The organism is Pseudarthrobacter linnaei (genome assembly GCF_055412825.1).
This window is the reverse complement of sequence record NZ_JBVAYX010000009.1, coordinates 56611-113554: the sequence shown is the minus strand read 5'-3', so window position 1 is coordinate 113554 and position 56944 is coordinate 56611. Positions and strand designations below refer to the sequence as shown.

At 67.5% G+C, this 56944-nt stretch carries 52 protein-coding genes, 3 tRNA genes and 1 riboswitch (2 of these 56 running past the window's edge); of the genes, 38 read left to right on the top strand and 17 right to left on the bottom strand.

What is annotated here, in order from left to right; all coding sequences use genetic code 11:
- The 3 genes from ACZYZ3_RS10755 to ACZYZ3_RS10745 all read left to right on the top strand — a co-directional run.
- Window positions 1-355, top strand: the final stretch of a protein-coding gene (locus ACZYZ3_RS10755) for a bifunctional o-acetylhomoserine/o-acetylserine sulfhydrylase (protein ID WP_463963811.1). Its footprint begins 962 nt before the window's first position; only the last 355 of its 1317 coding nucleotides appear in the window; the start codon falls outside the window, past its left edge; the stop codon is at window positions 353-355.
- A gap of 137 nt (window positions 356-492) precedes the next feature.
- Window positions 493-608, top strand: a riboswitch (SAM riboswitch).
- Between the two features lie 11 nt (window positions 609-619).
- On the top strand, window positions 620-1834 hold the full coding sequence (gene metX / locus ACZYZ3_RS10750) for a homoserine O-acetyltransferase MetX (protein ID WP_463963810.1): 1215 nt from the start codon (window positions 620-622) through the stop codon (window positions 1832-1834).
- Between the two features lie 244 nt (window positions 1835-2078).
- Window positions 2079-3461 (top strand): MFS transporter, encoded by a 1383-nt coding sequence (locus tag ACZYZ3_RS10745; RefSeq protein ID WP_463963809.1) that lies wholly within the window; start codon window positions 2079-2081, stop codon window positions 3459-3461.
- A gap of 82 nt (window positions 3462-3543) precedes the next feature.
- On the opposite strand, the gene ACZYZ3_RS10740 is transcribed toward ACZYZ3_RS10745, so the two are convergent.
- Complete coding sequence (locus tag ACZYZ3_RS10740; RefSeq protein ID WP_463963847.1) at window positions 3544-4443, bottom strand: LysR family transcriptional regulator; 900 nt, start codon at window positions 4441-4443, stop codon at window positions 3544-3546.
- Between the two features lie 159 nt (window positions 4444-4602).
- On the opposite strand from ACZYZ3_RS10740, the gene mmsB reads away from it, so the two are divergent.
- Window positions 4603-5505, top strand: coding sequence for a 3-hydroxyisobutyrate dehydrogenase (mmsB, locus tag ACZYZ3_RS10735; RefSeq protein WP_463963808.1), 903 nt, complete (start codon window positions 4603-4605; stop codon window positions 5503-5505).
- A 62-nt stretch (window positions 5506-5567) separates the two neighbouring features.
- Window positions 5568-7052: a CoA-acylating methylmalonate-semialdehyde dehydrogenase gene (locus tag ACZYZ3_RS10730; protein ID WP_463963807.1), complete on the top strand. Its 1485-nt coding sequence runs from the start codon at window positions 5568-5570 to the stop codon at window positions 7050-7052.
- Window positions 7053-7207: 155 nt separating this feature from the next.
- Here the strand turns inward: ACZYZ3_RS10730 and ACZYZ3_RS10725 are convergent, their stop codons facing one another.
- Window positions 7208-7744: a hypothetical protein gene (locus tag ACZYZ3_RS10725; RefSeq protein ID WP_463963806.1), complete on the bottom strand. Its 537-nt coding sequence runs from the start codon at window positions 7742-7744 to the stop codon at window positions 7208-7210.
- An 83-nt stretch (window positions 7745-7827) separates the two neighbouring features.
- Window positions 7828-8679 (bottom strand): SGNH/GDSL hydrolase family protein, encoded by an 852-nt coding sequence (locus tag ACZYZ3_RS10720; RefSeq protein WP_463963846.1) that lies wholly within the window; start codon window positions 8677-8679, stop codon window positions 7828-7830.
- 94 nt (window positions 8680-8773) lie between these two features.
- Here ACZYZ3_RS10720 and ACZYZ3_RS10715 point away from each other — a divergent pair, with 94 nt between their 5' ends.
- On the top strand, window positions 8774-9424 hold the full coding sequence (locus tag ACZYZ3_RS10715) for an alpha/beta hydrolase (RefSeq protein ID WP_463963805.1): 651 nt from the start codon (window positions 8774-8776) through the stop codon (window positions 9422-9424).
- 60 nt (window positions 9425-9484) lie between these two features.
- On the opposite strand, the gene ACZYZ3_RS10710 is transcribed toward ACZYZ3_RS10715, so the two are convergent.
- Window positions 9485-9721, bottom strand: coding sequence for an RNA-binding S4 domain-containing protein (locus ACZYZ3_RS10710; RefSeq protein WP_282380741.1), 237 nt, complete (start codon window positions 9719-9721; stop codon window positions 9485-9487).
- Window positions 9722-9754: 33 nt separating this feature from the next.
- On the opposite strand from ACZYZ3_RS10710, the gene ACZYZ3_RS10705 reads away from it, so the two are divergent.
- The 3 genes from ACZYZ3_RS10705 (at window position 9755) to ACZYZ3_RS10695 (ending at window position 13357) form a co-directional block, all read left to right on the top strand.
- On the top strand, window positions 9755-10747 hold the full coding sequence (locus tag ACZYZ3_RS10705) for a DMT family transporter (protein ID WP_463963804.1): 993 nt from the start codon (window positions 9755-9757) through the stop codon (window positions 10745-10747).
- Between the two features lie 184 nt (window positions 10748-10931).
- Window positions 10932-12317 carry a glycine--tRNA ligase gene (locus tag ACZYZ3_RS10700; RefSeq protein WP_463963803.1) on the top strand — a complete coding sequence of 462 codons (1386 nt, stop codon included), beginning with the start codon at window positions 10932-10934 and terminating at the stop codon, window positions 12315-12317.
- 2 nt (window positions 12318-12319) lie between these two features.
- Window positions 12320-13357 (top strand): GNAT family N-acetyltransferase, encoded by a 1038-nt coding sequence (locus ACZYZ3_RS10695; protein ID WP_463963802.1) that lies wholly within the window; start codon window positions 12320-12322, stop codon window positions 13355-13357.
- Between the two features lie 87 nt (window positions 13358-13444).
- On the opposite strand, the gene ACZYZ3_RS10690 is transcribed toward ACZYZ3_RS10695, so the two are convergent.
- The 4 genes from ACZYZ3_RS10690 to ACZYZ3_RS10675 all read right to left on the bottom strand — a co-directional run bounded on the left by ACZYZ3_RS10690 (window position 13445) and on the right by ACZYZ3_RS10675 (window position 17444).
- Complete coding sequence (locus tag ACZYZ3_RS10690) at window positions 13445-14887, bottom strand: short-chain fatty acid transporter (protein WP_463963801.1); 1443 nt, start codon at window positions 14885-14887, stop codon at window positions 13445-13447.
- A 73-nt stretch (window positions 14888-14960) separates the two neighbouring features.
- A complete protein-coding gene (locus ACZYZ3_RS10685) occupies window positions 14961-15791 on the bottom strand; it encodes a lysophospholipid acyltransferase family protein (protein ID WP_463963800.1) in 831 nt (276 codons plus the stop codon).
- A gap of 1 nt (window position 15792) precedes the next feature.
- On the bottom strand, window positions 15793-16683 hold the full coding sequence (locus ACZYZ3_RS10680) for a DUF1295 domain-containing protein (RefSeq protein ID WP_463963799.1): 891 nt from the start codon (window positions 16681-16683) through the stop codon (window positions 15793-15795).
- Entirely contained in the window at window positions 16683-17444 is a 762-nt protein-coding gene (locus ACZYZ3_RS10675) for an alpha/beta hydrolase (RefSeq protein ID WP_463963798.1), read from the bottom strand. Before ACZYZ3_RS10675 ends, ACZYZ3_RS10680 begins: the two co-directional genes overlap by 1 nt.
- A 317-nt stretch (window positions 17445-17761) precedes the next feature.
- Here ACZYZ3_RS10675 and ACZYZ3_RS10670 point away from each other — a divergent pair, with 317 nt between their 5' ends.
- The 6 genes from ACZYZ3_RS10670 (at window position 17762) to ACZYZ3_RS10645 (ending at window position 24133) form a co-directional block, all read left to right on the top strand.
- On the top strand, window positions 17762-19147 hold the full coding sequence (locus ACZYZ3_RS10670) for a YibE/F family protein (RefSeq protein WP_463963797.1): 1386 nt from the start codon (window positions 17762-17764) through the stop codon (window positions 19145-19147).
- Between the two features lie 64 nt (window positions 19148-19211).
- Window positions 19212-20393, top strand: a complete 1182-nt coding sequence (dusB, locus tag ACZYZ3_RS10665; protein ID WP_463963796.1) for a tRNA dihydrouridine synthase DusB — start codon at window positions 19212-19214, stop codon at window positions 20391-20393.
- Entirely contained in the window at window positions 20377-21675 is a 1299-nt protein-coding gene (locus ACZYZ3_RS10660) for a deoxyguanosinetriphosphate triphosphohydrolase (protein ID WP_463963795.1), read from the top strand. The genes dusB and ACZYZ3_RS10660 overlap by 17 nt, the downstream gene beginning before the upstream one ends.
- 73 nt (window positions 21676-21748) lie before the next feature.
- Entirely contained in the window at window positions 21749-23698 is a 1950-nt protein-coding gene (gene dnaG, locus ACZYZ3_RS10655; RefSeq protein WP_463963794.1) for a DNA primase, read from the top strand.
- 153 nt (window positions 23699-23851) lie between these two features.
- Window positions 23852-23924: transfer RNA gene (locus ACZYZ3_RS10650), tRNA-Asn, on the top strand.
- 136 nt (window positions 23925-24060) lie between these two features.
- Window positions 24061-24133, top strand: a tRNA-Asn gene (locus tag ACZYZ3_RS10645).
- 76 nt (window positions 24134-24209) lie between these two features.
- Here the strand turns inward: ACZYZ3_RS10645 and ACZYZ3_RS10640 are convergent.
- Entirely contained in the window at window positions 24210-24617 is a 408-nt protein-coding gene (locus ACZYZ3_RS10640) for a hypothetical protein (protein WP_463963793.1), read from the bottom strand.
- 433 nt (window positions 24618-25050) lie between these two features.
- Entirely contained in the window at window positions 25051-26274 is a 1224-nt protein-coding gene (locus ACZYZ3_RS10635) for a multidrug effflux MFS transporter (protein WP_463963792.1), read from the bottom strand.
- A 183-nt stretch (window positions 26275-26457) separates the two neighbouring features.
- Here ACZYZ3_RS10635 and ACZYZ3_RS10630 point away from each other — a divergent pair, with 183 nt between their 5' ends.
- From ACZYZ3_RS10630 to ACZYZ3_RS10605, 6 genes are all read left to right on the top strand, one after another.
- Window positions 26458-27351, top strand: a complete 894-nt coding sequence (locus ACZYZ3_RS10630; RefSeq protein ID WP_463963791.1) for a phage holin family protein — start codon at window positions 26458-26460, stop codon at window positions 27349-27351.
- A gap of 55 nt (window positions 27352-27406) precedes the next feature.
- Entirely contained in the window at window positions 27407-28042 is a 636-nt protein-coding gene (locus ACZYZ3_RS10625; RefSeq protein ID WP_463963790.1) for a CDP-alcohol phosphatidyltransferase family protein, read from the top strand.
- Entirely contained in the window at window positions 28042-28944 is a 903-nt protein-coding gene (locus ACZYZ3_RS10620; protein ID WP_463963789.1) for a DMT family transporter, read from the top strand. The genes ACZYZ3_RS10625 and ACZYZ3_RS10620 overlap by 1 nt, the downstream gene beginning before the upstream one ends.
- Window positions 28945-29051: 107 nt before the next feature.
- Window positions 29052-30248: a glycosyltransferase gene (locus tag ACZYZ3_RS10615; RefSeq protein WP_463963788.1), complete on the top strand. Its 1197-nt coding sequence runs from the start codon at window positions 29052-29054 to the stop codon at window positions 30246-30248.
- An 82-nt stretch (window positions 30249-30330) separates the two neighbouring features.
- Window positions 30331-30404 (top strand) — tRNA-Ile (locus ACZYZ3_RS10610).
- 279 nt (window positions 30405-30683) lie between these two features.
- The gene (locus ACZYZ3_RS10605; RefSeq protein WP_463963787.1) at window positions 30684-31874 is read left to right on the top strand and encodes an acyl-CoA dehydrogenase family protein; all 1191 of its coding nucleotides are present in this window, start codon (window positions 30684-30686) and stop codon (window positions 31872-31874) included.
- A 98-nt stretch (window positions 31875-31972) separates the two neighbouring features.
- Here the strand turns inward: ACZYZ3_RS10605 and ACZYZ3_RS10600 are convergent, their stop codons facing one another.
- A complete protein-coding gene (locus ACZYZ3_RS10600) occupies window positions 31973-32533 on the bottom strand; it encodes a M23 family metallopeptidase (RefSeq protein ID WP_463963786.1) in 561 nt (186 codons plus the stop codon).
- Window positions 32534-33044: 511 nt separating this feature from the next.
- Between ACZYZ3_RS10600 and rpsB the strand changes: the two genes are divergently transcribed.
- The 6 genes from rpsB (at window position 33045) to ACZYZ3_RS10570 (ending at window position 38203) form a co-directional block, all read left to right on the top strand.
- Window positions 33045-33983, top strand: coding sequence for a 30S ribosomal protein S2 (gene rpsB / locus ACZYZ3_RS10595; RefSeq protein WP_463963785.1), 939 nt, complete (start codon window positions 33045-33047; stop codon window positions 33981-33983).
- A gap of 152 nt (window positions 33984-34135) precedes the next feature.
- On the top strand, window positions 34136-34972 hold the full coding sequence (gene tsf / locus ACZYZ3_RS10590; protein ID WP_463963784.1) for a translation elongation factor Ts: 837 nt from the start codon (window positions 34136-34138) through the stop codon (window positions 34970-34972).
- A 236-nt stretch (window positions 34973-35208) separates the two neighbouring features.
- On the top strand, window positions 35209-35946 hold the full coding sequence (gene pyrH / locus ACZYZ3_RS10585) for a UMP kinase (protein WP_282380705.1): 738 nt from the start codon (window positions 35209-35211) through the stop codon (window positions 35944-35946).
- 121 nt (window positions 35947-36067) lie between these two features.
- Window positions 36068-36625, top strand: a complete 558-nt coding sequence (frr, locus tag ACZYZ3_RS10580) for a ribosome recycling factor (protein WP_463963783.1) — start codon at window positions 36068-36070, stop codon at window positions 36623-36625.
- Window positions 36625-37545 (top strand): phosphatidate cytidylyltransferase, encoded by a 921-nt coding sequence (locus ACZYZ3_RS10575; protein WP_463963782.1) that lies wholly within the window; start codon window positions 36625-36627, stop codon window positions 37543-37545. The genes frr and ACZYZ3_RS10575 overlap by 1 nt, the downstream gene beginning before the upstream one ends.
- A gap of 79 nt (window positions 37546-37624) precedes the next feature.
- Window positions 37625-38203: a DivIVA domain-containing protein gene (locus ACZYZ3_RS10570; protein ID WP_463963781.1), complete on the top strand. Its 579-nt coding sequence runs from the start codon at window positions 37625-37627 to the stop codon at window positions 38201-38203.
- A gap of 6 nt (window positions 38204-38209) precedes the next feature.
- Here ACZYZ3_RS10570 and ACZYZ3_RS10565 read toward each other — a convergent pair whose 3' ends face one another.
- From ACZYZ3_RS10565 to ACZYZ3_RS10550, 4 genes are read right to left on the bottom strand one after another with little or no spacing between them, the layout of a single operon-like run.
- Window positions 38210-39676 (bottom strand): sodium/solute symporter, encoded by a 1467-nt coding sequence (locus ACZYZ3_RS10565; protein ID WP_463963780.1) that lies wholly within the window; start codon window positions 39674-39676, stop codon window positions 38210-38212.
- A gap of 7 nt (window positions 39677-39683) precedes the next feature.
- Window positions 39684-40061 (bottom strand): DUF485 domain-containing protein, encoded by a 378-nt coding sequence (locus ACZYZ3_RS10560; RefSeq protein ID WP_463963779.1) that lies wholly within the window; start codon window positions 40059-40061, stop codon window positions 39684-39686.
- Window positions 40058-40777, bottom strand: coding sequence for a LytR/AlgR family response regulator transcription factor (locus tag ACZYZ3_RS10555; RefSeq protein ID WP_463963778.1), 720 nt, complete (start codon window positions 40775-40777; stop codon window positions 40058-40060). The genes ACZYZ3_RS10560 and ACZYZ3_RS10555 overlap by 4 nt, the downstream gene beginning before the upstream one ends.
- A 35-nt stretch (window positions 40778-40812) precedes the next feature.
- Window positions 40813-42030, bottom strand: a complete 1218-nt coding sequence (locus ACZYZ3_RS10550; RefSeq protein WP_463963777.1) for a sensor histidine kinase — start codon at window positions 42028-42030, stop codon at window positions 40813-40815.
- A 228-nt stretch (window positions 42031-42258) separates the two neighbouring features.
- Between ACZYZ3_RS10550 and ACZYZ3_RS10545 the strand changes: the two genes are divergently transcribed.
- Both ACZYZ3_RS10545 and ACZYZ3_RS10540 read left to right on the top strand, forming a co-directional pair.
- Window positions 42259-42639 (top strand): DUF485 domain-containing protein, encoded by a 381-nt coding sequence (locus ACZYZ3_RS10545; RefSeq protein WP_463963776.1) that lies wholly within the window; start codon window positions 42259-42261, stop codon window positions 42637-42639.
- Window positions 42636-44252, top strand: coding sequence for a monocarboxylic acid transporter (locus ACZYZ3_RS10540; protein WP_463963775.1), 1617 nt, complete (start codon window positions 42636-42638; stop codon window positions 44250-44252). Before ACZYZ3_RS10545 ends, ACZYZ3_RS10540 begins: the two co-directional genes overlap by 4 nt.
- A 152-nt stretch (window positions 44253-44404) precedes the next feature.
- On the opposite strand, the gene ACZYZ3_RS10535 is transcribed toward ACZYZ3_RS10540, so the two are convergent.
- Window positions 44405-44878 carry an Lrp/AsnC family transcriptional regulator gene (locus ACZYZ3_RS10535; protein ID WP_463963774.1) on the bottom strand — a complete coding sequence of 158 codons (474 nt, stop codon included), beginning with the start codon at window positions 44876-44878 and terminating at the stop codon, window positions 44405-44407.
- 195 nt (window positions 44879-45073) lie between these two features.
- Between ACZYZ3_RS10535 and pdhA the strand changes: the two genes are divergently transcribed.
- The 3 genes from pdhA to ACZYZ3_RS10520 are packed head-to-tail and all read left to right on the top strand — an operon-like array spanning window position 45074 to window position 48698.
- Window positions 45074-46252 (top strand): pyruvate dehydrogenase (acetyl-transferring) E1 component subunit alpha, encoded by a 1179-nt coding sequence (gene pdhA, locus ACZYZ3_RS10530; protein ID WP_463963773.1) that lies wholly within the window; start codon window positions 45074-45076, stop codon window positions 46250-46252.
- Window positions 46252-47262 carry an alpha-ketoacid dehydrogenase subunit beta gene (locus tag ACZYZ3_RS10525; protein ID WP_463963772.1) on the top strand — a complete coding sequence of 337 codons (1011 nt, stop codon included), beginning with the start codon at window positions 46252-46254 and terminating at the stop codon, window positions 47260-47262. The genes pdhA and ACZYZ3_RS10525 overlap by 1 nt, the downstream gene beginning before the upstream one ends.
- Entirely contained in the window at window positions 47259-48698 is a 1440-nt protein-coding gene (locus ACZYZ3_RS10520) for a dihydrolipoamide acetyltransferase family protein (RefSeq protein WP_463963771.1), read from the top strand. Before ACZYZ3_RS10525 ends, ACZYZ3_RS10520 begins: the two co-directional genes overlap by 4 nt.
- Window positions 48699-48913: 215 nt before the next feature.
- On the opposite strand, the gene ACZYZ3_RS10515 is transcribed toward ACZYZ3_RS10520, so the two are convergent.
- Entirely contained in the window at window positions 48914-49576 is a 663-nt protein-coding gene (locus ACZYZ3_RS10515) for an SACE_7040 family transcriptional regulator (protein ID WP_463963845.1), read from the bottom strand.
- 268 nt (window positions 49577-49844) lie between these two features.
- Between ACZYZ3_RS10515 and ACZYZ3_RS10510 the strand changes: the two genes are divergently transcribed.
- The 6 genes from ACZYZ3_RS10510 to ACZYZ3_RS10485 form a co-directional block, all read left to right on the top strand.
- Window positions 49845-51452 (top strand): carboxyl transferase domain-containing protein, encoded by a 1608-nt coding sequence (locus ACZYZ3_RS10510; protein WP_463963770.1) that lies wholly within the window; start codon window positions 49845-49847, stop codon window positions 51450-51452.
- A gap of 7 nt (window positions 51453-51459) precedes the next feature.
- On the top strand, window positions 51460-53691 hold the full coding sequence (locus tag ACZYZ3_RS10505) for an acetyl/propionyl/methylcrotonyl-CoA carboxylase subunit alpha (protein ID WP_463963769.1): 2232 nt from the start codon (window positions 51460-51462) through the stop codon (window positions 53689-53691).
- 102 nt (window positions 53692-53793) lie between these two features.
- The gene (locus ACZYZ3_RS10500) at window positions 53794-54957 is read left to right on the top strand and encodes an acyl-CoA dehydrogenase family protein (RefSeq protein ID WP_463963768.1); all 1164 of its coding nucleotides are present in this window, start codon (window positions 53794-53796) and stop codon (window positions 54955-54957) included.
- Window positions 54958-54995: 38 nt separating this feature from the next.
- Window positions 54996-55814, top strand: a complete 819-nt coding sequence (locus tag ACZYZ3_RS10495; RefSeq protein ID WP_463963767.1) for a CoA transferase subunit A — start codon at window positions 54996-54998, stop codon at window positions 55812-55814.
- A 3-nt stretch (window positions 55815-55817) separates the two neighbouring features.
- Window positions 55818-56579 carry a CoA transferase subunit B gene (locus ACZYZ3_RS10490; RefSeq protein WP_463963766.1) on the top strand — a complete coding sequence of 254 codons (762 nt, stop codon included), beginning with the start codon at window positions 55818-55820 and terminating at the stop codon, window positions 56577-56579.
- Window positions 56576-56944 carry the 5' portion of a MaoC family dehydratase gene (locus tag ACZYZ3_RS10485; RefSeq protein WP_463963765.1) on the top strand. The gene runs 231 nt beyond the window's last position, so 369 of the gene's 600 nt are visible here — the first part of the coding sequence; its start codon is at window positions 56576-56578; the stop codon falls past the right edge of the window. The genes ACZYZ3_RS10490 and ACZYZ3_RS10485 overlap by 4 nt, the downstream gene beginning before the upstream one ends.

Genomic DNA, 56944 nt, shown 5'->3' with positions numbered 1-56944 from the left:
CGACGTCGAATCCGTCGCCTATGCAGGGCTGCCGTCCAGCCCCTGGTACGAGCGCGGCCGCAAGTATGGCCCGAAGGGGACTGGCGCCATCGTTTCCTTCAACATCGCGGGGGGAGCCGAGTCGGGCAAGCGCTTCGTCGACGCCCTGGAACTGCACTCGCACGTGGCCAACATCGGCGACGTGCGCTCCCTCGTCATCCACCCGGCGTCGACCACCCACAGCCAGCTGTCCCCCGAACAGCAGACCGTCGCCGGCGTGAACCCCGGCCTGGTCCGGCTCTCCGTGGGCCTGGAGCACATCGACGACATCCTCGCGGACCTTGACGCCGGATTCCGCGCGGCCAAAACCGCCTGAACACCGCCGGCGCCCGACTCCCAGGCCCCGGGTCCTGGGCGCCCGGCGCCCCGGATTGGCGACGGGATAGACACGGCGAGTCATAAGTTCGTCACAATCTTCGCCACCGGGCCGCCGCATTTCGTAGACTCAGTGGAGGTCATGAGTGCCAGCGACAGCCCCGGCTTGCTGGCCGGCAACCCTCCTTTTGCGGCGGGGTGCCCCGGGTGAAGACCTGGCCCGCCGGTCAGCTGACGGCGGGCAAGCGCGAAGTTAGGTCCTCACATGAGCATTGCCGTCACCCGCCAGGGTGTACCTGTAAGCAAGACCTCCCACCCGCATGCCCCGGCCCCGGGGGAGGCGGCGCCAGGCGGCGCCGCCCCGGACACCGTCCCGGACGGTGTCCGGGACGGTGTCCCGGACGGAACGGTCCGGTACCTGCGGATCGGCGACCTCGAGCTCGAATCCGGGGCCCGGCTGCCGGATGTCACCCTCGGTTACGAGACCTGGGGCAACCTGAACGCGGACCGCTCCAATGCCGTGCTGATCGAGCACGCACTGACGGGGGACACCCACGTCACGCGCGGCGCCAGCGACGAGCAGGGCTGGTGGGAGCAGCTCGCCGGCCCCGGCGCCCCGGTGGACACGGACAAGTACTTCGTCGTCTCGATCAACATCCTCGGCGGCTGTTACGGCTCCACGGGACCCTCGACGGCGGCGCCCGACGGAAAGCCCTGGGGCTCACGGTTCCCGCTCGTCACGCTGCGGGACACAACCGGGGCCGAAGCCAGGCTCGCGGACGCCCTGGGCATCCGGAGCTGGTACGCCGTGCTCGGCGGTTCCCTGGGCGGGGCGCGCGCCCTGGAATGGGCCGTCAGCTACCCGGACCGCGTCCGGCGCTGCGGCGTGATTTCGGTCGGCGCCAGCAGTACTGCCGAACAGATCGCTTTCGCCCAGGCGCAGACCCTCGCCATCCGGCAAGACCCCAACTTCAACGGCGGGGACTACTACGGGGGTCCGGAACCGGAAGCCGGCCTGGCCCTGGCCCGGCGGATCGCGCACATCACCTACCGCTCAGCCGCGGAACTGGACGGCCGCTTCGGCCGGAACGCCCAGGACTCCGAGTCCCCGCTGGAAGCCGGATCCCTCGCCGGGCGCGGCCGCTACCAGGTGGAGAGCTACCTCGACCACCAGGGCAACAAACTGGTCCGCCGCTTCGACGCCAACAGCTACATCGCCATCACCGAAGCGCTCATGAGCCATGACATCAGCCGGGGACGCGGTGCCCTCCCCGAGGCCCTGGCTCCGGCCACGGCGGAGTTCCTGCTGGCGGCCGTGGACTCGGACCGGCTGTACTTCCCGGCCCAGTCCCACGCGCTCGCCGCCGCCCTGCCGGGGAAGGTTGCCGTGCACACCATCGAGGCGCCGATCGGGCACGACGGTTTCCTGACCGAGATCGGCCAGCTCAACAGCCAGCTCCGGCGGCACTTCTTCGGCTAGCTCCTTCGGTTTGTCTTCTGCGCGGCATCACGGCCGTGCCGATCTCCTGCGCAAACCCGTGGACGGAAACGCCGGAGAAAGGGACCAGCTGTGCAATTTTGCAGATACGCTCTGCACTAATGGCCGTTGAGGCTCAGGGCGGGAACCCCCATACTCAGTGAGAATGATGCCGCGTGTCACGAATCACAGGCGTCCATTGCCCAGAGGTCCATAGGGTGTCGACGGAGACACCGAAGGAGTCGAAATGAGTACGCAGAACGCCGCCGCCAGGCGCCCAGAAGAGGAAGACGTCAAGTCGTCCGGACTGAAGAAGGTAGTAACGGCCTCCATGGCCGGCACCGTTGTGGAGTGGTATGAGTTCTTCCTCTACGCCTCGGCCGCCACCCTCGTCTTCGGCAAGACCTTCTTCCCCAACTCCGGCACGGAACTGGACGGCATCATTGCCGCCTTCCTTACCTACGCCGTTGGTTTCGTCGCCCGTCCGATCGGCGGCATCGTCTTTGGCCACTTCGGCGACAAGTTCGGCCGCAAGCAGCTGCTCCAGCTCAGCATCATCCTGGTCGGCGTCTCCACCTTCCTGATGGGCTGCCTGCCGACCTTCCAGCAGATCGGCTACTGGGCCCCGGCCCTGCTGGTGTTCCTGCGCTTTGCCCAGGGCTTTGCCGTCGGCGGTGAGTGGGGCGGCGCAGTCCTCCTCGTCGCCGAGCACAGCCCGAGCAAGTCCCGCGGCTTCTGGTCCGCGTGGCCGCAGTCCGCCGTTCCGCTGGGCAACCTGCTCGCCACGGGCGTGCTGTTCACCCTGTCCGCCACACTCTCCTCCGCCGACTTCCTTAGCTGGGGCTGGCGCGTTGCCTTCTGGCTCTCCGCGGTGATCGTGCTGGTCGGATATTACATCCGCACCAAGGTTACCGACGCACCGATCTTCCTCGAGGCGCAGAAGGAAGTCACCATCGAGAAGAAGGGCTACGGCGTCGGCGAAGTGTTCCGCCGCTACCCCCGCGGCGTCTTCACCGCGATGGGCCTGCGCTTCGCGGAGAACATCCTCTACTACCTTGTGGTCACGTTCTCCATCACCTACCTGAAGGTCATCGTCCAGACGGACACCTCCCGCATCCTGCTGCTGCTGCTGGTGGCGCACTTCATCCACTTCGCCGTGATCCCGATGGTAGGCCGCATGTCCGACCACTTCGGCCGTAAACCGGTCTACATGGCCGGAGCCATCCTGGGCGGCACCTGGGGTTTCTTCGCCTTCCCGATGATGGACACCAAGAACGACCTCATCATCCTCGCGGCGATCACCATCGGTCTGCTGTTCCACTCGCTCATGTACGCTGGCCAGCCGGCCATCATGGCCGAGATGTTCCCGACCCGGATGCGCTACTCCGGCGTCTCGCTCGGCTACCAGGTCACCTCGATCGTGGCAGGTTCGATGGCCCCCATCATCGCGGTCGCCCTGCTGAGCCAGTTCAAGTCCTCCGTCCCGGTGGCCCTCTACCTGCTCGGCGCCTGCCTCGTCACGCTGGTGGCGGTGTTCTTCCTCAAGGAAACCCGCGGCGTCTCCCTGCACGACATTGACGCCGCCGATGCCCAGGGCACAGCGGACCTTCTGGCCGCCTCCAAGAAGTAGGCAAGTAGTAACGAAGAATCAACGGCGTCAGCCCGGGTCCCGCACTGCGGGACCCGGGCTGACGCCGGTTGCGCCTGCCGGCTCAGCCTGCCAGGACGTCCTGGCGGTCGGAGATCTCGGTCCGGACCGCGGCGAGGACGGCCTGCACGGGGGCCGACCGCAGCGATTCCGCACGTGCCACCGCCCAGATCGGAAGCTGCCGCTGGAAGTCGTCCGGCAGCACCGGCAGGAAACTGGGGTCGCCGACCGCCAGGAAGTTGGGCAGCAGGCCGATCCCGGCGCCCCGCCGGACGGCCTCAAGCTGCGCAAAGATGCTGGTGGCCTGGAAGCTGGAGCGCGGGACGGGAAGCTGGGTGGAGCGGTGGCCCAGTTCGGCGACCTGCAGCGCCGACTCCACGTAAGAGACGAAGCCGTGCTGCCGGACCTCGTCGACCGTCACCGGCAGGCCGTGGTCGCGGGCGTACTGCGGGCTGGCGTACAGCCGGAGGACGTAGTTGGACAGGAAGATGGCCTGCGCATTGCTGACATCCAGATTGCCCACCACCACCTCAAGATCCACCCCGGACCGGTTCTGGCTGACTTTACGGGTGGCACTGAGCATTTCGATGTTGAGCTGCGGATGGCCTTGCTGCAGCCGGACGAGCGCCGGTGCGACAAATGCGGCCCCGAAGCCGTCCGGGGTGCTGATCCGGACCAGTCCGGAGAGCACGTCCTCGGAGTGCGCGATCCGGTTTGTGAGTGCACCGAGGGTGCCCTCTATCGCCTCGGCGGCCGCCACGGCGTCCTGGCCCAGATCCGTCAGCTCCCAGCCTTGCGGGCTCCGCTCCAGGGTGCGCCCGCCCAGCTGTTTGTCCAGCGCCTGGATCCGGCGGGAGATGGTGGTGTGAGTGGTGCCGAGGGTTTCGGCCACCGCATTGAACCTCCCCAGCCTTGCCACGGTCAGCAGGATCAGCAGGTCGTCCGGACTCGGAAGCCGCCGCAAGTCCACAAGAACTCCTCTGGATCCTGGTATGTGCATCCATGCACATACCATCTGTAGTTTTTTCCCTTGATTGCACTGTAGCAGGGTGTGATGCTTGATAGGGAACATCCGGCGACTGGCCGGATCACACGCACGACGCAAAGCAAAGGAGCTTATGCCATGGCAGTAATCGCTTGGATCGGACTGGGGAACATGGGCGGGTCCATGTCGGTGAACCTGGTGAAGGCCGGCCACGACGTCCGCGGGTTCGACCTGAACGCCGAGGCCGTTGCCGCCGCCGTCGCCGGCGGGGTCAAGCCCGCCGGAAGCATCGCCGAAGCAGTCGACGGCGCCGACGTCGTCTTCTCGATGCTCCCCAAGGGCGAGCACGCCCGCGCTGTCTACCTCGGCGAGGACGGCGTCCTGGCCCACGCGGACACGCGCACGCTGCTGGTGGATTCCTCCACCATCGACATCGCCTCCGCCCAGGCCCTGCACGACGCCGCCGCTGCCGCCGGCTTCCGCTTCGTCGACGCCCCGGTCTCCGGCGGGATGAGCGGCGCGAAGGCCGCCACCTTGACCTTCATGATCGGCGGCGAGGCAGGTGCCGTGGCCGAGGCCACGGAATACATCAAGCCGATGGCGGCGAACATCATTCCCACCGGCGGCGCCACCACCGGCCAGGCCGCGAAGATCTGCAACAACCTCATGCTGTTCATCAACCTGGCCTCGACCGCGGAGGGCGCCGTGCTGGCGGACCGGCTCGGACTGGACAAGCAGGTCTTCTGGGACATCGCGTCCGTGTCCTCCGGCGACAGCTGGGCACTGCGCACCTGGTACCCGGTCGCCGGCGTGGTCCCCACCGCGGCCTCCAACAACGACTTCGCCCCGACGTTCACCACCGAGCTGGCGAACAAGGACATCGGGCTGGCCATCAGCGCGGCCCGGGACACCGGCACCCCGCTGGAACTCGGCGAGCACGTCCAGCAGCTCTTCCAGCGCCTCATCGACTCCGGCAATGCGGGCATGGACTGCTCTGCGATCGTCAAGCTGGTCGACGGCACCCTCGACACAGCCAAGTAACCACCCTGCCCCGCAGCCAGCTGTACCCCCTGAACCTGCACCACACGAAAGAGACACACCCCATGGAACGCATTCCGCACTTCATCAACGGCGCCCTGGTTTCCGACGCCGAGCGCTACGGCCCCGTCTTCAACCCGGCCACAGGCGAGCAGGAGAAAGAGGTCGCCCTGGCCTCCGCCGCCCGCGTCGAGGAGGCCATCCAGGCCGCCCGCGCCGCCCTGCCCGGCTGGCGCGCCACCAGCCTGGCCAAGCGCACTAACATCTTCTTCAAAGTCCGCGAACTGCTGATGCAGCGCCGGCCCGAGCTGGCCGCCCTGCTGACCAGCGAACACGGCAAGGTCCTCTCCGACGCCGAGGGCGAGATCACCCGCGGCCTGGAGAACATCGAGTTCGCCACCGGGCTGTCCCACGCCCTCAAGGGTGAGCGCTCCGAGCAGGTGGCCAGCGGCGTCGATGTCCACTCGGTGCGTCAGCCGGTCGGTGTGGTCGCCTGCATCACGCCGTTCAACTTTCCGGCCATGGTGCCGCTGTGGATGATCGGCAGCGCCCTGGCCTGCGGCAACACTGTGCTGCTCAAGCCCAGCGAAAAGGACCCGTCCTCGGCCCTCTTCATCGCCCAGGTCTTTGCCGAGGCCGGCCTGCCCGCCGGTGTCCTCAACGTCGTGCACGGCGACAAGGAGGCCGTTGATGTGCTGCTCGAACACCCGGACGTCAAGGCCATCAGTTTCGTCGGCTCGACGCCGATTGCGCAGTCCATCTACAAGCGCGCCGCCGACCACGGCAAGCGCGTGCAGGCCCTGGGCGGGGCCAAGAACCACATGGTGGTCCTGCCGGACGCGGACCTGAACATGGCCGCCGACGCCGCCGTGTCCGCCGCGTACGGCTCCGCCGGCGAGCGCTGCATGGCAGTCAGTGTCCTGGTCGCCGTCGGGAACATCGCCGATGAGCTCGTCGAGGCCATCACCACCCGGATGGGCACCCTGAAGATCGGCCCCGGGACCGACCCTGCGTCGCAAATGGGCCCGCTCATCACCGCCGAGCACCGCGACAAGGTGGCCTCCTATGTCGCCGGCGCGGCCCAGGAAGGCGCCACCGTGGTGGTGGACGGCCGGGAGCAGAAGTTCGACTCCAACGGCTTCTTCATCGGCGTCAGCCTGGTTGACCACGTCAAGCCCGGCATGAAGGTCTACGACGACGAGATCTTCGGCCCGGTCCTGTCAGTGGTCCGCGTTGAGACGTACGCCGATGCCGTCAAGTTAGTCAACGACAACGAGTTCGGCAACGGCGTGGCGATCTTCACCCGCGACGGCGGCGCCGCGCGGCAGTTCGAGTTCGACGTCGAGGCCGGCATGGTGGGCGTCAACGTGCCGATCCCGGTCCCGGTGGGAACCTTCTCCTTCGGCGGCTGGAAGAACTCGCTCTTCGGCGACACCCACATGTACGGCCCGGAGAGCATCCGCTTCTACACCCGCGGCAAGGTCGTCACCACCCGCTGGCCGGACCCGTCCACCTCGGTGATCGACCTCGGCTTCCCCCAGGTCGACTAAGCCAGCCGGCCAGCCGACTGGGACCGGACGCAGTCCTGACCCAGTCCGGTCCGGCTGACCCGGGCCACTTAAACAACACAACGCGGGGTCACTTCGCGCCCATCCGGTACCGGATCTTGGGCGCTAAGTGACCCCGCGTTGCTGTGTGGTGGGGGCTAGCCCTTCATGATCTCCGTGCGCTGGGCCATGTAGTCCTCGATGGACAGTTCGCCCTCGCTGTACCGCTGGTCCAGCTCCGCGAGCTTGCGCGCCCGGAAACCCTGCGGGGCCGACGGCGGCGGGGGCACCGCAGGGCCTGACGGCTGCTGGGTGCCGGGCTGCCAGGCGTTGGACTGCGGGGTGTTGGAGTGCGGGGTGTTGGGCTGCGGGGCGCTGGACTGCTGCGCGTTCTGCTGTGGGAAGGGCTGCGGCTGGCCTGGATACTGTTCGGTGGCCGGCGGCGCGGGCTGCTGCGGAGCGCCGAGCTGGCCGAACGCGCCGTAGTAGTCCCGCTGGGTAAAGCCGTCACGCGGCTGCTTGTTCTGCTGGCCCGGGTACGGGCCGGGAGCGCCGCCGGGGAACTGCCCGAACTGGTCCGGGTTGCCGGGCATGCCCTGGTTCTGGTTCCGGCCGCGCACAGACTTCTTGTAATAACGCATCGCGATCGGGATCAGGAATGACAAAACGATGATCCAAAAGAACAGATTGTTCACGGTACCGGGCCTCTCAGGAAGTGTTCCCCCAGCTTAACGCCCACACCCGGACCGTGGTGCCCGGGTGCCCGGCGCGGCCCCGGTCAGGAGCGCACGGGCTCCTCGGCGCCGGGCGGGCCCTCGCCGGAGCCGAGCGGCATCCCGGGGCCGAAGACCGGGCCCGGGAGAGGCCGTTTGGCCGTGACGCCGTCGCCGGAGGAACGGTGCCGGAGCCGGCGGACCACCCAGGGCATGAAGTGTTCGCGCGCCCAGACCAGATCGCCGGAGCGCGCCTGGCGCCAGCTGCGCTGCGGCAGCGGCTTGGGGGAGAGCGGTTCCAGGGTGTGCTCGACGTTGAGGGAATCCAGGACCATGGCCGCGATGGTGTGATGGCCCAGCGGCGAGAAGTGCAGGCGGTCCGCATCCCACATTTGCGGATCGTTCAGCTGCCGCAGGGACCACATGTCCGCAATGATGGCGTCGTGGCGGGCCGCGACGGTGCGGAGATTCTCGTTGTAGATGGCCACTTTGCTGCGCACCCGGCCCAGCACGGACGAACCGGTGTCTGGACCGTTGAACAGAACCACCGTGGCGCCGGCCAGGCTGAGGATCTGCACCACCGAGTCCAGCTTCTCGGCCAGGGCATCCGGATCCCCACCGGGGCGGATCAGGTCGTTCCCGCCGGCGGACAGCGTTACAAGGTTGGGCCGGAGGGACAGGCAGTGGGCCAGTTGCTGGTCCACGATCTGCTGCAGGAGCCGGCCCCGGACGGCGAGGTTGGCATAGGCAAAGTTCTCATGCCCGCGGCTCAGCTCCTCGGCCACCCGGTCCGCCCAGCCACGGTAGCCCCCCGGACTCGCCGGTTCGGGATCGCCGATGCCTTCCGTGAAGGAGTCCCCCATGGCCACATAGCGGGTCCAGGGGTGGGTCACGGCGTTGTCTGGAGAGTTCTCCATGGCTTCGGTTTCGCTCACCTACTTATCGTGCACTGTTCCTGCAAAGCTACGCCACCGTAGGTTGTTACCTGCGGGTAACTGTAAGAATGGAGCCATGACTCAAGCCGCTGACTTCCCCGCCCCCGTTGTCCTATGGTCCAAGCCCGAGCAGGAGCGTGCGGGAAAGCCGCTCCTGCTCCTGCTGCACGGCTACGGGGCCAACGAAGAGGATCTCCTGGGCCTGGCGGACATGCTGCCGCAGGAATTCGCGGTGGCCTCGGTGCGCGCTCCGATGGTGTCCGGCGCAGGATTCACCTGGTTCCCGCTGACCGCGTCGATTGACTACTCCCTCGACGCGGTCAAGCAGTCCGCCGCGTACGTGGAGGACTGGCTGGATTCGGTCCGGCCGAACCACCCGTCCGCCACGCTGCTGGGCTTTTCGATGGGCATGGCGCTGGCCACCACCTTGCTGCGGCGGCGGCCCGCGGACTATGCCGCCGTCGTCGGGTTGTCCGGTTTTGCCGTCGACGCCGGAAGTGATGCCAGCTTCCACGACGCCGAACTGGACGGGACGGTACCGATGTTCTGGGGCCGCGACCAGCAGGACCCGGTGATCCCGCCGGACAAGATCGAGTTCACCATGGGCTGGGTGCGCAAGCACGTGTTGCTCACCAAGGTGCTCTACACCGGGATGTGGCACGGCATCAACCAGCAGGAAATCGGGCACGTCTCCGAGTTCCTCACCCACGGGGTGCTGAACAAGTAGCCGCACGACGGCGGGCGGCCAGCCGTCCGTCGGCCAACCGCCCGGTGCCCGGCGACGGGGTCAGGCGCCGGCGGGCGTGCTGATCCGCACGGTCCGGTTATTCACCGTGACGGTGTCGCCGTGGTGGAGCTGGCGGCCGCGGCGCTCGTCGATCTCACCGTTGACCTTCACGAGCCCGCTCTTGATCAGTTCCGCGGCCTCCACCCCGTCCTCGACCAGGCTGGCCAGCTTCAGGAGCTGGCCGAGCCGGATCATGTCGTCGCGGATGGGGATCTCTTCAATTTCCGGGTTGCTCATACAAGCAATGATGCCTGACAGAAGGTGGCAGTAATGACGCACAAGCCGAGGCTTCCGTTCCTCGCCGGGTTGCCCCTCGCCGTGGCCGCGGGGCTGCTCATGCCGGTGCAGGGCCGGATCAACGGCGCACTCGGGGTGGCGCTCGCGGACGGAATCGCCGCCGCGGTGGTGAGCTTCACCACCGGGCTGGTGCTGATGATCGTCGTGTCGCTGGCGCTGCCACGGGGCCGGGCCGGGCTGCGGGCGGTCCTGCCGGCGGTCCGGGAGCGGAAATTCCCGCCGTACTACGTCCTGGCCGGCTGCATCGGCGGGTTCTTCGTCTTCGCACAGTCCTTCACGGTGGGTCTGCTGGGCGTTGCCCTCTTTACCGTCGCCTCCGTAACCGGGCAGACCCTCAGCGGGCTGCTCGTGGACCGGATGGGGATCGGCCCGGCCGGCCGGCGGTCCATCACCGGCATCCGGGTGATCGGCAGCATCCTGACCGTCGCCGCCGTCGCCTGGGCGGTATCACCGCGCTTCTCCGGCGCCGGGCCGGGGCCGGCGGAGCTGGCCGTTCCGGTGATCCTTCCCCTGCTTGCCGGCTTCCTGATGAGCTTCCAGCAGGCCATGAACGGCACCGCCGCCGTGCATTACGGCACGCCCATCGCCGCGACCCTGATGAACTTCGTCGCCGGGGCGCTCATGCTCTGGGCCGTCTGGCTGGTCAAGACCGCCGTCGCGGGACCGGGCAACCCGCTGCCGGGCGAGTGGTGGTATTACCTGGGCGGGCCCATGGGCTGTGTCTTTATCGGCGTCGGAGCCCTGCTGGTCCGCAGCCTGGGCGTGCTGGTGACCGGACTGGGCATGATCGCGGGCCAGCTACTGGGCTCGCTGGGGCTGGACCTCGCGTTCCCGGCGCCCGGGACCATGGTGGCGTTGCCCACCGTGCTCGGGACCCTGCTGACCCTTGCCGCGATTCTGCTCGCCAGCCTGCCCTGGCCCAAGGGCGCCCTGGGACGGGGCCCCCGGGAGCCAACGGGCCGGTAGGCTAGGAGGCGCAGCTTCCTGCACCGCCATCAGCCAGCACCCCTCCCGGGATATGGGCTTGGTGCGCGTGCAGGGTTCGTGTCTGAAATTTGCGTTTTGTAGTGCCCCGTCCGGCAACCAGCCGGGGTCCCGGGGCTGAAACCGGCGGACCGCACCCAGCGGCCCTGTAGAAAGTGGAGTTCCCATGGCAGCAAAATCCGTCCTCGACCAGATCATTTCCCTCGCCAAGCGCCGGGGTTTCGTATTCCAGGCCGGTGAAATCTATGGTGGCTCACGTTCTGCCTGGGACTACGGGCCCCTCGGTGCTGAGCTGAAGGAAAACATCAAGCGCCAGTGGTGGCAGTCCGTGGTCCGCGGCCGCGAAGACGTCGTGGGCCTGGATTCCTCCGTCATCCTGCCGCGCCAGGTCTGGGAAGCGTCCGGCCACGTCGACGTGTTCTCCGACCCGCTGGTCGAGTGCCTCTCCTGCCACAAGCGCTACCGCGCCGACCACCTCGAGGAAGAGTTCGAGGAGAAGAAGGGCCGTCCCGCCGAGAACGGCCTCAAGGACATCGCCTGCGCCAACTGCGGCACCCGCGGCGAATGGACCGAACCCCAGGAATTCTCCGGCCTGCTCAAGACTTACCTTGGACCGGTGGCTTCCGAAGAGGGCCTGCACTACCTGCGCCCCGAAACGGCCCAGGGCATCTTCGTCAACTTCTCCAACGTGCTCACCACCTCGCGCAAGAAGCCCCCGTTCGGGATCGGCCAGATCGGCAAGTCCTTCCGCAACGAGATCACCCCGGGCAACTTCATCTTCCGCACCCGTGAGTTCGAGCAGATGGAAATGGAATTCTTCGTCGAACCCGGCACCGACGAGCAGTGGCACCAGTACTGGATGAAGGAACGGATGTCCTGGTACACCGGCCTCGGCATCAGGGAAGAGAACCTGCGCTTCTTCGAGCACCCGCTGGAAAAGCTCAGCCACTACTCCAAGGGCACCACGGACATCGAATACCGCTTCGGGTTCCACGGCTCCGAATGGGGCGAGCTCGAGGGCATCGCCAACCGCACGGACTTCGACCTGTCCACGCACTCCAAGGCCTCCGGCCAGGACCTGAGCTACTTCAACCAGGCCACCAACGAGCGCTACACCCCGTACGTGATCGAACCCGCCGCCGGCCTCACCCGCTCCTTCATGGCGTTTATGATCGACGCGTACACCGAGGACGAGGCGCCCAACGCCAAGGGCGGCGTCGACATCCGCACCGTGCTCAAGCTCGATCCGCGCCTGGCCCCGGTCAAGGCAGCCGTGCTGCCGCTGAGCCGCAACGAGGACCTGTCCCCGAAGGCCAAGGACCTCGCCGCCCAGTTGCGCAAGAACTGGAACATCGAGTTCGACGACGCCGGTGCCATCGGCCGCCGCTACCGCCGCCAGGACGAGATCGGCACCCCGTTCTGCATCACCGTGGACTTCGAGACCCTGGAGGACCAGGCCGTCACGATCCGCGAGCGCGACACCATGAGCCAGGAACGCGTGTCCCTGGACAAGGTGGAGGGCTACCTGGCCGCACGGCTGATCGGCGCCTGATCGTGGCGATCGCATACCGTGAATGGCGCGACGGCGATGACCTGGCGCTGCTCGAAATGTGGGGCGGGCCCGAAACAGAGCAGGCCCGGCAGTTCCGCGGCACCCTGGCACCCTCGGGCAACGCCCCGTGGCGCCGCTGCATCGTGGCCGAGGACGTCGTCGACGGCGTGGCCATCCCGGTCGCGGCCGGTGTGGTCCACGAGGCCTCGCTGCACCCGGAACGGCTCTGGGCCTTCATCGAGGTCGACCGTCAGCACCGCCGCGCCGGCGTCGGCTCCACACTGCTGACCATGCTCCGGCACGAAGCGGAGCAGTCGCCGTCGGGCGTGTCCCGGCTCCGGTGCAAGGTGGAACCGGGCACCCCCGGGGCGGCCTTCGCCGAAGCGGCGGGGCTGGCCCCGATCCAGCGGTCCCGGCTGGTCGTCGTCGACCCCGGAGCCCTCCGCCTGCCGGTCTTCGGCGACGGTTCCGAAGCTGCCGCCTCCGAGCAGGTCGAGGACCTTGCCACCGGTTCGGTGGAACTGAGCGGCGTCGTGGGCCGTTACTACACGTCCGTGCACGGCTGGGACAGCCCCGGCGACCTCAGCATCGGCACGGTCCAGCGATTGTTCCTCGACGAGCTCAGCGGGGCCCACGGTGCCATTGTGCTGCGGGCGCCGAAGGCCAGCGCCTTCGGCCAGGGCGTGCCGGCCAGCAGGAAGGGCCGGCTCCAGGCGTTCGCCATCAGCTACGCCGAGCTTGCCCCACCAGGGGCCGGCCCCGCTGGGGACCAAGCTGCAGGGGACAAGGCTGCAGCCTCGGGCGCTGTCCCGGCAGGCCAGCCCACCGACGTGTTCCTGGGCCACGAGCCGGAGCTCTCCGCCGAGGAGGCCCACGCCGCGGTCCGGGACCTGCTGGCGCTGATTGCGTTCCAGCACCCTGTGCTGCTCGAATTGGACGACTCGATGGAGGCGCTGCGTGCCGTCGTCGAGCCGCTGCTGGAAAGCGGCAAAGCCCGCGTCCAGGGCGCCGAGACCCTGGTCGTCTCCGACCCGGCGTAGGCCCACTTAACCCAACTGACCCGCAGCTGTGGCCGTTATGAAGCGTGAAAACGGCCACAGCTGCGGGTCAGTATGCGTTCAGCGCAATTATTTGGGCATCACCGGGGGAACGAAGTCGAACGTCATCCCCAGCAGCCAGACGAGCAGCAGGACCACCGGCAGGTGGAAGAGGAACTGCAGGAACGTGAAGCCCACCAGGTCGCGGGCCCGCAGCCTCAGCACCGCCAGCAGCGGCAGCATAAAGAACGGGTTGATCAGGTTCGGCAGGGCCTCGGCGATGTTGTAGATCTGCACGGTCCAGCCGAGGTTCATCTGCACATCGGTGGCGGACTGCATCACATACGGCGCCTCCACGAGCCACTTGCCGCCGCCGGAGGGGACCAGCAGGCCCAGCAGGGCCGTATACAACGCAATGACGACGGCGAAGCCGCCGCCGCTGCCGATCTCCGTGAAGAACTCGGCCAGATGCGCGGAGATGGTCATCCCGCCGTGCCCGGTGGCCTTGGTCAGGATCGCGGCCATCGCGGCGTAGAGCGGGAACTGGACCAGGATGCCGGCGGTCGCCGGGACCGCCTTGGTGACGGCCTGCAGGAAGTTCCGCGGCGTGCCGTGCAGCACCAGGCCCAGGATGAGGAAGACCAGCAGGTAGCCGTTGAGGCTGCTCACCACGGTGAGGAAGGGCTTGGTCAGGAACTGCGAGACCAGCCAGCCGAGCGTCAGGATGCCGGCCAGGACGGGCAGGATCATGCTGTATTCAAGCCATTCGCCCGGGCGGGAGCGCGGCTCCGATTCGCTCGGTTCGTCGTCAAGGTCGACGCCCAGGTCCTCCGCGGTGCGGATCGAGCCGCCCTCGGGGGCCGAGAAGTGCGCGATCACCGTGGTCAGTGCCATCAGGATGGCCAGGGTGAGCAGCGACTGCCAGGTGAAGATTGTGGTCCCGAAGTCCAGGATGCCGGTGATCTTCAGCAGGGCCGGCGGCAGCGAGGCGGCGGTGGCCTGCAGCTGCGCCGCGGAGGAGGACAGGCCCAGCGCCCAGACCGCGCCCAGGCCCATGAAGGCCGCGGCGCCGAGCGCACGGTAGTCCACGGTCAGGTCATTGCGCCGGGCGATGGCGCGGGCCAGCAGGCCGCCGAAGATGAGGCTGAGGCCCCAGTTGAGGAAGGACACCGACATGGACATCAGCGCCACGAAGCTCACGGCGGTGCGGGCGGTCGCCGGGATAAGGGCCAGCCGGTTGATCAGCCTTGCCACGGGCGGGGAGGTGGCCACGACGTAGCCGGTCAGCACCACCATGGCCATCTGCAGGGTGAACGCGGTCAGGTCCCAGAATCCGTTGCCGAAGGAATCGGCGATCGCCTGGGGCGAGGCGCCGATGGCCAGGGCGGCCACCGCGATGATGATGACGCCGGCCAGGGCGAAGATGTAGGCGTCCGGGAACCATTTCTCGGTCCACGCTGCCATCCGTTGGGCTATGCGGGCGAGACCGCGTTCTTCGCCGATTCCGTTTGTCGTCAGGACTGTGTTTGCCACAGAGGGGTACCTCTCCATTGAGTTCGATTTTGTACCCGTTGGAGTTTAGTCAGGACGACCGTGGTAACCGGGCTTATCGGCGCCGGCCGCCGGCGCGCCGCGGACCCTCGGCCTCGTCCAGACGCTGCCGTTCCTCGTCGGTGGGTGCTCCGCCGCCGAGGTCCGCCGGCATCCACCACGAGCCCGGGGACGGGGTGAGGGGAAAGTCGGCGATGCAGGCATCGATCCCGGCCTGGAGGATCCCGCGGAGCGCTTCGGTGGCTTTCTGTGCGCCCCGGGCAGGGTCCACGGTCACTGGTTCGCCGACATGGATCCGGACCGGCGCGCGCCAGGCGCGGGCCGGGGAGAAGCCGTGGCGTCGGGTCATCAGCCGGTGGGCGCCCCAGACTGACACGGGGATGATGGGCACTCCGGCCTCGGCGGCCATCCGCACGGCCCCCGTCTTGCATTCCCGCACCCGGAAACTGCGGCTGACGCCGGCCTCCGGCAGGACCGCGATGTACTCGCCCGCCTTCAGCCGGGCGACGGCGGCGTCATAGGCGTGGGATCCCGAGTCGTACCCCACCGCGACGTGCCCGGCGGCGCTGACCGCGGGCCCGGCGAACCAGTGGTCGGCGGCCGCCTGGGTGACCAGAAAGCGCATCTGGGCCCTGGCCTGCGACCACAGCAGCAGCTCGGCGAACGCGAAGTCGAGGTACCCGAAGTGCGTGATGGCGACGACGGCGCCCCGGCCGGGGACGACGCGGCGGGACGGGCCGCGCGGGGCCTCGTCGAGGGGTCCCGGCGCCGGGAGATTCTCCCGCCCGGTGACGATGACCCGGATCCGGAACAGCCCTCGCAGTGCCAGCCCGGTGCGGACAATGACGCGGTAGAAGCGGTCGCTGGGCCGGGGTCGCCAGGGCATCCTAGCGACCGCCCGGTTGGGGTCCGCCGGGCTGCTGCGCTCCGGGCTGCTGTCCGCCGGGCTGGTGTGCTCCACGCCGCGGACTGCGGGGCGGCAGGGGCAGGAACCCCGAGGTGGATTCCACGTATTCCCGGTAGCCCGGGCGGGCGGACATGGCCTTCTCGGTGAGCGGCTTGCCGGACTTGCCGGCGAGCAGCCAGATCATCAGCGCGGGGGAGAGGACAGTCAGGGCCCCGGGCCAGGAGTCAGCGGCGACGAGGAAAATCCCGGTCCAGACGGCGGCGTCGCCGAAGTAGTTCGGGTGGCGGGTGTAGCGCCAGAGCCCGGTGTTGAGCACGGTGCCGCGCCTGGCCGGATCGTCCTTGAATTGCGCCAGCTGCCAGTCGCCGACCGTCTCGAAAACGAAGCCGACCCCCCAGAGCAACACACCCAGCCAGGCCAGCCAGCCGAGGCTTCCGGTGCTGAACATCCCCACCTGGACGGGGAGCGAGACGAAGAACAGGATGATGCCCTGCGGCAGGTAGACCTTGCGCAGCGCGTAGACGTTGCGGGACCCGGGGGCCGAGGAGAGCATATCCATGTACCGCGGATCCTCCGGGCCACCGCGGGCCCTAAGACCGATGTGGAGGGCAAGGCGGAGGCCCCAGACCGCCACCAGACCCAGCAGCAGCAGGCGGCGGCCGCCGTCGCCGTGTCCGGCCGAGAGGAACCAGGAGATGGCGGCCACGACGACGAAGCCGAGCCCCCAGACGGTGTCGACGACCGAATGCCGGCTCTGGCGGACGGCGACGGCGAAGGTCACCGCCAGGAGGACCACTAGGCCCGCCGCCACCCACGGGAGGCTGGCCAGGAAGGCCCCCAACGGGAAAACGCTGAGCGGGAAGTCCGGCATCACAACACCACCGGAAGGCCGGCGCCGGCGACGGGCAGGAAGCTGCGGAACGCGTCGGCGCTGCTGTTCCGGAGGTCGCGGCCCGAGCCGGCGGCGAAGGCATCGAGAATGAAGCCGTTGGCCAGCGAGTTCCACAGGCCCACCCGGCGGAACATAAAGTGACCGGCACCCTTGAGTGCCACGTAGTCCACGGACTCCGCGACGCCGTCGGCCCGGCGGGCGTAGGCGAGCGAGTTCGCGGGGCTGGTCCAGCGGTCGTTCGTGCCGTGGACAATCAGGATCCGGCGGCCGGCCACCCGTTCCACCGGGGTCTGGGCATCGAGCCAGGGCGCCAGGGCGACGACGGCTTCCACCTGGGGGTGGTCCGCGACGCAGAGCGCGGTCAGGCCGCCCATCGAGTGGCCGAGGAGGTAAACGGGCACGCCAGGATGTTCGCGGCCGATGTGGGCGAGCGCCCAGCGGGCGTCCTGGACGGGGGACATGTCCTTCCCGTTCCAGCCCCGGTACCGGTTCCGGAGGGTCCATACGGCCAGCCCGTCGCGTGCGCCGCCGCTGTGAAGTGCCCGGGCGAAGGGCAGCATCCGGGCGGGACTCAGGTGCCTGCCGCGGACGGATTCGAAGCTGTTGGACCGCCCGCCGTGCAGCACCAGAACGACGCCCCGGGTTTCGCCGCTGGCCTTGGCCATGCTCAAAACGGCCCTGGCGTCCGCCCCGGGACCCGCCGGCTCAGGTTCGCGGTCGTCGATCTTGCGTATGGCCACGCCAAACCTCCACATCTTGTCCGTCACTTCCAACCATAGGGCGCAGTGCCCGCAGTTCAAGGTCCGCAGCTCATCTGCCGGCCGGCGGGCTCCCGGCCTCCGGGGGACATGCCCATTGAACATTCGGAGCGGCGCCGCCCGAAGATGGGACCGGCGGACCCGGGGGCGCAGAACCGCTTCCAGGTCAACCAGGACATTCCGTTTCCACCTCAACCAGAATTCTCCGTCCGCGTAGCCCGGCGGGCGCCCCGGCACGTCATGCGTCAGGACGGGGCCGGGAAACGCCGTAAAGTCTTCGGCATGAGGTTGAACTGCTGATGGGCGCCGGACATTCACACACCCCGCAAGGACATGCGGACCCGACGCCCCAGGCGCTCGTTGCGAGGAAGAAAGCCAACCTCATCCTGGCCGCCATCCTGATCCCGCTGACGTTGCTGACCCTCGTGGCGATGGCGCTGCTGTGGCCCTCGGGCAGCAAAGAGGGGATCACGCTCGCGAGCCCTTACGCGGCCGCGCCGGGCGTCACGTTCGACACGGGCAAGATCCAGCGCGTTATCACCGGCAGCTGCATGGACGCCCTCCCTCAGGGACAGGCCGGGACGGACGCGGCCCCGCAGCAGGGATCGGAATGCACCTTTGCGTTCACGGACCCGGACAGGGGCGGCAACCCCGTCAAGGTCGTCATCAACCCCGACGTCGCCAAATCACACGGTGTGAAGGCCGGCGACAACATCCGCTACCTGAACCTCTCCAAGGTCCAGGGCTCCGAAGCCCAGGGCACGCCGGCCTATGTCTTCGTCGACTTTGTCCGGACCCTGCCGATCATTTTCCTCGCGGTGCTCTACGCCGCCGTCGTGATCGCAGTGGCGCGCTGGCGCGGTCTGCGCGCGCTGATCGGGCTCGTCGGCGCCTACGGTGTGCTGGTGTCCTTTATGCTCCCGGGGCTAGTGGAGGGCAAGCCGCCGCTGCTGCTGGCGCTGGTGGGGTCCACGGTGATCATGATCGGTGTGCTCTATTTCGCCCACGGCTTCTCCGCCCGGACCTCGACGGCGCTGCTTGGCACCATGTTCGGCCTTGCAATTACCGCGCTGCTGGCGGCCTGGGCCACCGACGCCGCCAACCTCGCCGGCGTCGGCAGCCACGATTCCGCCACCCTCGCGAACATCTCGGGCAATATTTCCATCTCCGGCATCATCCTGTGCGGGCTCATCATCTCCGGCCTGGGCGTCCTCAACGACGTCACCATCACGCAGTCCTCGGCAGTCTGGGAACTGTGGGAGCTGGCCCCGGAAACCTCCGCGCGCCAGCTTTTCACCTCCGCGATGCGGATCGGCAGGGACCACATCGCCTCGACCGTCTACACCATCGCGTTCGCCTACGCCGGTGCGGCCCTGCCGGTGCTGATCCTGGTGATGCTCTACGAGCGGCCGCTGGGCGACGCGCTCACCAGCGCCGAGCTCTCCGAGGAAGTGATCCGCACCCTGGTCGGCTCCGTCGGACTGGTCCTGGCGATCCCGGTCACAACGCTGATCGCGGTCCTCGTGGTGAAGGCAACCGGGATCAAGGCACTGCGCGGGGCGGCGGGAACGGGCCGCAGCTTCGGCGGCAGCGCCGCCGTCGTTCCTCCCGATGCTGCCCCCGAGGACGCCTTCGCAGCGGCCTCGGCAGGGCGGCGCGGGCGGCGCGCTGCCGCACTGGACTGACCCCGTGTTTCCACATAGCAGGGGCGGATCCGGCCGATTTGCCCGGATTTGAGACAATGATCAGGTGACTGTTGTAGCTACCCCTCCCGCCGCCAAGCTGGAACTCCCGCCCCTGAAGCTGGGCCCCCTCACGGTGGACACCCCCGTGATCCTGGCTCCCATGGCGGGCATCACCAACTCCGCGTTCCGCCGGCTCTGCCGTGAATACGGCGGCGGCCTGTACGTCGCGGAGATGGTCACCTCCCGCGCCCTCGTGGAGCGCACACCGGAATCCCTGCGCATCATCGCGCACGACGACGACGAGAAGGTCCGGTCCGTCCAGCTCTACGGTGTGGACCCCGTGACCGTCGGCCAGGCCGTGCGGATGCTCGTCGAGGAGGACCGGGCGGACCACATCGACCTCAACTTCGGCTGCCCCGTGCCCAAGGTCACCCGGCGGGGCGGAGGCTCGGCCCTGCCGTGGAAAATCGATCTGTTCACCTCGATCGTGCAGACAGCGGTCAAGGAAGCCTCCCGGGGCAATGTCCCGCTGACCATCAAAATGCGCAAGGGCATAGACGAGGACCACCTGACCTACCTCGATGCCGGCCGGATCGCCCGCGATTCCGGTGTCGCCGCCGTCGCGCTCCACGGCCGCACCGCCGCGCAGTTCTACTCGGGCAAGGCCGACTGGTCCGCGATTGCCCGGCTGCGTGAGGCGCTGCCGGACATCCCGGTGCTCGGCAACGGCGACATCTGGTCCGCCGAGGACGCCATCCGCATGGTCCGCGAGACCGGGGTCGACGGTGTCGTGGTGGGCCGTGGCTGCCAGGGCCGCCCGTGGCTGTTCGGCGACCTCATGGCGGCCTTCGAAGGCAGCGATGAGCGCCACAAGCCGGCCCTGCGGCAGGTGGCGGAAGGCGTGTACCGCCACGCGCAGCTGATGGTTGAGACGTTCGGCAACGATGAAGGCAAGGCGCTCCGGGAGATCCGCAAGCACATGGCCTGGTACTTCAAGGGCTACGTCGTCGGCAGTGAACTGCGGACCAGGCTGGCCATGGTGACCAGCCTTGAGGTCCTGCGCGACACCCTGGACCAGCTGGACCTGGACTCGCCGTACCCCGGCGGTGACGCCGAGGGCCCCCGCGGCCGTGCCGGCTCGCCCAAGAAGCCCGCCCTGCCCAAGGACTGGCTGCTGGACCGCAACATGGACGCCGCCCAGTCGCGTGAGATTAGCCACGCGGAACTGGATGTGTCCGGTGGCTGAAACCAGGACCACCGCCCCCGTGCTCGACGGATACGTCGCCCGGGACACCGCCCGCTGGGTGGAGGAACCGCCCAAGTCCACGTACCGCTCCGACTTCGAACGCGACCGGGCCCGGGTGCTGCACTCCTCGGCGCTGCGCCGGCTCGGTGCCAAAACCCAGGTCGTGGCCCCCGACACCGACGACTTTGTCCGGACCCGCCTCACCCACAGCCTCGAAGTGGCCCAGGTGGGCCGCGAACTGGGCCGAGCCCTGGGCTGCGACCCCGACGTCGTCGACACCGCCTGCCTCAGCCACGACCTCGGACACCCGCCGTTCGGCCATAACGGCGAATCGGCGCTGAACGAAGTCGCCCACGCGATCGGCGGCTTCGAAGGCAACGCCCAGACGCTGCGGCTGCTGACCCGGCTGGAGCCCAAGGTCCTCACCACGGACGGGCGCCCCGCGGGGCTTAACCTCACCCGCGCCAGCCTCGACGCCGCGGCGAAGTACCCGTGGTCGGCGGCGAACGCGCCCGTCATCCACGGCGAGCGGACCAGCAAGTTCGGCGCCTACGAGGACGACCTGCCGATCTTCGACTGGATCCGCGAGGACGCCCCGGAGCGCCGCTCCTGCCTCGAAGCGCAGGTCATGGACCTCGCCGACGACATCTCCTACTCGGTGCACGACGTCGAGGACGCCATCGTCGCCGGGCACTTCCAGCTGCGCTGGATGGACAATCCGGACCACCGTGCCCGGGTGGTCGGCTACGCCAAGCAGTGGTACCTGCCGCAGAACGACCCGGCGGCGATTGATGCGGCCCTGGCCCGGCTGGAAGCCACCAGCGTCTGGGTGCGCGAGGCCGACGGCAGCCGCAAGTCGATGGCGGCGCTTAAGGACATGACCAGCCAGCTGATCGGCAGGTTCTGCCAGAGTGCGCTGGCGTCCACCCGCGCTGTCTACGGCCCGGAAAACCTGACCCGCTACAACGCGGAGCTGATCGTTCCGGACGAGACCGTGATGGAAATCGCCGTGATGAAGGGCCTGGCCACCACCTTCGTGATGACCACCGAACACCGGCAGCCCATCTACGAACGCCAGCGCGAGGTCCTGCACGCCCTCGTGACGGCCCTGAGCGCCACCGGGGACCGCCACCTGGAGCCAATGTTCGCTGCCGACTGGCGCGACGCGGAGGACGACGGCGCGCGGCTTCGTGTCGTGATCGACCAGGTGGCGTCGTTGACCGACGGTTCCGCGCTGGCCATGTATGAGCGGCTCGTGGGCAGCCTGCCGTCGCTGTGGTGACCTCCCTGGTGACCTTGCCCGCAGAACCCAGCTATGCGCCATTCCTGTCGTGGCGCGGTACTAGGATGGCACTGTGGCCGGCCTGATCAAACGTGAAGATATCGATGAAGTACGCCAGCGCACGGACATCAAGGAAGTTGTCGACGGCTACGTGACCCTCAAGGGGGCGGGGCTGGGTTCTTTCAAAGGCCTGTGCCCCTTCCATGACGAGCGTTCGCCCTCGTTCACCGTCCGGCCCCAGGTGGGCAGGTACCACTGCTTCGGCTGCGGCGAGGACGGCGACGTCATCTCCTTCGTCCAGAAACTGGACCACACCTCCTTCCACGAGGCCGTCGAAAAGCTCGCCGCCCGGATCGGCTTCGAGCTCCGTTACGAGGACGGCGGGTCCGGACCGAACCGCGAGGACGTCGGCCGCCGGCAGCGGCTGATCGATGCCCACAAGGTCGCGGACGAGTTCTTCCGCGCCCAGTTGCTGACCCCCGGAGCCACCGAGGGCCGCACCTTCCTGCACGACCGCGGCTTCGACCGCGCCGCGGCCGACCAGTTCGGCGTCGGCTACGCCCCGCAGGGCTGGGACTCGCTGCTCAAGCACCTCCGGGGCCGGGGCTACACGGATCCCGAACTCAAACTCACGGGAATGTTCTCCGAGGGCGGGCGCGGGATCTACGACCGGTTCCGCGGCCGGCTGATCTGGCCCATCCGCGACATCGCGGGGGACACCATCGGCTTCGGCGCCCGCAAGCTCTACGAGGACGACCAGGGCCCCAAATACCTCAACACCCCCGAGACCGCGCTCTACAAGAAGTCGCAGGTGCTCTACGGGATCGACCTCGCCAAGCGCAGCATCGCCAAGGACCGGCAGCTCGTTGTGGTGGAGGGCTACACCGACGTGATGGCCTGCCACCTCGCCGGGATCACCACCGCAGTGGCCACCTGCGGCACGGCCTTCGGCACCGAACACATCAAGATTGCCCGCCGGCTGCTTTCTGACGACGGCAGCGGCGGCGAAGTCATCTTCACCTTCGACGGCGACGCCGCCGGCCAGAAGGCGGCCCTGCGGGCCTTCGAGGAGGACCAGCGATTCGTCGCGCAGACCTACGTGGCCGTGGAGCCCAACGGCGCGGATCCCTGTGAGCTGCGCCAGTCCAAGGGCGACGCCGCCGTACGGGACCTGATCGCCACCCGCCGTCCATTGTTCGAATTTGCCATCCGGGCCGCCCTGAAACGGCACAACCTGGACACGGTCGAGGGCCGGATCGCCGCCCTGCGGGAATCCGCCCCGGTCGTCGCCCAGATCCGCGACGCGGGCATCCGTCCCGCCTACGCCCGGGAACTGTCCGGCTGGCTGGGCATGCCGGTCGAGGAAGTCAGCCGGGCCGTGGGCGCCGCCGCCAAACGTGCCGCCCAGGCGCCGTCGGGCGGAGCTGGTTCCGGCACCTACCCGGGCCAGGGCCGCGGCCAGGGCTCCGGATACGCTACGGTGACCGGCGGTGGATCCGCCCCCGGGGTGGCTCCCTTGACCGCGTCGGCCGCGCTGCCGTCCTTCAACCGTCCCGACCCGCGCGACCCCGTGGCGGCGATGGAACGGCAGGCGCTTGAGGTGGCCCTCCAGCAGCCCGGGATGCTTGAAGGTGAAACCTGGCAGCGTTTCTCCGAGGCGAGGTTCTCGACGCCGGCGTACCTGGCCATTCACGAGGCCATCCGGGCCACCGGGCTGGCGTTCGCGGCTGACCCGGTGCGCTGGGTGGAGCAGCTGCTGCAGGAGGTGCCCGAGCCGCTGCGCCCGCTCGTATCCGAGCTGGCGGTGGTCCCGCTGCCGGCCAGCACCGCCGACGGCGTCCTGCGCTACTGCAAGGACATCCTGGCGCGCCTGTTCGAGCTGCAGATCACCAGGGTCAAGGCCGACAAGATGGGACAGCTGCAGCGGCTGGACGCGACGGCCGACCCGGAGAAGTTCCAGCGGCTGAACCGCGAGCTCATGCAGCTGGAAATGCAACGGCGGTCCCTGCGCGCAGAGGCCTGATCTCCGCGCCCGATCGTCCCGCAGTGTTGTCCCGCAGTGTTGTCCCGCAGTGTTGTCCCGCAGTGTTGTCCCGCAGTGTTGTCCCGCAGTGTTGTCCCGCAGGGGCAATTTCACTTCCCGGCACGGTGTTTGCTAGGCTTGTATCCGCTTCATTCCTCCTTAGCTCAATTGGCAGAGCATTCGACTGTTAATCGAAGGGTTGCTGGTTCAAGTCCAGCAGGAGGAGCGCGCAGTCCCCGTCCCGGGTCACCGGGACGGGGACTTTTTTATACCCGTAGGGGGTATTGCCGGACAATGACGGGCAGGGCGGCGGTCCGATTTCCTAAGCGGCAAAACCTTTGCTAATGTCATACCTGCTTCATTCCTCCTTAGCTCAATTGGCAGAGCATTCGACTGTTAATCGAAGGGTTGCTGGTTCAAGTCCAGCAGGAGGAGCGGACAGGTCCCGCAGCCGGTGAAAAACTGGCTGCGGGACCTTTTTTGTGCCCTCTTACGGCGGCCTGGAGGGTGCTCAGACGAAGTACATCTCCACCTGGAGGAACCGCTCCGCCTCCGCCACGGCTGCACTGAAGGCTTCGAGCTCGGTGGGGGACGTGCGGGGTTCCCTGGGGTGCCATTCGTGCGGTGCGGAGTGCACCTGGGTGAAGCCGCCGCCGGGCGGGGCGTAGAAGATGCCGAAGCGCTGCACGGGCCACTCCGGAGACGTTTCGGGTGCGACCAGGAGCGCCGCATCAACGGCCGGGTTGTACCACTGGGCGATCGGGCGCCGGCGGTCCTCGGTGAACAGGCCGGCTGCGAAGAGGGCCGCCGACTGCTGGCTGGTCTGGCTGCACAGCCGATCCCACCACAGAGGCAGGATTCCGGCGTCGCACCGCTGCCACGTGGCCGGTTTGGGCGGAGGATCCTGCCAGTGGGGCACATCAACAACCTTATCGCCCGCCGTGGAGCGGCAACAGGGCCCCCGGGCAACTGCGCGGACCCGCCCCGGGGGACATGCCCACTCTGGGCGGCCATGCCGGGGGGGCATGCCCAGCGCTGGGGCCCGCGCGTGGACATGGCGCCCATATGCCCACTCCCGGCTGCGACGGCTGGGCATGTCCTCCGCGCGGGGGTGGTCCTGGGCTTGACGCCGCGGGGGACATGACCGGTGCCGGGGGCGGCGCATGGTCATGGTGCCCATATGCCCACTCCCGGCTGCGAAGGCTGGGCATGTCCTCCGCGCGGGGGTGGTCCTGGGCTTGACGCCGCGGGGGACATGTCCGGTGCCGGGGGCGGCGCGTGGACATGGTGCCCATATGCGCACTCCTGCGCGCCAAAAATGGGCATGTCCAGCGGGGTGGGGGCGTGCGGGGCTACTGGATCGGCGGGACCGTGCGGGGCCTGACGACCAGCCAGAGGGCGGCCGCGGCCAGGAAGATGCAGGCGGCCTGGACGGCGCCCATCGGGGTGGAAGACGTGACACCGAGCCAGCCCACCACCGGCGAGATGAGGCCTGCCATCAGGAAGGTGGCGGCACCGAGCAGGGAGGCCGCGGTCCCGGCCTGGGCGCCGTGCTTGGCGAGCGCCAGCACCTGGACACAGGGGAACGTGAAGCCGGCGCCGAGGATGTAGAACCACAGTGGCACCATCACGCCCCACAGACCGAAGCCCAGTTGGTCGAAGAGCACGATCAGCAAAGCCATCAGGAACATCCACGCCGTGGAGCATGCCAGGATCCACTGCGGCGGGACCTTGCGGATGAGCCTCGAGCTGGTCTGCACGCCCGCGACGATGCCCAGGGAATTCACGCCGAAGAGCAGGCCGTACTGCTGCGGGCTGAAGCCGTAGACGTCCTGGAACAGGAACGGCGACGCGGACAGGTACGTGAACAGCCCGGCGAAGTTCATTCCGCCCACCAGCAGCAGCCCCACAAAAATCCGGTCCCTGAACAGCACACCGTAGCGCTGCCGGGCGGTCATGCCGGTTTTTCCGCGAAGTTCCCGGGGCAGCGTCTCGCGCACCACGAACACCGCCGCGATGAGGACGCACATGCCGTAGCCGGCGAGGAAGAAGAAGATCCCCGGCCACGGCATGAACAGCAGCAGCTGGGAACCTATCACTGGAGCGAGGATCGGCGCCAGGCCGTTCACCAGGGCCATCCGGGAGAACATCCGCACCATGGCGAAACCGCTGAACAGGTCCCGCACCATAGCCATGGCCACCACGCCGCCGCCCGCGGCGCCGATGCCCATCAGCACCCGGAAGAAGCCCAGCGTCGTGATGTCGGTCGACAGTGCAGCCCCCAGTGAGGCCGCAATGTGCACCGCCGTCGCAAGGATCAGCGGCATCCGCCGGCCGAACTTGTCGCTCAGCGGGCCCACCACCAGTTGGCCCAGCGCAAAGCCGAGCGTGGTTCCGGTCAGTGTCAGCTGCACGGCCGCCTCCGAAACGGCCAGGCTCTCTTCCAGTGCCGGGAAAGCCGGAAGGTACAGGTCGACGGTGAAGGGTCCCAGTGCGGTCAGGGCGCCGAGCATCAGGATGTAGAGGAGCTTGCGGCGGCGGCTCAGGGAATCGCCGGGATTGGTGGGTGTGGTCACAAAGGTCAATCCTAGGGCGCACGGCCGCCGGGCAGGTCTGCAGCGGAGGGCGCGCCACAGCCCGCGCCCGCGCGGCGGCCGGGAGCCTGAATGGTACTTTTGACACCGGGGTGTGCGCGAAGCTGCGCAGACCGGCAAGCCCGCGGAAGCGGAATCACAGACGTAACCAGATAGGCGGGACCGATGAGCGGACGTCACAGCGGCGGGACAAGCGGGGGGCTGCGCATTTCCGCGCTGCCGAAGACGCTGAAGCTGATCTCCAGACTGGCTCCGCGGCAACTCAACGACGAGATTGCCCTCGCCAAGGTCGAGATCAAGCGCAAGGGCATCCAGGTCGGTGTTGCCTCAGCCTTTCTCGCCGTCGCGCTGATCTTCGTCGCTTTCCTGGTAACCGGCCTGATCGTCGCCGCCATCATGGGGCTCGCGACGGTCATGCCCGCATGGCTCGCGGCCCTGCTGGTCTGCGGCGTCTTCCTGCTGATCGCCCTGATCGCCGGCCTGGTCGGGGTCGGCAAGTTCAAGAAGGCCCTGCCGCTGGTTCCCGAAGACACCATCCGGGGCCTCAAGTACGACCTCGGCATCGCCAAGGAGGGCTCAGCGTTCGATCCTGCCGTGCTGGATCCGGAATCCGAGCAGTACAAGGCAGCCAAGGCCGCCAAGGCAGAGGCCGCCGCCAAGGCCCAGTCGGAGAAGGAAGCCAAGAAGGCTGCCGAGCCGGACTTCGGCCCGCCGCCCGCCGAAGCGGAACTGCGACGCCGGCTGGACCAGCGCCGCACCCACCTCACCGGAGTCCGCGACGAACTCAACGAGGAACTGGACGTCAAGACCCAGGCGCAGGCCCTCCTGGCCGTGGCCCAGGTGAAGCTGCAGGACGGCAAGGAACAGCTCAGCGGCAAAGTTGCCGAGCTTCGCGCCGCGGCCAGCCGCCGCGCAAAGCGGCCAGCGGCGTCCGGCGGAGCCGGTACCGACGGCGCGGGCGTGGCAGGCCAGCTGGGCCAGCGCTGGAAGCCGCTCGTGGCGTTCACCGCCTCGGCAACCGCCCTCGTGTTCCTGCTGCGCAAACTTATTAAGGGCTAGGTAGCCCGCTGAACTGCAACGCCCGATCGTTGCCGGCCATGGAAAGGGGGACTGGATGAAGTTCATCGGCGCTGGTTCCCGGCCTGGTCGGCCCCAGACCCACCACGACAGGGTTTTGACCATCCCCAACGTGTTGACCGTCGTGCGGTTCCTCGGCGTGCCGCTGTTCATCTGGCTCGTGCTCGGGGTGCAGGAATACGGCTACGCTGCCCTCGTCCTGGCGATCATGGGCAGCACGGACTGGGTGGACGGCTACGTCGCCCGCCGGTTCGACCAAATGTCCAACCTCGGGCGGGTCATGGATCCCATCGCGGACCGGCTTTCGCTGATTGCGGTTGCTGTGACGCTGGTGATCGCCGGCGTCGTGGAGTGGTGGTACCTCGCGGCGCTGCTGATCCCGGACGCCATCCTGCTCGCCCTGTCGCTCTACTACTTCCACGGCCACCCCGACCTCCCCGTGAGCCGGATCGGCAAGATCCGGACTGCGCTCCTGCTGGTCGGCACGCCGCTGCTCGTGCTCTCCAAACTCCCGGTCCCCGGCACCGAGGTCTACCTCACCGCCGCCTGGATCTGCCTGGGGCTGGGGCTCGTGGGGCACTGGATCGCCGGCTACAACTACTTCTGGGCCATTATCCGCAAGGGCAAAGAGCTCAAGAGCCACAAACCCGACGCCGACGGCGGCACCCGCTGATGGTTTGGTTCGCTGTTTTGCTTGCGGTACTGGGCGCGTTTTGCCTCGCGATCGGCGCCCAGCGGCAGGGAAGCGCGGTCAAGGCCGACACCGGAGGGCTGGCGCTCAGCAACCACGGCATGCTTCGTCTGATCCGCAACCCGCGCTGGGTATTCGGCCTGCTGCTGCTGGTCCTTGGCATGGCGATGAACGCCGTTGCCCTGGTCATGGCGCCGCTGACCGTAGTCCAGCCGATCGGGGCCATTGCCCTTGTCATCACCACGATCGTCAATGCCAAGGACCAGGGGCTGACCATCAACCGGGCCACGGTGGTGGCCATCTCCGCCTGTGTCACCGGCTCGGCCCTGTTCGTGATCCTGGCGGTCAACGTGACCCAGGAAACCCATCAGGTCAGCTCCTCCGACGAGCTGACCATTGTGCTGCTGCTGGCCCTGGCTGTCGGGCTGTTCGGGACCCTGGCCCTGGTGTTCCGGCACCGGATGAGCGCCTTTATCTACATCCTCGGCGCGGGAATCCTGTTCGGCTTCGTCGCCGTCCTGACCCGCATCATCGGCAAGCACCTGCTGGATCCGAACGGCCTGGGCGTGCAGAATGTGCCGTGGTATTCGGTGGTCGCCATCGTGGCCGCCGGAGTCCTGGGCTCGTGGTTCGTCCAAAACGCCTACTCGGGTGGCCCGCCGGACCTCGTGATCGCCGGACTGACAGTGATCGACCCGATCGTCGGGATCGCGATCGGCATCACGATCCTCGGCGAGCTGCGCCCGGATGTCCATGCGGTGACGGCCATAGCGATGGGGGCGGCCGGTTCGCTTGCTATCGTGGGAGTGATCGCTTTGTCCAGACACCATCCCGAGGTCACCAAGCGCAAGAAGGACGCGCGGAAGGCCGCGGGTCGGGTGTAATAGGACGTCAACAGACCTCAGCAGCAGGCCCGGCACGCCTGCGCCGGCAACCAGCCGGCCACCACAAGTCCCAGCTGTCCGCACCGTGACCACCAGGAGCCCCCCACGTGACCATGCCTGACAACCAGCACCCGCTGACCATCCTGATTGCCGCGGACACGTACCCGCCCCACGTCAATGGCGCGGCCATGTTCGGCTACCGCCTGGCTCGAGGCATGACGGCGCGCGGACACGAGGTTCACGTGCTGGCCTGCCGACCGGACAAAGGCAAGAGCTACACCGAGTTCAGCGACGAGGGCACGGTCCACCGGATCCGCTCGCACTCAGTTCCCACTCACGAATACTTCCGGATCACCTTCCCCTGGGAAATCAAGAAGGAAATCAGCCTGCTTTTCGACCGGATCCAGCCCGACGTGGTGCACATCCAGAGCCACTACATGATCGGCGAGCACGTGCTCTACGAGGCCGTCAAGCGCGGTATCCGGATCGTGGCGACCAACCACTTCATGCCCGAGAACCTGAACCCGTTCCTGCCCTTCCCGCAGTGGTTCAAGGACATCGTGGGACGCATTTCGTGGAAGGACATGGGCAAGGTCATGGGCCAGGCCGACGTCGTCACCACCCCGACGCCGCTGGCGGCCAAGGCGATGCATGAGCACGCCTTCCTCCGCACGGTCCTGCCACTGTCCAACGGCATCGACTCAGCCGCCTACGAACTCAAACCGGGGGAGGAACTGGAACGCCACTCGAGCCCTACCGTGCTGTTTGTCGGACGGCTCGCCGAGGAAAAGCACATCGATGTCCTGGTCGACGCTGTCGCCAAGACGCCCAGGGAGATGAACGTCCACCTTGAGATCGTCGGCGGCGGCGAGGTGCGCCCGGCCCTGGAGGACCAGGTTGACAGGCTCGGGCTGCAGGACCGGGTCACGTTCCTCGGCCTGGTCAGCGACGCCGACCTCCGCCAGGCCTATCTGGCGGCGGACCTGTTCTGCATGCCCGGGACGGCGGAACTGCAGTCGCTCGTGACCCTGGAAGCCATGTCGGCTTCCACTCCGGTGCTGCTGGCTGACGCCATGGCGCTCCCGCATCTGGTGCACGACGGCGAAAACGGCTATCTGTTCACGCCCAACGACAGCGACGACCTCGCAGCCAAGATGGTCCGCGTACTGTCGCTGCCCGCCGATGAGCTGGCCGCGATGGGCAAGGCGAGCCGTGGCCTGGTGGAGAACCACAGCCTCGAGCGCACCCTGCAGGCATTTGAGGATCTGTACCGCGGCGCCAGCTACGACGACCTCGTCGTCTGAACCGGGGCACTACTATTGTTAGAGTGATTTTCGCCCGGGAATCCTCCGGCCCCGCTCGGGCCTGAAAGATTTCCGGGCGCAAGGGGCTATAGCTCAGCTGGTTAGAGCGCGGGACTCATAATCCTAAGGTCCTCGGTTCAAGTCCGAGTAGCCCTACATTTCCGCGGAACCCTGTGAGGGAACCGCCTCCACGGGAGCCGTGGCCGACGTTGGACGCCGGCCACGGCTCCTTGGATTTGTGCGACGGTGCGTTGTCCAGACGGGCGCCGATCCTCGTAGCCCTGGGGGGGGAACGCGTCCTTTGTCTGCCCATCGGTATGTCATCCGCCACTTGCGGCGCCCTCGCGAACTGCGGTAAGTTACTCGTGAGTAACATCCCGCCGGCGTAGCGCCTGTGTTCTCCTGGTCGCTGCTGATCTCCCGTGAAGGAACACCATGCCCAAAGCTGACATCGACATCAACAACCTCCCGTACGCCGATGGCGACTTCTTTGCGTTCGAGCAGCTGCTCAGTGGCAAGGAACAGGACCGGCTCGCGGAGGTCCGTGAGTTCCTGGCCCGCGAGGTCAAGCCGATTGCCGTTGACTGCTGGAACCGCGCCGAGTTCCCGATGGACCTGATCCCGAAGCTTGCCGAGATCGATCTGGTCAGCCCGGTCCGGAGGCAGGGTTACTCCAACCTCTTCGCCGGCATCATGCACGCCGAGGCAACCCGCGCCGACACGTCCATTGCCACCTTCATTGGCGTGCACGACGGACTCTTCACCGGCTCCATCGAGGCGCTGGCCTCCCAGGAGCAGCAGGAAGCGTGGCTGCCGGACATCTACTCGCTCAAGAAAATCGGCGCGTTCGGCCTCACCGAGCCCCTCGGCGGGTCCGACGTCGCCGGCGGCACCCGCACCACGGCCCGCAAGGAGGGGAACAGCTGGATCCTGAACGGAGCCAAGCGCTGGATCGGCAACGCCACGTTCTCCGACTGGGTCGTCATCTACGCCCGCGACCTCGCCGACAACCAGGTCAAGGGCTTCCTCGTCGACACCAAGACCGAGGGCTACACGGCCACCAAGATCGAAAACAAGATTTCGCTGCGCACCGTGCAGAACGCCGACATCACCCTCGACAACGTTGTGGTCCCCGAGTTCTTCAAGCTCGCCAACGCCAACAGCTTCCGCGACACGAACAAGGTCCTCAAGGTCACCCGCCTTGCCGTTGCCTGGCAGGCGGTCGGCCAGCAGCTCGCCGCGTTCGACGTGGCCCGCCGCTACGCCGTGGAGCGCAGCCAGTTCGGGCGCCCGATTGCCTCCTTCCAGCTGGTGCAGCACCAGCTCGTGCAGATCCTCGGCAACGCCGTCAGCTCGATGGGCATGATGGTGCGGCTCTCGCAGTTGGAGGACCTTGGCCAGGCCAAGGACGAGCAGTCGGCGCTGGCCAAGGCTTTCACCACGGCCCGCATGCGCGAGAGTGTGGCCCTGGGCCGCGGCATCCTTGGCGGCAACGGGATCGTCACGGACTACGAGATGGCCAAGGTCTTCTCGGATGCCGAGGCCATCTATTCCTACGAGGGCACCCACGAGATCAACACCCTCGTCACAGGCCGGGCGATCACGGGCATCTCCGCGATCGTCTAGGAAACGGCCCCTGGGCGCACGGCGGCCCCAAGACGCCCGGCGCCCGGCGGTCGGTTCCACCGCCCGCGGCCCTTCGTCCTGATCCGCCCTCCGCGCCCCTACCCGGGTGCGGGATCGAGGGGAGGAAGCAGGACGGAGGGCCGCAGGTCTGTCACGAAGGCCAGCGGATTGAGGTATTCCGCGCCGCGGCGAACGCCCCAGTGGACACAGGGCGCCGGCGTGCAGTGGCCGGGCTGGATCCACCCCAGGACTTCTCCCTGGGCGACGGCGCCGCCCGCCTCGAGATCGCTGCGAACCGCCTCGAAGCTGCTCCGCAATCCGCTGCCGTGGTCGACGGTGATGACCGCACGATCCGCCACGACGCCGGTAAAGCTCACGGTTCCGGTCGCGGGCGAGGTGACCGGGGCGCCGTCGTGCGATGCCCGCAGATCCACACCGCGGTGCCCGCTCAGCCAGGGTCTGGCCGGCGGATCAAAGGCGCGCAGCACACCCGGCCGGGGGCTCAGCGGCCAGCTCCACCCCGCAGCCACCGTGCCGGAGCCGCGCGTGGGGCCCGTCGTGGGACCGGGCGGCGCTCCTGGGCCGGCGGATGCCGTCACGGGGGAGAGTGCCAAAAGGAGTGCGGCAGCCAGGGCGGCAGCGTGCGCCGGAGTGTTCATGAACCAAGCCTGCTGTTGCCGTCTGATCGGCGGAAGTGCCCCACCGGTCTATGTGGACAGCGGCGCGGAAACTGGCATTGCAGAGGCGCTGCAAGGACTCCCGCGCAGGCGCGGCGAAGCCTCCGTGGGCCCTCCGCAGGGCCTCCGCAAGCCCTCCGCAGGCCCCCGGAAACCGTGCAATCGGGCACCGCCCCTGTAGTACACTTGGTGGAGCAGTTTGCTGTGCCCTCACGCTTGATCAAGGTAATTTGTCTAAGCCGGCACGCCTCATTCAGGGGTGCGGGGGAGCAGCGGCTGACTACGCGTATCCAGCCCAACTCATTCGAAGGTTCAACTCTTCAGGGTGTGGAGGACTGCGCTTCTTTCGGTCCGGGCCTGTGGTCCGGTGGAGAAGCGCAGTGGATGCCAGGAGCACCGCCCGCCTGGGTGTTGCTAATTAACCGTCAACTATTGGCAGGGTAAGACAGCCCGTGGGCTGTCTCATGAATGACCTGCCGGAAGGAGCGCCGGCATGCCCGTCGTAACTATGCGCCAGCTGCTTGACAGCGGCGTCCACTTTGGACACCAGACCCGCCGTTGGAACCCGAAGATGAAGCGTTTCATCTTCACGGAGCGCAACGGCATCTACATCATTGACCTGCAGCAGTCGCTGTCCTACATCGACCGTGCCTACGAGTTCGTGAAGGCCACCGTTGCACACGGCGGCACCGTTCTCTTCGTTGGCACCAAGAAGCAGGCACAGGAATCCATCGCCGAGCAGGCCACCCGCGTTGGCCAGCCGTACGTCAACCAGCGCTGGCTCGGCGGTATGCTGACCAACTTCCAGACGGTCTCCAAGCGCATCCAGCGCATGAAGGAACTCGAAGAGATTGACTTCGACGACGTCGCCGGTTCCGCGTACACCAAGAAGGAGCTGCTGCTCCTTCGCCGCGAACTCACGAAGCTGGAAACCAACCTCGGTGGTATCCGCAACCTGACGAAGGCGCCTTCCGCGCTGTGGATCGTTGACACCAAGAAGGAACACCTTGCTGTCGACGAAGCCAAGAAGCTGAACATCCCGGTTGTTGCCATCCTGGACACCAACTGCGATCCGGACGAAGTCGACTTCCCGATCCCGGGCAACGACGACGCCATCCGCTCCGTCAACCTGCTGACCCGCGTTGTTGCTGACGCCGTTGCTGAGGGCCTCATTGCCCGCAACCAGCGCGCCACCGGCACCACGGAAGCTCCGGAAGAGCCGCTCGCCGAGTGGGAGCGCGAGCTCCTTGAGGGCAGCAAGGCCGAAGAGGCTGCTGCCGCTCCGGCCGCTGAAGCCGCTCCGGCAGCTGCCGAGGCACCCGCCGCCGAGGCTGCTCCGGCCGCCGAAGAGGCACCCGCCGCTGCAGAGGAAGCCCCGGCAGCCGCCGAGGCTACCCCGGCTGCTGACGACGCCGCCGGCGAAGCCAAGTAGTCAGACAGACTGCTTTTCTCAGCTGACATATAAATCCGGATCTCCCCGCACGCCCTGCGCGTAAGGGGAACTGACAGGATGGCCGCTCACCGGGTGAGCTGCCGTCCTGTCAGTCCGTACACCACACAAAATTTCTAGACAGAGGGGTTCACATGGCGAACTACACTGCCGCTGATATCAAGGCTCTGCGCGAGCGCACGGGCGCCGGCATGATGGATGTCAAGAAGGCTCTTGACGAGGCTAACGGTGACGCCGAGAAGGCCATCGAAATCATCCGCATCAAGGGCCTCAAGGGCGCTACCAAGCGCGAGGGCCGCTCCACCGCGGAAGGCCTGGTTGCTGCCAAGGTCGCCGGCGGCGTTGGCGTAATGATCGAAGTCAACTGCGAGACCGACTTCGTTGCGAAGGCTGACAAGTTCATCCAGCTCGCCGACAAGGTCCTGGCTGTCGCCGTCGAGTCCGGCGCTGCCGATCTCGAGACCCTGCTCGCCACCGAGGTCGACGGCAAGCCGCTGTCCGAGGTTGTCGTCGAAGAGGGTGCAGTTCTGGGCGAGAAGGTTGTTGTCCGCCGCATCGCCCGCCTCGAAGCCGCCACGGTCGACGCTTACCTGCACAAGACCTCCAAGGATCTCCCGGCCCAGGTCGGTGTCCTGTTCGCTGTTGACGGCGAAGGCGAAGCAGCTGCCACCGCAGCCCACGACGTTGCCGTTCACATCGCTGCGATGTCCCCGAACTACCTCTCCCGCGAGGACGTTCCGGCCGAGCTCGTCGAGTCCGAGCGTCGCATCGCCGGGGAGACTGCCAAGGCTGAAGGCAAGCCCGAAGCTGCAATGACCAAGATTGTGGAAGGCCGTGTCACTGGCTTCTACAAGGGCGAGGTTCTCCTCGACCAGGCATTCGCCAAGGATGCCAAGAAGTCTGTCGCGCAGGTTCTCGAAGAGGCCGGCGTCAAGGGCACCGGATTCGCGCGTTTCCGCGTCGGTTCCTAACCAGACACCAGTCAGGCACTTAGTCAGACACCAGTCAGACACGCTGAGGGGGTGGCCACTGCGGTGGCCGCCCCTTTTGCATGCACACCGGGTATGCCCGCAGGTGTTCCTGCAGGCAGGCCTGCAGGGTCATGGATCCCGGAGGCCATCCCGGGGCAGCGCCGGGTCCGGGCGGAATGACGCCTTTGGTCCCCGGCACGATACCCTTTTTCAGAGTTCACCAACGGGAAGGCACCATGGAAACCGTCACTACTTCAGTCCAGCCAAAGAAGAGCCGGCGCCGAGTCCTGTTGAAGCTATCGGGTGAGGTCTTCGGCGGCGGAAAGCTCGGCGTTGATCCTGACACCGTCCGCGGCGTCGCCAAGCAGATCGCCGCAGCAGTCCCCGACGTCGAGGTTGCGATCGTCGTCGGCGGCGGGAACTTCTTCCGCGGCGCCGAATTGTCCCAGAGCGGCATGGACCGTTCCCGCGCCGACTACATGGGCATGCTCGGCACGGTCATGAACTGCCTGGCCCTCCAGGACTTCCTGGAACAGGCCGGCGTCGAAACCCGCGTCCAGAGCGCCATCACCATGGGCCAGGTCGCCGAAGCGTACATCCCGCGCCGCGCCATCCGCCACATGGAAAAGGGACGTGTTGTCATCTTCGGCGCCGGCGCCGGCCTGCCGTACTTCTCCACCGACACCGTGGCCGCCCAGCGCGCCATGGAGGTCCACGCCGACGTCGTCCTGATGGCCAAGAGCGGCGTCGACGGCGTCTACACCGCGGACCCCAAGAAGGACCCCACGGCCGAGAAACTGCACCACCTCAGCTACGATGACGCCCTGCGCCGGGACATCCGGGTGATGGACCAGACCGCCATGACCATGTGCAAGGACAACAACCTCACGATGGTCGTGTTCGGCATGGAAGGCGAAGGCAACGTCACCCGCGCCATTCTGGGCGAGGACCTGGGCACCGTCGTCACCCCCTAGCACCGGCTAGGATGTTTTCAGGACAGTTCCGCTCCCCGGATCCGGGGCAGGACGGCGGAACACAACCAAGACCGTGCAGCATCCCGCCAACGGCGGGTGCACCAATTTCTGAGGAGAGACCGTGATCGAAGAAACCTTGCTCGAAGCCGGGGAAAAGATGGACAAGGCGGTTGAAGTAGCCAAGGAAGACTTCGCCTCGATCCGGACCGGCCGCGCCACTCCGGGCCTCTACAACAAGGTCCTCGTGGACTACTACGGCTCCCCGACGCCGCTGCAGCAGCTGGCCTCCTTCGCCGTTCCGGACGCCCGCACCATCCTCATCACGCCCTTCGACAAGACCGCCCTGCGCGATATCGAGCGCGCGCTGAGCGATTCCGAGGTTGGCGCCAACCCGTCGAATGACGGCAACGTCATCCGGATCACCATCCCGGACCTGACGCAGGAGCGCCGCAAGGAATACGTCAAGATCGTCAAGTCCAAGGGCGAGGACGCCAAGGTGTCCATCCGCAACATCCGCCGCAAGGCCAAGGAAACCCTGGACAAGCTGGTCAAGGACGGCGAGGCCGGCGAGGACGAGGGCAGCCGTGGCGAAAAGGACCTGGATGCCATGACCAAGGCTCATGTCGACGGGATCGATGAGCTGCTCAAGCGCAAGGAAGCCGAGCTGCTCGAGGTCTGATGGCGCAGGAACAGGGGGAACCCGGACCGGACGTCCGGGTGCGGGGGAAACAGTGGAGGAATCCGACTCCCAAGGCCGGCAGGAACCTGCCCGCCGCTACGGCGGTGGGCGTGGGCATGCTCGTGATTGTCCTCGGCGGACTGCTGTTCCTTCCGCTGGGGTTCGTGCTCATAGTCACCGCCTTCGCGGTCTTCGGTGTCTGGGAATTCTTCCGGGCACTGGAAACCACCGGCACCCGGCTGCCGATTGTTCCGGTGATGACCGGCACCGTGGCGATGCCGGCCGCCGCCTACTTCGGCGGCACCGAAAGCCTCCTGTTCGCGATGCTGCTCAGCAGCGTCGCGGCGCTGATCTGGCGGTCCCTGGAAGGTGCTGCCGGTTCCGCGCGCAGCATCTTCGCCGGTGTCTTCACCCTGGCCTGGATCCCTTTCCTGATCAGTTTCGCCGTGCTGCCGCTGCACACCTTCGTGGGGGAGACCCCCGTGGGGCTGTGGCCCGGCGGCGCTGCTCCCCCCGGAGCGTGGCAGATCGCCACCCTCCTGCTGCTGGTGGTCGCCAACGACACCTTCGGGTACCTCGTCGGGGCCTCCCTCGGCAAGCACCCGATGGCGCCGAAGATCAGCCCCAAAAAGAGCTGGGAAGGCTTCGCCGGATCCATTGCCGGCGCCACGGTCGTGGGAGTGCTCGCCGCCGTCTTCCTGCTGGACCGTCCCTGGTGGGTCGGTGTCATCCTGGCCGTGGGCATGGTGGCCGCGGCCACTGCCGGAGACCTCTCCGAATCCATGGTGAAGCGCGAACTCGGGATCAAGGACATGAGCAGCATCCTGCCCGGCCACGGCGGGGTCATGGACCGGCTGGATTCGATCGTCTTCGCGTGCCCGGTGGCATTCATCCTCTACTCCGCCTTTGCCGGCGCGTAAGGCACCCCCTGTTCCACCTTCCGGCCCCTAGAATGGTGCCGGGCAAACCAGTCGAACGGCATTAAAGGAAAACAGCACAGTGGACATTCAACGGCAGATTCCTGCGTCCTTTGACCGCGTGCAGCGGAACGAGTACGGCTACAACGCCAAACAGGTCGACCAGTTCATGCAGCGCGCACGGGTGTCATTTGAGACGCCCCGGTCCGCCGCCCGGCCGGTCAAGAGCGGGGACGTGAGGGCCGTCTCCTTCGACCCCGTCAAGGGCGGCTATGCAGCGGCCGGCGTGGACGCGGCCCTGGACCGGCTGGAGGACGCCCTTGCCCTGCGGGAACGCGATGAACTCGTGGCCGAACGCGGCGAGGAAGCCTGGCTCCGCGAGATCGGCCGGCTCGCCGGCCTGCTCCGCGGGCGTCTGCACCGCCCTGACGGGCAGCGCTTCCGGCGCCCCGCCAAGGCCAAGGCCCGCAGCTACAACACCTCGGACGTGGATGACCTCTGCCACGAGCTGATCGGGTACCTCGAAGAGGACAAGCCGCTGAGCGTGGACAATGTCCGCCGCGCCGTCTTCCGTCCCGCCGTCGGCAAGGACGGCTACGAGGAAAACCAGGTGGACGCCTTCATGGACCGGGTCGTCGAACTCATGGCCGCGATCGACTGAGCGCCTTCAGCGCTCGGTGACCAGCGGCCGTTCCGGAGTATGCAACCGCGTCATGAGCCGGGTGATGCCCCGCGGCACCCGGGGCCTGGTGGCCCGCGAGACCAGAACCATCACGGCGAACGCGGCCGGCACCGTCCAGGCGGCGGGCTGCGCCAGCCACGACGGCGTTCCGCCAGCGCCCAGCATCGCCCCTGCCACCATGGCACCGCCGCACAGCATGGCCCCCGTCGCCATGCCGGCGACCGCCCCGGCATCGGTCAGCCCGCGCCACCAGATGCCCAGCAGCAGCACCGGGCAGAGCGTGGATGCGGTAAACGCAAACACCATCCCCACGCTGCCTGCCAGCGCAAGCGATCCCGTCATGGACGCCAGGCCCAGCGGGACCAGCGCCGAGATCACGGCCGCCCGGCGGAAGCCCTTCACGCTGCCGCCGAAGAGGTCCTGGCTGATCACCCCGGCAAGCGAGACCACGAGCCCGGAGGTCGTCGACAGGAACGCGGCGAACGCCCCGGCCACCACCAGGGCGGACAGCAGATCACCCGCTGTCCCGCCCACCAGTTCACCGGGGAGCAGCAGCACCAGCGCGTCGGCCTGCCCGCTCAGCGCCAGCTGGGGGGCGAACATCCGGCCGACCAGGCCATACGCCGTCGGGAACAGGTAGAAGACCGAGAGCAGGCCCAGCACGATCAGCGTGGTCCGGCGGGCCGACTGCCCGTCCGGGTTCGTGTAGAAGCGGACCAGCACGTGCGGCAGCCCCAGCGTCCCGAACAGCAGCGCCACCATCAGGGAAATGTTCTGGTACATCCCCGCCGGAGCCGCGCCCGTCGGGTTCGCGGACGCTTCCGCCACGGGGGCAGTACCGGAGTCCGCCAGCACGAAGACAACAAAAAGGATCGGCACCGCCAGCGCCGTCAGTTTCAGCCAGTACTGGAAAGCCTGGACAAAGGTGATGGAGCGCATGCCGCCCGCCACCACCGTGACGCAGACGACGGCGACCACGGCCACCATCCCCACCCAGGCCGGCAGCCCGGTGGTAATCCGGATCGCCAGCGCCGCGCCGTGGAGTTGCGGGACGATATAGAGCCAGCCGACCATCACGACGACGACGCTCGTGACGCTGCGCACGACCCTGGAGTCGAGCCGCGCCTCGGTGAAGTCCGGAATCGTGTAGGCGCCGGAGCGGCGGAGCGGGGCGGCGACGAAGAGCAGCAGCATCAGGTAGCCGGCAGTGTACCCGACCGGAAACCACAGGGCGTCCGTGCCGGAGAGCAGGATCAGCCCGGCGACGCCGAGGAAGCTCGCCGCCGAGAGGTATTCGCCGCCGATCGCGGAGGCATTCCACCAGGGCCGGACCGTCCGTGACGCCACGTAAAAATCCCCGGTGGTGCGCGAGATCCGCAACCCGTAAAAACCGATGACGGCCGTGGCCAGCGAGACGGCGGCGAACGCCGCGATGCCGACGACCGGGTTCACGGTCGCCTCACTTGTCCCCGACGAGATCCCGGTAGCGGGCCTCGTTCCGGGCCGCCATCCGGATATACAGCCAGGCGCTGAGCCCAATCACCGGATAGATCCCGGCGCCCAGCAGCACCCAGTCGAAGGGCAGACCCACAATCGTTGATTCCGCGAGGCCCGGGACCAGTCCCAGCATGAGCGGAAACGCGACCAGAATCACCAGGAATCCCGCGGCCACGACGACGGCAAGCCGCAGCTGCGAGCGGATCAGTGAGCGGACAAACACCTGCCCCGCGTCGGACTCCTCGGCGGCGTCGCGCGAATCGGCGGCCGACCGCGCGGCAGGCAGCGTGCTGCTTCCCGGAAGAATGGTTCGGGGGGCGGTGACGCGGACGCGGGTCATGCCTGCGGCCGGATCCGGGTCGTCTCGAGCTTCTCCCGCACGGAGGGTAGGTGACGCCGGCTGATGGGCAGTTCGGCCCCTGCCACGGTGACGCTGGGCCGGGCGGCGGCAAGCTTCATGTGGCTGACGTGGTTCAACGCGATCAGGTAGGAGCGGTGGATCCGGAGGAACCCGGCGTCGGCCCACTGCTGTTCCAGATCGGCCAGCGGGACCCGGATGAGGTAGCTGGCGTCCGCAGTGTGCAGCCGGGCATAGTCGCCCTGGGCCTGGACGTAAGTCACGTCGTCGCGGCGGATCATTTTTGTGGTGCCGCCGAGGTCCACGGTGATCATTTCCGGCCGCGGGGCGCCGTCCTTGAGCAGCTCGCTGATCCTGCCGATCGACTTCGCCAGCCGCTCGGCGCGGACCGGTTTCAGCAGGTAGTCCACGGCGGCCAGCTCGAACGCTTCCAGGGCGCAGTCCTCATCGGCGGTGACGAAGACGACGGCGGGCGGCTTGCTGCTGCGAGCGATGACGCGGGCGATGTCCAGGCCCGAGAGTGCGGGCATGTGGATGTCGAGGAACACGGCGTCGACCTCCTCGGCCTCAAGGGCCCGCAGTGCTTCGGCCCCGGAGGACGCGCGGTGGATGGTGCCGATCCGGTCGTCCCGGCGGAGCAGGAAGGCCAGTTCCTCCACGGCGGGCAGCTCGTCGTCGGCGACGAGGACGTTAATCATGGTCCAAGACTAACGCCGGAGGCGTTTGACCCCTATCAGGCATCGTGGCGGGGCTGGGACTTGGGGACGCGCATCGTGATCAGGGTGCCTTCGCCGGGCGCGGTCTCGATCACCAGACCGTGTTCGTCGCCGTAGACCTGCCGCAGCCGGGCATCGACGTTGCGCAGCCCGACATGCTCGCCGTCGCCGTGCCCGGCAAGGACAGCCTGCAGCTGTTCCGGATCCATGCCCACACCGTCATCCTCGATGGTCACCTCGGCGAAGGCGCCGGCATCGTTGGCGGTGATGGAGATGTGGCCGGGGCCCTCCTTTGCCTCAAGGCCGTGCCGGACAGCGTTTTCCACCAGCGGCTGCAGGCTCAAAAAGGGGATCACGGTACTGAGCACCTCGGGAGCGATCCGCAGGCTCACCTGCACCCTGTCGCCGAACCGGGCCCGCTCCAGCAGCAGGTAGCGGTCGATGCAGCGCAGCTCCTCGGCGAGGGTGGTGAAGTCCCCGTGCCGGCGGAACGAGTAGCGGGTGAAGTCGGCGAACTCCACCACCAGCTCCCGGGCCCGGACCGGATCGGTGTTGATGAAGGACGCGATCGCGTTCAGGGAGTTGTAGATGAAGTGCGGGCTGATCTGGGCCCGGAGCGCACGCACTTCGGCCTCCATCAGCAGCGTGCGGGACGCGTCGAGTTCGGCCAGTTCCACCTGCGTCGCCACCCAGTCGGCCACCTCGCTGGTGGCCCGGACCAGTCCGGCACCTGCCGCCGGGGCGAAGGCCGCCACGACGCCCACCACCCGGGTCCCGGCCTTGATCGGGGCGATCACCGCGGCGCGTTCCACGTCCGTGCGGGTCGCCATGGCGCCCTTGCCGTGGGCGAGTTCCTGCACTTCGCCGGCCGGAATGACGGCGGTATGGCCGCCGTCGAGCACTCCGGCCGCGAGCTCCATCAGCAGCGGCTTGAGATCCTCCCCGGCCCCGTCCCAGGCCAGCACGCCATTGGTATCCGTGATGGCCAGCGCGTCGCAGCCCAGCAGGCTGCGCAGCTGCCGGCTGGCTTTGGCGGCGCCGGCAGGATTCAGGCCGGTGCGCAGGTGCTGGCCGGCGCGCGACGCCGCGTGCAGCGTCTTGTACGTGGCCCGTTCCGCGTCCGTGCCAAGCTCCCGGAACGAGCGGAGCACCTTGAGCCCAACGGCGACGACGACGGCGATCGCTGCCGCGATCACGGCGATGGCGGCGGCGATGAATAGGGGAGAGTCGGGCATGGGCCCAGCGTATCGCGGCACCCGCCGGGCAGGGGCCGAAAGGGCGCTGGACCGGGCCGGGGACGCCGCTGACCGCAGCATCCCGACCGCTGAGCGACGCAGGGCCGGGCGGTTCTGGATGTTGGCTGCCTCACGCGAGACAGTGATTACAGTCACATTGGCCGGAGGGCTGTTCGGAGCAGGCCAAGGCAGCCGGTGTGGACGCACAAGTCTCAATGAGGAGGAACGATGGGTCACGAAGCCCAAGAAACGGACGCCACGGCGGACGTGGACTTCAAGGAAGTCCAATCGACGCCGCGGTTCCAGGAACTGCGCAAGCGTCACCGCAGCTTTGTCTTTCCGATGGCCATTGCATTCCTGCTCTGGTACTTCGCTTATGTCCTGCTGGCCGACTACGCGGTGGGATTCATGTCCACCAAGGTCTGGGGCAACATCAACGTCGGACTGATTATGGGCCTGCTTCAGTTCGTGACCACGTTCGCCATCACCGGCTGGTACGTCAGCTACTCGAACCGGAAGCTTGACCCGATCGCAGCGGAAATCCGCAACGAAATCGAAGGCCACGAATTCGACAAGCATGGCAACCAGATTAACGGGGTAGAGAAATGACGTTTATGGTCCCCGCAGTGGTCGTTGAGGATCTCAAGGAAACCACGCTGCTGAACATGGGCATTTTCGCCCTGTTCGTGGCGATCACGATGATCATCGTGATCAAGGCCAGCAAAAACAACAAGACGGCCGCCGACTACTACGCCGCCGGACGGTCCTTCACCGGATCTCAGAACGGCACCGCCATCGCGGGCGACTACCTCTCGGCGGCCTCGTTCCTGGGGATCACCGGCGCCATCGCCATCAACGGCTACGACGGCTTTATGTACTCCATCGGCTTCCTGGTCGCCTGGCTCGTCGCCCTGCTGCTCGTGGCCGAACTGCTGCGTAACACCGGCAAGTTCACGATGGCCGATGTCCTCTCCTTCCGGCTCAAGCAGCGCCCCGTGCGCATCGCGGCGGCCATCTCCACCCTTGTGGTCTGCTTCTTCTACCTCCTGGCCCAGATGGCCGGAGCCGGCACCCTGATCTCCCTGCTCCTGGGCATCAGCGACTGGGGCGGACAGGCGCTGGTCATCATCGTCGTCGGCGCCCTGATGATCATGTATGTACTGATCGGCGGCATGAAGGGCACCACGTGGGTCCAGATCATCAAGGCCGTGCTCCTGATTGCGGGAGCTGCCGTGATGACCCTCTGGGTCCTCGCCATCTACGGCTTCAACCTTTCCGCCTTGCTGGGCGGCGCGGTGGAAGCCTCAGGCAACCAGAACCTCCTGAACCCAGGCCTGCAGTACGGCAAGACTGAAACCTCCAAGATCGACTTCATGTCCCTGGCCCTGGCCCTCGTGCTTGGCACCGCGGCCCTGCCCCACGTCCTGATGCGCTTCTACACGGTTCCGACCGCCAAGGAAGCCCGCAAGTCCGTGGTCTGGTCCATCTGGCTGATCGGCCTGTTCTACCTGTTCACCCTGGTCCTGGGCTTCGGTGCTGCGGCGCTGGTTGGCGCTGACACGATCAAGGGCGCCCCGGGCGGCGTCAACTCCGCCGCACCGCTGTTGGCGTTCCACCTCGGTGGGCCGCTGCTGCTCGGCTTCATCTCGGCGGTGGCGTTCGCCACCATCCTGGCCGTCGTCGCCGGCCTCACGATCACGGCGGCGGCATCGTTCGCCCACGATATCTATGCCAGCGTCATTGCCAAGGGCAAGGCCGACGCGGCCACGGAGGTCAAGGTGGCGCGGCGCACCGTGGTTGTCATCGGCGTGCTGGCAATTATCGGCGGCATTTTCGCCAACGGACAGAACGTGGCGTTCCTGGTGGCCCTCGCCTTCGCGGTGGCGGCCTCGGCCAACCTGCCCACCATCGTGTACTCGCTGTACTGGCGCAAGTTCACCACCCAGGGCGCCGTCTGGAGCATGTACGGCGGGCTGGGCTCGGCGATCATCCTGATCGCGCTGTCCCCGGTGGTCTCGGGTGCCAAGACGTCCATGATCCCGGGCGCCAACTTCGCGGTCTTCCCGCTCAGCAACCCTGGCATCGTCTCCATCCCGCTCGCGTTCTTCCTGGGCTGGCTCGGTTCGGTGCTGGACAAGAGGCTGGAAGACACCACCAAGCAGGCCGAAATGGAAGTCCGCTCCCTCACGGGTGTGGGCGCCGAAAAGGCCACGGACCACTAAGCACCACCCGCTGGTGATCTCACAGGCTGACAAACGGCAGGAGCCCCCGTGCAACCGCACGGGGGCTTCTGCCATTCTGGCGTCGCGGCGTTGCGGCCTTCGCGCGCGGCGAGCCGCGGAGGTCCCGGGCCGGAGGTCCCGACGCGGGGGCCTCAGCCCTCGGCGGAGCCGCGTTCCAGCAGCGGCTGGATCCGGAACGGGATCAGCTCACCCATGGCCAGGGCGGTGTCCGTCCGGTCCACGCCGTCGCAGGCCAGGATCTTGCCCGTGACCCGGAACAGGTCCTCGGCGTCGAGCGCCACCACCCGGAGCAGCAGGTCAGCCGAGCCGGTCAGGCCGTAGCCCTCCAGGATCTCCGGAATGTCGGCCAGTTCCACCGCCAGCGTGCCAAGCTTCTGCTGCTGGACGTGTACCGAGATGAAGGCCATCAGCGGGTAGCCCAGCGCGGCCGGATTGATGCGGCGCTCGAAGGACAGGAACACGTGCTTTTTTTCCAGCTGGGCCATCCGGGCCTGGACGGTATTCCGTGACAACCCCAGTTTCTGCGCCAGCGCCACCACGGTCCGGCGGGGGTCCCGGGCCATGGCCGAAAGCAGGCGGGTGTCGGTGCGATCCAAGGGTTGCATAATGCGCAAGATTAGCACGGTGTCAAGGTGCCAGGCAGGGCAGAATGCTCAGTTTATTAGCCGGTGGTTGTACCCAATGGGCATTGTGAGTAGGGTCACAGATATCCGGGGCAACGGCGCCCGGGCGGCTGGCGCGCACCGGGATCACGAGTCCCGCGGGCACCGGTCAGACGACGTCAGAAGGTGCGTACAACTGTGTATACCGACGACGCGGGCAAGGGCGGCATTTCCGCCGGGGGCCCCGGGAACAATGCAGAATCAAACAGGCGGACGGGCGGGGATCTCGTCCAGCTCATCACCCCCGGGGGTGAACGCGTGAGTCATCCCGAGTTCGATCCCTGGGTCCAGGACGTCAGCGACGAACAGCTCGGCGCGCTTTATGAAGACATGGTGGTCATCCGGCGGATCGATGCCGAAGCCACCGCCCTGCAGCGCCAGGGTGAACTCGCCCTCTGGCCGCCGCTGTTGGGCCAGGAGGCCTCCCAGATCGGTTCGGCCAGGGCCCTGCGGGACGACGACTTCGTCTTCCCCAGCTACCGCGACAACGGTGTGGCCTACTGCCGCGGGGTGAACCCCGAGGACATCGTCAAAGCCTGGCGGGGCAATGCACTGGCCGGCTGGGACCCCTACACGGTCAACGTCGCAACCCAGCAGATCATCATCGGCGCCCAGACCCTGCACGCCACCGGCTATGCCATGGGAATCCAGAACGACGGCGCCGACTCGGTCGCCGTGGCCTACTTCGGCGACGGCGCCACGAGTGAGGGCGACGTCAACGAGGCCCTGGTGTTCGCCGCCAGCTTCCAGTCCCCGGTGGTCTTCTTCTGCCAGAACAACCACTGGGCCATCTCCGAGCCCGTCCGGCTGCAGTCCCACATCCAGATCGCGGACCGTGCGGCAGGCTTCGGCATCCCCAGCATGCGGGTGGACGGCAACGACGTCCTTGCTGTGATGGCGGCAACCCGGATCGCCGTCGACCGAGCACGCCACGGCGGCGGCCCCACCTTCATCGAGTCCGTCACCTACCGGATGGGCCCGCACACCACGGCGGATGACCCCACCCGCTACCGCGACGCGAACGAACTCGAGGACTGGGCCGCGAAGGACCCGATCGCCCGGCTGAAGTCGCTGCTGGACCGCAAGGGACTGCTCACCGGGGAGCTCGAAACCGCCGTCGCCGCCAAAGCGGACGCCGTCGCCAAGGCGCTCCGGGCCGGCACCATCAACATGCCCGAGCCGGCGCCGATGGACATCTTCAAGCACGTCTACAGCACGCCGCATGCCCCGCTGGAACGCCAGCAGGACCACTACTCCCGCTACCTGGCTTCCTTCGGCGATCCCGCAGAAGCCGCTTCTGAAGAAGGTGCACGCTGATGACGCAGATGACCTTTGCCCGAGCCATCAATTCGGGCCTGCGCAAGTCCCTCGAAAACGATCCCAAGGTGATCCTCATGGGCGAGGACATCGGCGCTCTCGGCGGTGTCTTCCGCGTCACGGACGGACTGCAGAAGGACTTCGGCAAGCACCGCGTCGTCGACACCCCGCTGGCGGAGTCCGGCATCATGGGCACCGCCGTCGGCCTGGCCTACCGCGGGTACCGTCCGGTGGTCGAGATCCAGTTCGACGGTTTCATCTACCCGGCGTTCGACCAGATCGTCAGCCAGGTCGCCAAGATGCACTACCGCACGCAGGGCGCGGTCAAGATGCCCATCACCATCCGGGTGCCCTTCGGCGGCGGCATCGGCTCCCCGGAACACCACTCCGAGTCGCCGGAGGCCTACTTCACCCACACCTCGGGCCTGCGCGTGATCAGCGTCTCCAACCCGCAGGACGCCTTCACTATGATCCAGCAGGCCATCGCCTCGGATGATCCGGTGCTCTACTTCGAACCCAAGCGCCGCTACCACGACAAGGGCGAGGTGGACGAGACCCTGGAACTCAGCGCCGCCCTGTCGATGGAAAAGGCCCGCGTCGTCACCGAAGGCACCGATGTGACGCTCGTGGCCTATGGCCCGCTCGTCAAGACGGCCAGGGACGCCGCGCTCGCCGCCGCCGATGAAGGCGTGTCCATCGAGGTCATCGACCTGCGCTCGCTCGCCCCGCTGGACTTTGCGACCTTGGAAGCCTCGGTCCGGAAGACCGGCCGGCTGGTCATCACGCATGAAGCCTCCCAGACCGGCGGCATCGGCGCCGAGGTGGCCGCGAGTATCACCGAACGCTGTTTCTACCACCTCGAGGCTGCCCCGGTCCGGGTCACCGGCTTCGACGTTCCGTACCCGTACTCAAAGGTTGAAATGCACCACCTCCCGGGCCTGGACCGTATCCTGGACGGCGTAGACCGCGCCCTGGGCCGCCCCAACTCCCTGAGCGGGCTGGAAGGATGAGCGCCACCATGATCAAGGAATTCAGGCTGCCCGACCTCGGTGAAGGTCTGACTGAATCGGAAATCGTCGCCTGGAAGGTCGCGGTGGGGGATACCGTCACGCTCAACCAGATCATCGCCGAAGTCGAAACGGCCAAGGCCGTCGTCGAACTTCCCTCACCGTTCGCCGGCGTGGTCGCGGCCCTGCACGAACAGCCCGGCACCGTCGTGGAGGTCGGCAAGCCGATCGTCTCCTTTGAGGTAGAGGGCGACGACGGCGCTCCCGCCGGCGGCTCCGGAACCGCCGGCGGTGGGGGCGCCGACGCGCCCGCCAAACGCGAACCGAACCTCGTCGGCTACGGCGCCGTCCTCGAGAACTCCGGCCGCCCGGCCCGCCGTGGCCGCAGCTTCGCCGCTGCAGTGGTTCCGGTGGTTCCGGCGGCGCCGGTGGTTGAGCGCGTCGAAGCAGTCCCCGAGGTTCCGGTCGCTGAGCCCGGGTCCGCTCTTGAGGTTCCGGCGGCCGGGCGTGTTGAGACCCTGCCTGCGTCCGAATCGGCGGAACGCCCGCGGTCCACGCCCCCGGTGCGCAAGCTGGCCAAGGATCTCGGCGTCGACCTCGCTTTGGTGACTGGCACCGGGGAGTTCGGGCTCATCACCCGCGATGACGTCCGGAACTTCGTCGGCGGGGGAGACCTGCCGGTCGCACCCCGGGACCTGGCCGGCGTGCCAGCGCAGGCTCCCGCCGCGGCGCAGGGCGGGCGGGAAACCCGGACGCCGATCAAGGGCGTGCGCAAGTTCACCGCCGCCGCCATGATCTCCAGTGCGTTCACCGCACCGCACGTCACGGAGTTCCTGACCATTGACGTGACCCCGACCATGGAGCTGCTGGCGAAGCTCAAGGCCAGCCGCGCGTTTGCCGGTTACAAGCTCACGCCGCTGACCCTGGTGTCCAAGGCCGTGCTCATCGCGCTGAAGAACCACCCCACGCTCAACACCCGCTGGGATGAAGCCAGGCAGGAGATCGTCCAGTACAACTACGTGAACCTGGGCATCGCGGCCGCCACGCCGCGCGGCCTGACCGTGCCGAACATCAAGGACGCCGACCGCAAGTCGCTGCTGGAGCTTTCCACGGCGCTTACCGAGCTGACGGAAACGGCGCGCGCGGGCAAGACTGCTCCGGCCGATCTGTCCGGCGGAACCATCTCCATCACGAACATCGGTGTCTTCGGCATTGATGCCGGCACTCCCATCCTCAACCCCGGCGAGGCCGCCATTTTGGCACTCGGTGCCGTGCGGAAGATGCCCTGGGAGTACCAGGATGAGGTGGCACTGCGCCAGGTCATGACGCTCAGCCTGTCCTTCGACCACCGCCTGGTCGACGGCGAGCAGGGCTCACGCTTCCTGCAGGACCTCGGCGCCATGCTGTCCGATCCGGGCATGGCCCTGGCCATGGTCTAGCGACTTCGAGCTCACGCCTGGACCCACGGCTGCCGGCTGCACCCTCTCGTGAGGGAGCAGCCGGCAGCCTTGTTCTGCGGCGGGTGGTACTGCGCGGGTTTCGCTCCGCAAGTTTGCCGTGTGGGGCCGTGCCGCGCGCTTGGGGCGCATACTGCCCGGGACGCTGCCCGTGGATGCCGTGGGTCGGGCGGAGCCGGGCGAGGGCGGTGGGAAGCCTAACCGAGCGGTTCGGGGACGGCCGGGGCCATCAGGGCCGCCAGCGCCATGCTCTGCAGCAGCGGTCTGGCCCGCTTGACCGCAATCCGCCGCCCATGGCTGCGCACCGAGTGCGGGGTGGAGTTGATCAGGCCGAAGGTGGCGTGGGCGCGCATCCGGAGTTCGGCATCCTCAGTTCCGGGGTGCAGCCCGGCCAGGACCTCCACCCAGAGCTCCACGTAGTTTCTCTGCAGCGTGCGGACCTCGGCCTGGTCCTCGTCGGCGAGGTTGCTGAAGTCCTGGTCCTGCACGCGGATGACGTCGGGGTTGCTGAGCGCGAAGTCCACATGGAACTCCACCAGCCGGTGCAGCGCAACAGCGGCGCCGTCGGAAGCGGCGATCACTCTCCGGCCGCCGTCGAGCAACTCCTGGCTGACGCTCAGCAGTAGCGCCCCCAGAACGGCCTGCTTGCCGGCGAAATGCCGGTAGACCGCCGGCCCACTGACACCGGCAGCCGCGCCGAGGTCCTCGAGGGAGACGCGGTTGAACCCGTCGACGGCGAAGAGCGCGGCAGCCGAGGACAGCAGCGCTTTACGGCGGTTCTCCTTGGCCTGGCTGCGCAGCGTCGTTGGCGGCGCAGCCAGGGAAGGCAGGGCGCCTGGGGGCACGGCTGCAGGGGCCAGTGGCGGGGCAGCCTGGGAAGACCGGGCCGCGGGGGCCAGTGTCGCAGCGGCCAGCGGCGCCGGGGGCTGCCTGGCGGTCGTGTCCGTCTCGCTGGGTTCGGTCACCGGCACATCCCTCATTTCAAAAATCCAGCCGTTTCCGTGGCGTCGTGGTGGACATCACAGTTAATAGAGACTAACCTAAATCTCAGTTATGCGGCACTAACCGAAATGGCTGGAACGGCGCAGTACAGGCCCCCAGCATGAAGGCCAGGAACGGAAGCAGTCAATGGAGACAATCGCCAGCCAGGTGGACGCCACGAGCGCCGCCTTCGCCGCGAACCGCGAGGCCCAGCTGGGGCTGGCCCGCGAGCTGAAGGAACGCCTCGCCACGGCCGCGCTGGGCGGGCCGGAGAAGTCCCGGGAACGCCATGTGGCCCGCGGCAAACTCCTGCCCCGCGAACGCATCGACCAGCTGCTGGACGACGGCAGCCCGTTCCTGGAAATCGCCCCGCTTGCTGCCAACGGCATGTATAACGACGATTCGCCCGGCGCCGGTGTCATCGCCGGGATCGGGCTGGTCCACGGACGCCAGGTCCTGGTCATCTCCAACGACGCCACCGTCAAGGGCGGCACCTATTACCCGCTGACGGTGAAGAAGCACCTCCGGGCGCAGGAAATCGCGCTGGAGAACCGGCTGCCGTGCATCTACCTCGTGGACTCGGGCGGGGCGTTCCTGCCCAAACAGGACGAGGTCTTCCCGGACAAGGAACACTTTGGCCGGATCTTCTTCAACCAGGCCAAGATGTCCGCGGCCCGGATCCCGCAGATCGCCTCCGTGATGGGCTCGTGCACCGCAGGCGGCGCCTACGTCCCCGCGATGAGCGATGAGACCGTGATCGTCCGCAACCAGGGCACCATCTTCCTGGGCGGTCCGCCGCTCGTGAAGGCCGCGATCGGCGAGATCGTCACGGCCGAGGAACTCGGCGGCGGCGATGTGCACGCCAAGATCTCCGGTGTCACCGACCACCTGGCCGAGAACGATGAGCACGCGCTCCAGATTGTCCGCGACATCGTTTCCACCCTGCCGCGGCCGGCCGCCCCCGCCTGGGAGATCGACACCGTCGTCGAACCCCTGGCGGATCCGGAGGAGCTGTACGGCGCCGTCCCCACCGACGTCAACGCCCAGTACGACGTCCGCGAGGTCATCGCCCGGCTCGTGGACGGCAGCCGCTTCCACGAATTCAAGAAGAACTACGGCACCACCCTCGTCACCGGTTTCGCGAAGCTGCACGGCCACCCCGTCGGCATCGTCGCGAACAACGGGGTGCTCTTCAGCGAATCCTCGCTCAAGGGGGCCCACTTTATCGAGCTCTGCGACCAGCGCGGCATCCCGCTGCTGTTCCTGCAGAACCTCTCCGGCTTTATGGTCGGCAAGGACTACGAACAGGGCGGCATCGCCAAGAACGGCGCCAAGATGGTCACTGCCGTCGCCACCGCCCGGGTGCCCAAACTGACCGTGGTGATCGGCGGGTCCTTCGGCGCTGGCAACTACTCCATGTGCGGGCGGGCCTACTCACCGCGGTTCCTGTGGATGTGGCCGGCCAGCCGGATCTCGGTGATGGGCGGCAACCAGGCGTCCGGTGTGCTCGCCACGGTGAAGCGGGACCAGTACGAGGCCCGCGGCGAGGAATGGTCCGCCGCGGACGAGGAAGCATTCAAGGCCCCGATCAAGCAGCAGTACGAGGACCAGGGCAGCCCCTACTATTCCACCGCCCGCCTCTGGGATGACGGCGTGATCGACCCCGCGGACACCCGCACCGTCCTGGGACTGGCGCTCGACGTCGTCTCCCGCACCCCGCTGCCGGAGACCTCCTTCGGCCTTTTCCGGATGTGAGCCCACCATGACTCTTTCTTCGTCGACTACTTCTTCGCCCACTGCACAGAACCCCCTGTTCGGCACCGTGCTCGTCGCCAACCGCGGCGAAATCGCCTGCCGCGTCATCCGCACCCTGCGCGCGCTGGGCATCCGCTCGGTCGCCGTCTATTCCGACGCCGACGCCGACGCCCGGCACGTGCGCGAGGCCGACCTCGCCGTCCGGATCGGCCCCGCCGCCGCGGCGGAAAGCTACCTCAAGATCGAGGCCATCATCCAGGCCTGCCGCGACACCGGCGCCGAAGCCGTGCACCCGGGCTACGGGTTCCTGAGCGAGAACGTCGACTTCGCCCGCGCCCTGGAAAAGGCGGACATCACCTTCATTGGCCCCGGCGTCGAATCCCTCAACGTCATGGGCGACAAGATCCGCTCCAAGAACCACGTCACCGGCTACGGGGTCCCCGTGGTGCCGGGCATCGCCGAACCCGGCATGACGGACGGGCAGCTCATCGAGGCCTCGGCCAGCGTCGGGTTCCCGCTGCTGATCAAGCCCTCCGCCGGCGGCGGCGGCAAAGGCATGCACATCGTCGAACGCTCCGAAGACCTGGCCGACACCCTGGTGACCGCCCGCCGCGTCGCCGCCAGCGCCTTCGGCGACGACACCCTCTTCATGGAACGCCTCGTCCTGACCCCGCGGCACATCGAGGTCCAGGTCCTCGCGGACAACCACGGCAACGTCATCCACCTCGGCGAACGCGAATGCTCGCTGCAGCGGCGCCACCAGAAAGTCATCGAGGAAGCCCCGTCCCCGCTCCTGGAATCGATGAACGACGGCGGTGCCACCCGGGCCCGGATCGGCGAGGCCGCCTGCAACGCCGCCCGCAGCGTCAACTACAGCGGCGCCGGCACCGTGGAATTCCTCGTCTCCGACAACGCCCCGGACGAGTTCTTCTTTATGGAGATGAACACCCGCCTGCAGGTCGAACACCCCGTCACCGAAATGGTCACCGGCGTCGACCTCGTCGAATGGCAGGTCCGGATCGCCGCCGGCGAGGAACTCACCGTCCGCCAGGACGACGTCGTGCTCACCGGACACTCGGTGGAGGCACGCGTCTACGCCGAGATCCCGGAGAAAAACTTCATGCCCTCGGGTGGAGAAGTGCTGCTCCTGGATGAACGGGGTGAGACCTTCACCGCGATGGCTGACCTGGACGCCTTCACGCCCGCCTCTGCCGATCCGGACATCCGGATCGATTCCTCGCTCCTGGAAGGCGTGGAAATCTCCAGCGACTACGATCCCATGGTCGCCAAGGTCATCGCCTGGGGCCAGGACCGCACGGCCGCCCTGGACAAGCTCGACACGGCCCTCGCCCGCTACACGGTGCTGGGGATCGACACCAACGCGGAGTACCTGCGCCTGCTGATCAACGACGCCGACGTCCGCGCCGGCCGGCTCGACACCGGCCTGATCGAGCGTAAGATGCCGGACTTCTCCTTCCGCCGTACCGGCGATGCCGAACTCATCGCCGCGGCGCTGCCGTTCTGGGTCCTGGCCGAAGGGACGGCGACGCCCGGATCTCCCTGGGACACCACGACCGGCTGGCGCCTGGGCGCACCGGCGGCCTGGACCATGAGTTTCGGTGTTCCCGGCGGGGGACTGGCCACCGTGGCCGTGACCTGGCTGAGCAATCTTGACCTCGGTCACGCCACCGTCCGGGTCGACAACGGCCCGGTGCACCGGTTGAAGGTCCTGGGGCTGTCCAGTCACGACGTCTATCTGGAGCTCGACGGCGAGGAACTCCGGTTCGCGCAGGCTCCCGCCTGGCAGGACGTCCCCCCGGACGGCGGGCCGCGCTACGTCTACGTGGGCAACGAGGGCTGGTCCTGCCGGCTCGAGGTGCTCACCCGTGAGACCCGGCTGGCCCGGGTCCTCGCGGCGATTGAACGCGAGGAAGGAGCCGCGGACCCCGCCGTGCGCTCGCCGATGCCCGGCACCGTGGTGTCGGTATCCGTCCGCAACGGCGACAGCGTGGCGGCCGGCCAGGTGTTGCTGTCCGTGGAGGCCATGAAGATGGAACACCAGCTCGTGGCGCCCCTGGACGGAACCGTGCACATCAGCGTCGCCTCCGGAGACCTCGTGAAAGCAGACCAGGTCCTCGCCACCATCCACCCCGTTCACCCAACGGCACCGGCTCCGCCGGACAACGCAGCCGAGGACACCATCGAGGAAGCCGTCATCGCCATGGGCGCGGCGGAGTAACCACCCGGGCGTCGGCACAGGCCGCAGCCTCAGTTCTTAGCAAGCATCACCGCCAGCACCATCGACAGCACCACTGCCAGCACCACAGACGAAGGAGTCACCATGCCGGATTTTGAACTCAGCGAGGATTACCAGGACCTCAGCGACACCGTCCGCGAATTCGCCGATCAAGTGGTGGCCCCGGTCTCCGCCAAGCACGACGAGGAGCACAGCTTCCCCTACGAGATCGTCTCCCAGATGGCGGACATGGGCCTGTTCGGCCTGCCGTTCCCGGAAGAGTTCGGCGGCATGGGCGGCGACTATTTCGCCCTGGCCCTCGCCCTGGAACAGCTCGGCCGGGTGGACCAGTCCGTCGCCATCACCCTGGAGGCCGGCGTCTCCCTCGGCGCCATGCCGATCCACCGCTTCGGCAACGCCGCCCAGAAGGAGCAGTGGCTGCCGCTGCTCGCCTCCGGCAAGGCGCTCGCCGGCTTCGGCCTGACCGAACCGGAAGCCGGCTCGGACGCCGGCGGCACCAAGACCACCGCAAAACGCGGCGGTGGGGAGTGGGTCATCAACGGCAACAAGGAATTCATCACCAACTCCGGCACCGACATCACCCGGCTTGTCACCGTCACCGCGGTGACCGGGCAGCAGGAGCGCCCGGACGGCAGCATCAAGAAGGAAATCTCCACCATCCTGGTGCCCACCGACACCCCAGGCTTCCAGGCCGAGAAGGCCTACAACAAGGTCGGCTGGAACGCCTCGGACACGCACCCGCTCACGCTCAACAACGTCCACGTCCCCGAGGAAAACCTGCTCGGCGCCGAGGGCCGCGGTTACGCCAACTTCCTCTCCATCCTCGACGAGGGCCGGATCGCGATCGCCGCGCTGGCCGTCGGCGCGGCCCAGGGCTGCGTGGACCAGTCGGTGAAATACGCCAAGGAACGCAGCGCGTTCGGGCAGAACATCGGCAAATACCAGGCCATCGCCTTCAAGATCGCCCGGATGGAAGCACGGGCCCACACCGCCCGGCTGGCCTACTACGACGCCGCCGCGCGGATGCTCGCCGGGAAGCCGTTCAAGACGCAGGCGGCCATCGCTAAGATGGTCGCAGGCGAGGCAGCCATGGACAACGCGCGGGACGCCACCCAGGTGTTCGGCGGCTATGGCTTCATCAACGAATTCACCGTGGCACGCCACTACCGCGACTCCAAGATCCTTGAAGTTGGCGAGGGCACCACGGAGGTCCAGCTGATGCTGATCGCCCGCGAACTGGGGCTCTAGCCGGCCCGCTGGCCGCGACCGTCGAGGAAGGATCACCGATGATTAACAAAGTTGTTGCCAGCGCCGCCGAGGCCGTGGCGGACATCCACGACGGCGCCTCACTCGCCGTCGGAGGGTTTGGGCTCTGCGGCATCCCGGTGGCCCTGATCGAGGCCCTGCACGAAAGCGGCGCCACGAACCTGGAGACCGTGAGCAACAACTGCGGCGTCGACGACTGGGGACTCGGGATCCTGCTGAAGGACGGCCGGATCCGCCGCACCATCAGCTCGTACGTGGGGGAGAACAAGGAGTTCGCCCGGCAGTACCTCGCCGGTGAGCTCGAAGTGATCCTCACCCCGCAGGGCACGCTGGCCGAGAAGCTGCGCGCCGGCGGCGCCGGAATCCCGGCGTTCTACACGCCGGCAGGCGTCGGCACGCAGGTGTCCGACGGCGGCCTGCCGCAGAAGTACGACGCCGAGGGCAACGTCGCGATCGCCTCCGCGGCGAAGGAGGTGCGCGGCTTCCACGGCGCCGACTATGTCCTTGAGGAGTCGCTGACCCCGGACTTCGGCCTCGTGCACGCCTGGAAGGGCGACCGCCACGGCAACCTCGTCTTCCACGCCACCGCGATGAACTTCAATCCGCTCTGCGCCATGGCCGGGAAGATCACCATCGCCGAGGTCGAGGAACTCGTGGAGCCGGGGGAGCTGGACCCCGAACACGTCCACATTCCCGGCATCTTCGTCCAGCGCGTGGTGCTCGCCCCCGGGGTCGAGAAGCGCATCGAGAAGCGGACGGTGGCCCTGGCTGCTCCGTCCGCCGGCACCTCAGCCGGGTCCGCAGCCCCAGCTACAGCAGCAATCCAGTCAGGAACCTAGGCCATGGAATCCAACAGCATGCAGGGGGCGCCGCCCCGTCCCGAAGCGGTCCGCCACGAGTACCGGCCGGCCGCCGTCGAACACCCTGCCGGTGAGGTGAGCAAGGGCTGGACCCGCAACGAACTGGCCGCCAGGGTGGCGCGGGAACTGCGCAACGGGCAATACGTGAACCTGGGAATCGGCATGCCCACGCTGATTCCCAACTACATCCCGGCCGGCGTCGAGGTGGTCCTGCACTCCGAGAACGGCATCCTCGGCGTCGGGCCCTACCCGGCGGAGGGTGCGGTGGATCCAGACCTGATCAATGCCGGGAAGGAAACCGTTACGGTCAACAAGGGCGCCGCTTTCTTCGACTCCGCCGCGTCCTTTGGCATGATCCGCGGCGGGCACGTGGATGTTGCCGTGCTTGGCGCGATGGAAGTGGCGCAGAACGGTGACCTGGCCAACTGGATGATCCCGGGCAAGATGGTCAAGGGCATGGGCGGCGCCATGGACCTGGTGTTCGGCGCCAAGAAGGTGATCGTGATGATGGAGCACGTGGACCGGAACGGCAGGCCCAAGATTGTGGAGCAGTGCACGCTGCCCCTGACCGGCAAAGGCTGCGTGGACCGCATCATCACCGACCTGGCGGTCATCGACGTTGTGACCGAGGGAAGCACCTCCCGGCTGGTCCTGCGTGAACTCGCCCCCAACGTGACCGCCGAGGACGTGGCCGCGGCCACCGGCGCCGAGCTCTTCGAGGAAGATCAGGAACTGACCGTATGACGACCGAACCCCTGCAGGAGCGCGCTACCGGATCCCGTGTCATTGAACAGCGCGGGCTGTATTTCGATGAGCTGGAGGAGGACGTGGTCTACGCGCACCGGCCCGGCCGGACCGTGACCGAGGCGGACAATGTCCTCTTCACCACTATGACCATGAATACCCAGGCCCTGCATCTCGATGCCGCCTGGAGCGCCGAGCAGCCGTTCGGCCAGCGCCTGATGAACTCCATGTTCACCCTTGCCACCGTGGTGGGGCAGTCCGTTCCGCAGCTGACCCAGGGCACCATCATCGCCCAGCTGGGGCTCACCGATGTGTCCTTCCCGCACCCGATGTACCACGGCGACACCCTGTACACGGAGACTGTC

Bases quoted from the DNA above. Each gene is read 5' to 3' on its own strand.
- ACZYZ3_RS10625 (WP_463963790.1), top strand. From the start codon at position 27,407: ATGAAGTTCATCGGCGCTGGTTCCCGGCCTGGTCGGCCCCAGACCCAC.
- rpsB (WP_463963785.1), top strand. From the start codon at position 33,045: ATGCCCGTCGTAACTATGCGCCAGCTGCTTGACAGCGGCGTCCACTTT.
- mmsB (WP_463963808.1), top strand. From the start codon at position 4,603: ATGGCAGTAATCGCTTGGATCGGACTGGGGAACATGGGCGGGTCCATG.
- tsf (WP_463963784.1), top strand. From the start codon at position 34,136: ATGGCGAACTACACTGCCGCTGATATCAAGGCTCTGCGCGAGCGCACG.
- ACZYZ3_RS10715 (WP_463963805.1), top strand. From the start codon at position 8,774: ATGACTCAAGCCGCTGACTTCCCCGCCCCCGTTGTCCTATGGTCCAAG.
- ACZYZ3_RS10505 (WP_463963769.1), top strand. From the start codon at position 51,460: ATGACTCTTTCTTCGTCGACTACTTCTTCGCCCACTGCACAGAACCCC.
- ACZYZ3_RS10510 (WP_463963770.1), top strand. From the start codon at position 49,845: ATGGAGACAATCGCCAGCCAGGTGGACGCCACGAGCGCCGCCTTCGCC.
- ACZYZ3_RS10670 (WP_463963797.1), top strand. From the start codon at position 17,762: ATGGGCGCCGGACATTCACACACCCCGCAAGGACATGCGGACCCGACG.
- ACZYZ3_RS10705 (WP_463963804.1), top strand. From the start codon at position 9,755: ATGACGCACAAGCCGAGGCTTCCGTTCCTCGCCGGGTTGCCCCTCGCC.
- ACZYZ3_RS10605 (WP_463963787.1), top strand. From the start codon at position 30,684: ATGCCCAAAGCTGACATCGACATCAACAACCTCCCGTACGCCGATGGC.
- ACZYZ3_RS10495 (WP_463963767.1), top strand. From the start codon at position 54,996: ATGATTAACAAAGTTGTTGCCAGCGCCGCCGAGGCCGTGGCGGACATC.
- ACZYZ3_RS10520 (WP_463963771.1), top strand. From the start codon at position 47,259: ATGAGCGCCACCATGATCAAGGAATTCAGGCTGCCCGACCTCGGTGAA.
- ACZYZ3_RS10730 (WP_463963807.1), top strand. From the start codon at position 5,568: ATGGAACGCATTCCGCACTTCATCAACGGCGCCCTGGTTTCCGACGCC.
- ACZYZ3_RS10540 (WP_463963775.1), top strand. From the start codon at position 42,636: ATGACGTTTATGGTCCCCGCAGTGGTCGTTGAGGATCTCAAGGAAACC.
- ACZYZ3_RS10710 (WP_282380741.1), bottom strand. From the start codon at position 9,721: ATGAGCAACCCGGAAATTGAAGAGATCCCCATCCGCGACGACATGATC.
- ACZYZ3_RS10525 (WP_463963772.1), top strand. From the start codon at position 46,252: ATGACGCAGATGACCTTTGCCCGAGCCATCAATTCGGGCCTGCGCAAG.
- ACZYZ3_RS10500 (WP_463963768.1), top strand. From the start codon at position 53,794: ATGCCGGATTTTGAACTCAGCGAGGATTACCAGGACCTCAGCGACACC.
- ACZYZ3_RS10685 (WP_463963800.1), bottom strand. From the start codon at position 15,791: ATGCCCTGGCGACCCCGGCCCAGCGACCGCTTCTACCGCGTCATTGTC.
- ACZYZ3_RS10535 (WP_463963774.1), bottom strand. From the start codon at position 44,878: ATGCAACCCTTGGATCGCACCGACACCCGCCTGCTTTCGGCCATGGCC.
- ACZYZ3_RS10600 (WP_463963786.1), bottom strand. From the start codon at position 32,533: ATGAACACTCCGGCGCACGCTGCCGCCCTGGCTGCCGCACTCCTTTTG.
- ACZYZ3_RS10555 (WP_463963778.1), bottom strand. From the start codon at position 40,777: ATGATTAACGTCCTCGTCGCCGACGACGAGCTGCCCGCCGTGGAGGAA.
- ACZYZ3_RS10745 (WP_463963809.1), top strand. From the start codon at position 2,079: ATGAGTACGCAGAACGCCGCCGCCAGGCGCCCAGAAGAGGAAGACGTC.
- ACZYZ3_RS10630 (WP_463963791.1), top strand. From the start codon at position 26,458: ATGAGCGGACGTCACAGCGGCGGGACAAGCGGGGGGCTGCGCATTTCC.
- ACZYZ3_RS10620 (WP_463963789.1), top strand. From the start codon at position 28,042: ATGGTTTGGTTCGCTGTTTTGCTTGCGGTACTGGGCGCGTTTTGCCTC.
- ACZYZ3_RS10490 (WP_463963766.1), top strand. From the start codon at position 55,818: ATGGAATCCAACAGCATGCAGGGGGCGCCGCCCCGTCCCGAAGCGGTC.
- metX (WP_463963810.1), top strand. From the start codon at position 620: ATGAGCATTGCCGTCACCCGCCAGGGTGTACCTGTAAGCAAGACCTCC.
- ACZYZ3_RS10550 (WP_463963777.1), bottom strand. From the start codon at position 42,030: ATGCCCGACTCTCCCCTATTCATCGCCGCCGCCATCGCCGTGATCGCG.
- pyrH (WP_282380705.1), top strand. From the start codon at position 35,209: ATGGAAACCGTCACTACTTCAGTCCAGCCAAAGAAGAGCCGGCGCCGA.
- ACZYZ3_RS10545 (WP_463963776.1), top strand. From the start codon at position 42,259: ATGGGTCACGAAGCCCAAGAAACGGACGCCACGGCGGACGTGGACTTC.
- ACZYZ3_RS10680 (WP_463963799.1), bottom strand. From the start codon at position 16,683: ATGCCGGACTTCCCGCTCAGCGTTTTCCCGTTGGGGGCCTTCCTGGCC.
- ACZYZ3_RS10575 (WP_463963782.1), top strand. From the start codon at position 36,625: ATGGCGCAGGAACAGGGGGAACCCGGACCGGACGTCCGGGTGCGGGGG.
- ACZYZ3_RS10560 (WP_463963779.1), bottom strand. From the start codon at position 40,061: ATGACCCGCGTCCGCGTCACCGCCCCCCGAACCATTCTTCCGGGAAGC.
- ACZYZ3_RS10660 (WP_463963795.1), top strand. From the start codon at position 20,377: ATGTGTCCGGTGGCTGAAACCAGGACCACCGCCCCCGTGCTCGACGGA.
- ACZYZ3_RS10720 (WP_463963846.1), bottom strand. From the start codon at position 8,679: ATGGAGAACTCTCCAGACAACGCCGTGACCCACCCCTGGACCCGCTAT.
- ACZYZ3_RS10700 (WP_463963803.1), top strand. From the start codon at position 10,932: ATGGCAGCAAAATCCGTCCTCGACCAGATCATTTCCCTCGCCAAGCGC.